Here is a 57,292-nt window from a genome sequence, read left to right on the forward strand (position 1 = left end):
GGTCGACCCCGCGCGGGTTGCCGCTGACGCCCACCACCAGCACGCGGCTGGCGCCCAGGTGCAGGGCCGGGCTGATCGGTGCCGATTGGCGCACCGCGCCATCGCCGAAATACTCTTCGCCGATTTTTACCGGTGCGAACAACAAGGGAATCGCTGAACTGGCCAGCAAGTGATCGACGGTCAATTGCGTGGGCACGCCGATCCGCCGATGGCGCAACCAGGCATCGATGGTGCCGCCGCCCTGATAGAACGTGACGGCCTGCCCGGACTCGTAACCGAACGCCGTGACCGCCACCGCCTGCAACTGCTTCTGGGCGATGGCCTCGGCGATGCCGTTCATGTGCAATTTGTCGTTGAGCAACCCGCGCAGCGGCGAACTGTTGAGCAAGGCCACCGGAACCTGAGCGCCGATGCCGAGCAAACTGTGGCTGACGAAGCGGCTGGCCTGATGGATCACGCCCGGCCAGTCGCTGCGCAGCACCAAGTGACTGCGAAAACCCTGCCAGAACGCAGTCAGGCGCTCGATCGCGCCACGAAAGTCCATCGCCCCGCTGGCCAGGCTCACTGCATTGATCGCCCCGGCCGAGGTACCGACAATCACCGGAAACGGATTCGCCGCGCCCACTGGCAGCAACTCCGCAATCGCCGCCAGCACGCCCACCTGATACGCCGCCCGAGCCCCGCCGCCGGAAAGAATCAACCCTGTAACCGGTTCAGCAGGACTCATCGCAACACTCCATGGTGCAAAAAAGGGATCAGCCGCGTTTCTTGTACAGCTTCGGCTCGCCCGGTGGACGGCTCTTGAAGCGCCGATGGGCCCAGAGGTATTGCTCGGGGCACTCACGCAGAGCGCCTTCGACCCACTGATTGATGCGCAGGCAATCGGCCTCTTCGGTCTCGCCAGGGAAACCTTCGAGCGGTGGGTGGATCATCAACCGATAGCCGCTGCCGTCCGCCAGACGCTCCTGGGTGAACGGAACCACCAGCGCCTTGCCCAGCCGGGCGAATTTGCTGGTGGCCGTGACCGTCGCGGCCTGAATCCCGAACAGCGGCACAAAGATGCTCTGCTTGGCGCCGTAGTCCTGATCCGGTGCGTACCAGATCGCCCGACCGGCCCGCAGCAATTTGAGCATGCCGCGCACGTCGTCGCGCTCCACGGCCAGCGAATCGAGATTGTGCCGCTCGCGGCCCCGGCGCTGGATGTAGTCGAACAAAGGATTCTTGTGTTCGCGGTACATGCCGTCGATGGTGTGCTGCTGCCCCAACAGCGCCGCGCCGATTTCCAGCGTGGTGAAATGCACCGCCATCAGGATCACGCCCTTGCCTTCGCGCTGGGCCTTTTTCAGATGCTCCAGGCCTTCGACATGGGCCAGCTTCGCCAGACGCTGACGCGACCACCACCAGCTCATGGCCATTTCAAAGAAGGCGATGCCGGTGGAGGCGAAGTTTTCCTTGAGCAGGCGCTTGCGCTCGTCGGCGGACTTTTCAGGGAAACACAGTTCCAGATTGCGTTTGGCAATGCGCCGTCGGTCGCCGGCCAGCCGATACATCAAGGCGCCCAACAAGCGACCGATGAACAGCAGCGCCGGATATGGCAACTGAACAATCAGCCACAACAGCCCCAAGCCACACCACAGTGGCCAGAAACGCGGCATAAGAAATGTTTTTCGAAAACGCGGGCGATCCATTAAAGGTTCCGGAAAGACAATGGCCGCGCATTCTACATCGTTCGACCCGGCTTGCGGCTTGCGGGCGTTCTCGTTATAAGTCTCGGCACTTTTAGTGACAAGCCGTTGTATGCCGACCATGAGCCAAACCGAACCGCAAGACCAGGATCCCGTGTTCCAGTTGAAGGGCAGCATGCTCGCCATTACGGTGCTGGAACTGGCCCGCAACGACCTCGAGAACCTTGATCGGCAACTGGCCGCCAAGGTCGCCCAGGCGCCTAATTTCTTCAGCAATGCGCCGCTGGTGCTGGCCCTGGACAAACTCCCGGCCAGCGAAGGCGCGGTCGATCTGCCGGGCCTGATGCGCGTGTGCCGCCAGCATGGTCTGCGCACCCTGGCGATCCGTGCCAGCCGCATCGAAGACATCGCCGCCGCCATCGCGGTGGATTTGCCGGTGCTGCCGCCATCCGGCGCCCGTGAGCGTCCCCTCGACCCGCTCGAAGGCCAGGTGAAGAAAAAGCCGGAAAAACCGCCCGAGCCGACCATCAAACCGACGAAAATCATCACGTCGCCAGTACGTGGTGGCCAGCAGATTTATGCCCAGGGCTGCGACCTGGTGGTGATCTCCTCGGTCAGCCCGGGTGCGGAACTTCTCGCCGATGGGAACATCCATGTATACGGTCCGATGCGCGGTCGCGTGCTGGCCGGGGTCAAAGGCGACACGAAAGCCAGGATTTTCTGTCAGCAGATGAGCGCTGAACTGGTCTCCATCGCCGGCCACTACAAGGTTTCCGAGGATTTGCGCCGTGACCCTTTGTGGGGCGCGGGCGTGCAAGTCAGCCTGTCAGGCGACGTGTTGAACATCATTCGGCTTTAACGGATACTGCCGCATTTTCCAAGCATCTCTAAAACGTAGCGAAAACGGCTCAAACGAAGTAGGAAAAAGGCCAAACGCAGTGTTTATCGCTGTTCTGGACCGGATTCCAGCCAAGGCTGTCCGACTGCAGTAGTTTTTCAAGAGATGTTTTTCAGGGGCTAAAAGTCCTTTTTCCTTAGGGGTGAAACACCTTGGCCAAGATTCTAGTGGTTACATCCGGCAAGGGTGGTGTGGGTAAGACCACCACCAGCGCCGCTATCGGTACCGGCCTCGCACTGCGCGGCCACAAAACAGTGATCGTCGACTTCGACGTCGGTTTGCGTAACCTCGACCTGATCATGGGTTGCGAGCGCCGCGTGGTGTATGACTTCGTCAACGTTGTGAACGGCGAAGCCAACCTGCAACAAGCCCTGATCAAAGACAAACGCCTGGAAAACCTCTACGTCCTGGCCGCCAGTCAGACCCGCGACAAAGACGCGCTGACCGTGGAAGGCGTGGAAAAAGTCCTGATGGCGTTGAAAGAAGACTTCGAATACGTGGTCTGCGACTCTCCGGCCGGCATCGAGAAAGGCGCCCACCTGGCCATGTACTTCGCTGATGAAGCGATTATCGTGACCAACCCGGAAGTGTCCTCGGTACGTGACTCGGATCGCATGCTAGGCCTGTTGGCCAGCAAATCCCGTCGCGCCGAAAACGGCGAAGACCCGATCAAGGAACACTTGCTGCTGACCCGCTACAACCCGCAGCGCGTCAGTGACGGCGAAATGCTGGGTGTCGAAGACGTCAAGGAAATCCTTGCGGTTGCCCTGCTGGGTGTCATCCCGGAATCCCAAGCGGTACTCAAGGCTTCCAACTCGGGCGTGCCCGTGATTCTCGACGACCAGAGCGACGCCGGTCAGGCGTACAGCGATGCAGTCGATCGTCTGCTGGGCAAGGAAAAGCCGCATCGATTTATCGATATCACGAAGAAGGGCTTCTTCGAGCGCCTGTTTGGAGGTAGATAATGAATCTTTTTGACTTCTTTCGTGCCAGCAAAAAGGTCAGCACCGCGTCGGTAGCGAAAGAGCGTCTACAGATCATCGTGGCGCATGAACGCGGCCAACGCAGTACGCCGGACTACTTGCCAGCCTTGCAGAAGGAACTGGTGGAAGTGATCCGCAAGTACGTCAATATCGGGTCCGACGACGTGCATGTCGCGCTGGAAAACCAGGGCAGCTGCTCGATCCTGGAACTCAATATCACCCTGCCGGATCGCTAGTCGGTCCAGCGGGAGCCACGGCGGCTCAGGCCCTTACGCTTTTGTAGGAGCGGAACTTGCTCGCGAAGCAGGCAACTCGGTGTATCTGATAGACCGAGATGATGTGTTCGCGAGCAAGCTTCGCTCCTACGGATGCGGGGACCTGAGTCGCCGTTGGCGTTTGTTACGAGGCTGTTTTAATGCCGTTGTCCAACATCCGCATCATTCATCAGGACGCCGCCGTACTGGTGGTGGATAAACCGACCCTGCTGCTCTCTGTCCCTGGCCGGGCCGATGACAACAAGGACTGCCTGATCACCCGCCTGCAAGAAAACGGCTACCCGGAAGCGCGAATCGTACATCGCCTGGACTGGGAAACGTCCGGCATCATCCTGTTGGCCCGTGACCCGGACACTCATCGCGAGTTGTCTCGGCAATTTCACGACCGCGAAACCGAAAAAGCCTACACCGCCCTGTGCTGGGGACAACCGGAACTGGACAGCGGCAGCATCGACCTGCCCTTGCGCTACGATCCGCCGACCAAGCCTCGCCACGTGGTGGACCACGAGTTCGGCAAACACGCCCTGACCTTCTGGCGAGTGCTGGAACGTTGTGGCGACTGGTGCCGCGTCGAACTGACGCCGATCACCGGCCGTTCCCACCAGCTACGCGTACACATGCTTTCCATCGGCCACCCGCTATTGGGTGACGGGCTTTATGCCCACGAGCAAGCACTGGCCGCGTGGCCGCGTCTGTGCCTGCACGCCAGCATGCTCAGCTTCACCCATCCGCAAACCGGTGAACGCTTGCGCTTCGAATGCCCCGCACCGTTTTAAGCACTGCCTGACACGCAGTCGCCTGCTTTAGCAAAAGGATCCCCATCCCGATGAGCTTTACCGAATTCCCGGCAACACCGGTCAAGAAAACCCGACACCAACTGCTGTACCTGATCTACGGCAACCAGGACGTTTACCGACGCGAAGCCAAATTCAGTATTTTGACTGCGCTGTCCCACGCGAAAAGCGGCAAGCTCCCGAGCATTCGAGTCCTCACGGATCGTCCTCAGGATTACGCCGGCTGGCCGGTCGAAACGGTCATGCTGACCCAGGAAACCCTGACCCTGTGGCAAGGCGAAAACGGCTATCACCATCGTCGCAAGGCCTGCGCGATTGCCGCCGGCCTGCAGCTTGCTGAAAAAACCCTGTTCGTCGACACCGACACGCTGTTCACCAGCGACCCGAACCTGATCTTGAACCAGATTCAGCCGCAGCACTACTTGATGGATCGCTTCGAGTACGACTGGCAGGACGTGTGTGAACGTCCCGACTATGTGAAGCTCGGCGGTTGCCTGCAGGCTCACGGCGTCAGCGCGGACAATGGTTTCAAGCTGTACAACAGCGGATTGTGCGGCGTGACCGACGGAGATGGCGCCTTGTTCGAAGAGTCGATCACGCTCATCGACGAATGGACCCGGGACGGCTTCGACATCCACACCATCGAGCAGATCGCCCTGTCGTTCGCCATGCGCGACAAACCGGTTCATGAAGCGAAAAAATACATCTATCACTACTTCGCGGAAAAACGCTTTTTCCATGCGATGCAAGCGTATTTCTTTTCTCAGCATGGCGAGCGGTTCAGCCAGGAGCTGGTCGAACTGTGCCAGGACGTGCCGCGGGTCAAACCCTTCCCATCGGCCTGGCAGCGCCTGAAAATCAAATGGAAGCTGCGTAACCAGAGTGGCGCCCTACGCAAAGTCGGCCGCGATCTGCTTTACGGCAGCGCGGCACCCGATCATCCGTACTACACGGCCTGCCGCCACGAATGGTGGGAATGTGCCTCGCGGGAGATCCTTCGCTGGGACAAGGCTCAACAGAAAAAGCTGCTGGAGACTCATCAGAACGCCTGGCCCCCGCAATTGCCCAAGCCAGAAAAGCCAGAAGATGAGCGGATTATCATGAAGTACCTGAAAAAGCGGGTAGAGGCTGCCAGCTGACGTGACCGGTTCACGTCATGCCCAAAGGCCTCGGCCAATACGTTAAACTCCCGCCCACTGCTGTCTGGAGCTTCTTATGCGCGAAGAGTTGAACCAAGGCCTGATCGACTTCCTCAAGGCCTCCCCTACCCCGTTCCATGCCACTGCCAGCCTCGTTCAGCGTCTGGAAGCGGCGGGTTTTGTGCGCCTTGACGAGCGCGAGCCCTGGACCACTGAAGCCAAAGGTCGTTACTACGTCACCCGCAATGACTCGTCGATCGTCGCGATCAAGATGGGACGGCATTCACCGCTGCATGGCGGCATTCGCCTGGTCGGCGCCCACACCGACAGCCCGTGCCTGCGGGTCAAACCCCAGCCGGAATTGCAGCGCCAGGGTTTCTGGCAACTGGGCGTCGAAGTCTACGGCGGTGCGCTGCTGGCGCCGTGGTTTGACCGCGACTTGTCCCTGGCCGGCCGCGTGACGTTCCGCCGCGACGGCAAGGTCGAGAGCCAACTGATCGACTTCAAGGCGCCGATCGCCACCATCCCGAACCTGGCGATCCACCTCAATCGTGAAGCCAATATGGGTTGGGCCATCAACGCCCAGACCGAACTGCCCCCGATCCTCGCGCAATTTGCCGGTGACGAGCGTGTGGACTTCCGCGCCGTGCTCACCAATCAGCTAGCGCTGGAACATGGCCTGAATGCCGACGTGGTGCTCGACTACGAGCTGAGCTTCTACGACACTCAGAGCGCCGCCATTATCGGTTTGCATGGCGACTTCATCGCGGGCGCGCGCCTGGACAACTTGCTGTCGTGCTATGCCGGCCTGCAAGCCTTGCTGACCGCGGAAACCGAAGAAACCTGCGTGCTGGTGTGCAACGACCACGAAGAAGTCGGTTCCTGCTCGGCGTGCGGGGCCGATGGTCCGATGCTCGAGCAAACCTTGCGTCGCCTGCTGCCTGAAGGTGACGAATTCGTGCGCACCATTCAGAAATCCTTGCTGGTCTCGGCCGACAATGCCCACGGCGTGCACCCCAACTATGCGGAAAAGCACGACGCCAACCACGGCCCGAAACTCAACGCCGGCCCGGTGATCAAGGTCAACAGCAACCAGCGCTACGCCACCAACAGCGAAACCGCCGGGTTCTTCCGCCATCTGTGCATGGCCGAAGAGGTGCCGGTGCAAAGCTTCGTGGTACGCAGCGACATGGGCTGCGGCTCGACTATCGGCCCGATCACCGCCAGCCACCTGGGCGTGCGCACCGTGGACATCGGCCTGCCGACGTTCGCCATGCACTCGATCCGTGAACTGTGCGGCAGCCACGACCTGGCCCACCTGGTCAAAGTGCTGAGCGCGTTCTACGCCTGCCAGGAATTGCCGTAATTTCGCGCCAATGAATGTCCGGAATGCTATCTGTGGCGAGGGAGCTTGCTCCCGCTCGACTGCGCAGCAGTCGCAACCCCCGGTGAATGCGTGCTGTCTGATAGATCGCGATAGCTGGGGTTGCTTCGCAACCCAGCGGGAGCAAGCTGCCTCGCCACAATGATCGCGCCGCATTCATGATTGATCTCTGACCACCGGTCGCCCAAAAGCCACCTAGACTTAAGCTATCCCCTTCGACAAGGCAGTCACCCATGATCTCGATGTCTTCATTCCATGCCATGCTGATCCCCATTCTCGCCGGGATGATCTTGCTGGCAATCGGCTTCAACTTCCGCGACAAAAACGCCGGCGTGTTCGCCATGTGGATCGGCATGCTGACGATCCTTGCCACCGTGGTGTTCAAGATCCTCGCCAAACTCAACGAATAAATCCTCCCCCTTGGCTCGCATTGATTTTGACGGGCTCGTACACTCGGCCGATCCGTCCCCCCGAGGTTGACCGCCTAGTGTTCGCTCGTCTTTTCGCCCTGCCGTGTTTCTTCCTTGTCTGCCTGATGACGCTGCTGCCGATGGCGCCTGCCCAGGCGGTCGGTTTGCCGGGCTTGCTCAACAGTTCGGCCAAGGCCCAGCCAGAAGCGCAAGAACCGCTGGGCCAATCACTGGACGAAGTCATCAAGTCGCTGGAGAACGATCAGCAGCGGAGCAAACTGCTGGCGGACCTGAAAAAGCTGCGAGATGTCACCAAAAAGGCTCAGCCGGCCGCCGAAGAAGGCGTACTCGGCCTGATCGGCGGCACACTGGCCACCTTCGAAAAACAGTTTTCCGGTGCCGACAGCCCGCTCACGCGCTGGTCCGAAGAATTTGACCTGGCCAAAGACGAACTGACCGCGCTGATGCTGCCGGCCAACGAGTGGCTGCCGATCATCTTTGCCTTCGCCATGATTCTGATGGTCTGGAGCCTGCTGGCCGCTGCGCTGATCTGGGTCAGTCACCGGGTGCGCATGCGCTTCGGCCTCACCGAAGAACTGCCGCAACACCCCAAGGCCCTGGACATGTTGCGCTTCGCCCTGCGCAAACTCGGGCCGTGGCTGATTGCCTTGGTCATCACGGTCTACATGAGCTATGCCCTGCCCTCATCCTTGGGCAAAAGCCTGGCCATGGTGCTGGCCTACGCGCTGGTGGTCGGCACCTGCTTTTCGGCGATCTGCGTGATCGCGTTTTCCTTGCTCGACGGCCCGCATCGTCACCGGGCCTTGTACATCCTGCGCCATCAAGCCTTTCGACCGTTGTGGCTGATCGGCAGTTTCGCCGCATTCGGTGAAGCACTGAGCGATCCGCGCCTGGTCGCCAGCCTGGGCAGTCACCTGGCCCACTCCGCCGCCACCGTCGCCAACGTCCTGGCGGCGCTGTCCACCGGGCTGTTCATCCTGCGTTTCCGCCGCCCCATCGCCCACCTGATCCGCAACCAGCCGTTGTCCCGACGTCTGACGCGCCGCGCGCTCAGCGACACCATCGAGATTCTCGGCACCTTCTGGTACGTGCCCGCGCTGGTGCTGGTGGGCATCTCGCTGTTCGCCACCTTCGTCTCGGCCGGCGACACCAGCACCGCATTGCGCCAGGCGCTGATCTGCACCGTGCTGCTGGTGTTGTGCATGGTCATCAACGGCCTGGTTCGTCGTCATTCGCTTAAACCGCAAAAGGGTGTGAAGCGTCATGCGCTGTATTCAGAGCGCCTGAAAAGTTTCTTCTACACCCTCGCCCATCTCGTGGTCTGGCTGGTGTTCATCGAACTGGGCCTGCGAGTCTGGGGCATGTCGCTGATTGCCTTCACCGAAGGCGAAGGCCATGAAGTCAGCGTCAAACTGTTCAGCCTCGCCGGTACGCTGATTTTTGCCTGGCTGATCTGGATCCTCAGCGACACCGCGGTGCACCACGCCCTCACCCGCTCGCGCAAAGGCCTGGCCAACGCCCGCGCGCAGACAATGATGCCGCTGATCCGCAACGTGCTGTTCGTGGCGATTTTCATCATTGCGCTGATCGTCGCGCTGGCGAACATGGGCATGAACGTCACGCCACTGCTGGCCGGTGCCGGCGTGATCGGCCTGGCCATCGGTTTCGGTGCGCAATCGCTGGTCGCGGATTTGATCACCGGCCTGTTCATCATCATCGAAGATTCCCTGGCTATCGATGACTACGTGGATGTCGGCGGCCACCTCGGCACTGTCGAAGGCCTGACCATCCGCACCGTTCGCCTGCGGGACATCGACGGCATCGTCCATACCATTCCGTTCAGCGAAATCAAAAGCATCAAGAACTACTCCCGGGAATTCGGCTACGCGATCTTCCGGGTGGCGGTGCCCGCCAGCATGGACATCGACGAGGCGATCAAGCTGATGCGCGAAGTCGGCCAGAAAATGCGCGCCGACCCGCTGCAACGGCGCAATATCTGGTCGCCACTGGAGATTCAGGGTGTCGAAAGTTTCGAGTCGGGCAACGCGATTCTTCGGGCGCGGTTCAAGACTGCACCGATCAAGCAGTGGGAGGTTTCACGGGCGTTCAATCTGTCGCTGAAGCGGCATCTGGATGAGGCCGGGATGGACCTGGCGATGCCGCGAATGAGTGTGCAGGTGATTACGGCCGGTGGTGGGCCGCAGAAGGATGTATCTGCTACTTGATTGATAGGGTGGCTGTGAGGACGCCATCGCGAGCAGGCTCACTCCTACATTTGAAATGCATTCCAATGTAGGAGTGAGCCTGCTCGCGATGGGAGCGACGCGGTCTCCCTGGCTAAACCACATCCACCCCGACATGAATCGCATCATGGCGCCAAAACTCCAGGTCGCAATCGATCAACCGCTCGTGCTGATCGTAGTTGACCCGAGCAATCCGCAACCCCGGGCTCCCCACCGACACCCGTAACGCTGCCGCCGCATCGACCGACAACGCCGTCGGCACGATCTCGAAACGCACCCGACCGTAGTGCAAGTCGTAATGCCTGGCGTACAACTCGGTGATCGACTGATTCAGATCGAAATCCAGAATCCCCGGAAAGTACTGCGGATTCAGGTAGTGCTCCACATAGAGCACCAGCCGCTCATCAATGCGCCGCGCCCGGCAGATCTGAATCACGCTGGACAACGCCGGCAACTGCAACCACGCACACACCGCCGCCGACGCCGGTTGCAACCGCGCCGAAATCACCTCGGTGGACGGCACCCGCCCCTGCGCACTGACCATCGCGTGAAAGTGACTGCGCTGCATCAAGTTGTAAGCCAGGCGCGGTGGCGACACGAACCAGCCACGGCGTTCCTCCCGATAAATCTGCCCTTGGGCTTCCAGTTGCAACAAGGCTTCACGCACGGTGATACGCGTGGTGCCGAACAACTCACTGAGCTTGCGCTCGGCCGGCAGTTTGCTCCCGGGCGCCAACAGGCCATGGTCGAGCTGTTCTTGCAGAACCTGCCCGATGGCTGTCACCGCTTTGGTTGTCTCGATGCGCATCAACGTTACCTATCTGGACTAGACCAGCACTGTTTCGGGGCAGAACCGTGATTCAAACTGGCTCCATCAACTCCCTGCAAGCCTAGGCACTGCTTGTGACTGGCAGATGACAAAGCCGCCGAACGGTTGCGCCAGACACCTGCAAATTCACGGCCAAGTCCTTTTGTATCAGCCCTTTAGCCATGGTCTACGCTTACTCGCAAGCCTGAGCATCACCGCTCGAAAAATATAGGCCGACCGATCGTCGACATCAAAATGTCATCAGCGGCGCCTAAATTGGCTCAGGTATTGCTGACCTAGACCAACACAACCGCAATCGCAGCGTTGAAAACGCCCAAAGGAGCTTCGGATGAAAAAGCTTTTCCTGGCATCACTGTTAGGCTCGACCATTGCCATGTGCAGCGCCGCCATGGCCGCTGATGATATGAAAACCCTGGAAGCCGCTGCGAAAGCGGAAGGTGCGGTCAATAGCGTCGGCATGCCCGATGACTGGGCCAACTGGAAAGGCACCTGGGCAGACCTGGCCACGAAATACGGCTTGAAACACATCGACACCGACATGAGTTCGGCGCAGGAAATCGCCAAGTTCGCCGCCGAGAAAGACAACGCCAGTGCCGACATCGGCGACGTCGGCGCAGCCTTCGGCCCGATCGCGGTCAAACAAGGCGTGGTGCAACCCTACAAGCCAAGCACCTGGGACCAGATCCCGGACTGGGCCAAGGACAAGGACGGCAACTGGGCACTGGCGTACACCGGCACCATCGCGTTCATCATCAACAAGAAGCTGCTGCACGGTTCCGAAGCTCCGACCAAGTGGGCGGATCTGAAAACCGGTAAATACAAGGTATCGATCGGTGACGTGAGCACCGCCGCCCAGGCCGCCAACGGTGTACTGGCCGCCGCACTGGCCAACGGTGGCGACGAAAAGAACCTGCAGCCAGCGTTGTTGCTGTTCGCAGATATCGCCAAGCAGGGCCGCCTGTCCATGGCCAACCCGACCATCGCCACGATGGAAAAGGGTGAAATCGAAGTCGGCGTGGTCTGGGATTTCAACGGCCTGAGCTACAAGGCCAAGATGGCGAACCCCGATGACTACGTGGTGCTGATCCCTTCCGACGGTTCGGTGATTTCCGGCTACACCACCATCATCAACAAATACGCGAAGAACCCGAACGCCGCCAAGCTGACCCGCGAATACATCTTCAGCGATGCCGGTCAGATCAACCTGGCGAAAGGTAATGCCCGTCCAATCCGCGCCGAGCACATCAAGCTGCCGGCTGACGTCCAGGCCAAGCTGCTGCCAAACGAGCAGTACAAAAAGGTCACGCCGATCAAAGACGCGGATGCGTGGGAAAAGACTTCCAAGGCTTTGCCGCAGAAGTGGAACGAAGAAGTCCTCGTCGAAATGAAATAACCCTGTAGCCCGACTTCTGTCGGGCTGATGGAGATCCAAATGCAGGAGCGAGCCTGCTCGCGAAAAGCGGACTGACATTCAACACCTGTGTTGACTGACCCGGCGCCTTCGCGAGCAGGCTCGCTCCCACAATGGACCGTGGTGAATTCAAGTTTTATGAATGTCTGTTTCGCGGAGTTTTTGCCCCTATGAAGCACAACGTCATCCTTGTCGTGCTCGACGGCCTCAACTATGAAGTCGCGCGCCACGCCTTGGGGCACCTGCAGGCTTACGTCGGCGCAGGACGCGCGGCACTCTACAAACTGGAGTGCGAACTGCCGGCCCTGTCCCGACCGCTTTACGAATGCATCCTCACCGGCGTCCCGCCCATCGAGAGCGGCATCGTCCAAAACAACGTCGCGCGCCTGTCCAACCAGCGCAGCATTTATCACTACGCCACGGATGCCGGCCTGACTACCGCCGCCGCGGCCTATCACTGGGTCAGCGAGTTGTATAACCGCTCGCCGTTCGAGGCCGCCCGGGATCGTCACACCGACAACCCCGACCTGCCGATCCAGCACGGTCACTTCTACTGGAACGATCACTACCCGGATTCGCACCTGTTCGCCGACGCTGAAAACCTGCGTCTGCGCCACGCGCCCAACTTTTTGTTGATCCACCCCATGAACATCGACGACGCCGGGCACAAGCACGGCCTCGACACCCCGCAATACCGCAACAGTGCCCGCTCGGTGGACATTATCCTGGCCGACTACCTGCAAACCTGGCTCGACGCCGGCTACCAAGTGCTGGTGACCGCCGACCACGGCATGAACAACGACCGCTCGCACAACGGCCTGCTGGCGGAAGAACGGGAAGTGCCGCTGTTTGTCCTGGGCGATGCCTTCAGCTTCAACGCCAGCGCCGCGCCCAAACAGACTGACATTTGCGGCACGGTCTGCGAACTGCTGGGCGTGGCCCACGACAAACCTGTCTGCCGGGAGCTGCTCAAGTGAATGCCATGACCCGTGGTAAATGGCTGGCAGCGTTGTGCCTGGTGCCTTTCGCTCTGTTTTTTATTGTGTTCGAGATCGCGCCGCTGGTCTGGGTAATGATCAACAGCCTGCAATCGGAAGAGTTCGGCTGGGGCTTGGCCAACTTCACCAAGATCTTCAATTCGAAGTTCTATCTGCAAGCGATCCAGTACAGCCTCGAGATCAGTTTCTGGTCCAGCGTATTCGGGATCATCATCGCGGTGCTCGGCGCCTATTCCCTGCGCCGGGTCGACTCGAAACTGCGTAACTTCGTGAATGCTTTCGCCAACATGACCAGCAACTTCGCCGGCGTGCCCCTGGCCTTTGCCTTCATCATTTTGCTGGGGTTCAACGGCAGCTTCACCATCATGCTCAAGCAGGCCGGGATCATTCAGGACTTCAACCTGTATTCGAAAACCGGGCTGATCATTCTCTACACCTACTTCCAGATTCCATTGGGCGTGCTGCTGCTTTATCCGGCGTTCGATGCCTTGCGCGAAGACTGGCGTGAGTCCGCCGAACTGCTCGGCGCCAACGGCTGGCAGTTCTGGCGCCACATCGGTTTGCCGGTGCTGACCCCTGCGCTGCTCGGCACTTTCGTGATTTTGCTGGCCAACGCGCTTGGCGCCTACGCCACGGTTTACGCGCTGACCACCGGCAACTTCAACGTACTGCCGATCCGCATCGCGGCGATGGTGTCCGGCGACATTTCCCTGGATCCGAACCTGGCCAGCGCGCTGGCCGTGGTACTCGTGGCGTTGATGACCCTGGTGACCATCGTGCATCAGCTGCTGTTGAAGAGGAGCTACCATGTCTCGCGCTGAACTGGGCCCCGCCGGTGTCTATCACCGGGTGGTGGTGTACGTGCTGTTTGCCATTCTGTTGTTGCCGCTGGCCGGGACGTTGATCTACTCCATCGCCAGCAGCTGGTCGGCGACCATTCTGCCGAGCGGCTTTACCTTCAAGTGGTACATCCAGCTGTGGAGCGATCCGCGCTTTCTGCATGCCTTCGGTCAGTCGCTACTCGTCTGCGTCGGCGCGTTGATTCTGTCAGTGGTGCTGATTCTGCCGCTGCTGTTCGTGGTGCATTACCACTTCCCCAAACTCGATGCGCTGATGAACATCCTGATCCTGCTGCCCTTCGCGGTACCGCCAGTAGTGTCCTCGGTGGGGCTGTTGCAGCTCTACGGTTCCGGGCCGTTTGCGATGGTTGGTACGCCGTGGATTCTGATCGGCTGCTACTTCACCATCGCGCTGCCGTTCATGTACCGGGCGATCACCAACAACCTGCAAGCGATCAACCTGCGCGACCTGATGGACGCCGCACAACTGCTCGGTGCCAGCACCTGGCAAGCCGCGTTCCTGGTGGTGCTGCCGAACCTGCGCAAGGGGTTGATGGTGGCATTGCTGCTGTCGTTCTCGTTCCTGTTCGGTGAATTCGTGTTCGCCAACATCCTGGTCGGCACCCGCTACGAAACCTTGCAGGTCTACCTCAACAACATGCGTAACAGCAGCGGCCACTTCACCAGTGCGCTGGTGATTTCCTACTTCTTCTTTGTGCTAATTCTGACCTGGGCGGCCAATATCTTGAACAAGGACAAAAGCGAATGAGCTATGTCAGCGTCCAACATCTTCAAAAAAATTACGCGGGCACCACCGTCTTCAGCGACATCAACTGCGAAATCCAGAAAGGTGAGTTCGTCACCCTCCTCGGCCCGTCCGGTTGCGGCAAGTCCACGCTGTTGCGTTGCATCGCCGGCCTGACGCCGGTGGATGGCGGCAAGATTCTGCTGGAGGGCGTCGATCTGGTTCCGATGAGCCCACAGAAACGCGGGATTGGCATGGTGTTCCAGAGTTATGCACTGTTCCCCAACATGACCGTGGAGCAGAACATCGCCTTCGGTCTGCGCATGCAAAAGGTCAACGCCGACGACAGCCAGAAGCGTGTCGCCGAAGTGCTGAAACTGGTGGAGCTCAATGACTTCGCCGCGCGCTACCCGCATCAATTGTCGGGCGGCCAGTGCCAGCGCGTGGCCCTCGCCCGCTCATTGGTTACCCGTCCGCGGCTGTTGTTGCTGGACGAACCGCTGTCGGCCCTCGATGCGCGGATTCGCAAGCACCTGCGCGAACAGATCCGTCAGATCCAGCGTGAACTCGGTCTGACCACGATCTTCGTCACACACGATCAGGAAGAAGCCCTGACCATGTCTGACCGGATTTTCCTGATGAATCAGGGAAAGATCGTACAGAGCGGCGACGCCGAAACCCTCTACACCGCGCCCGTGGATGTGTTTGCCGCCGGTTTCATCGGCAACTACAACCTGCTGGACGCCGACAGCGCCTCGAAACTGCTGCAACGGCCGATCAACCACCGCATCGCGATTCGCCCGGAAGCCATCGAGCTGAGCCTCAATGGCGAGCTTGATGCGCAAGTACGCAGCCACAGTTTGCTGGGCAACGTGATTCGCTATCGGGTCGAAGCCCGGGGCGTGGAATTGGTGGTGGATGTGCTGAACCGCTCGGCGGCCGATCTGCACCCCGATGGTCAGCGCCTGGCACTTTCCATCGATCCGACTGCCCTGTGTGAAGTAGCTTGAAAACAGCTGCAAGCTGCAAGCTGCGAGCGACAAGTTGTAAACTGCTCACCACCTCAATCACTTCTTGCGGCTTGAAACTTGCCGCTTGAAGCTGTTCTCGGAGAGAACCGCACTAATGGCCTTGGCAATTTTTGATCTGGACGAAACCCTGATCCACGGCGACTGCGCCACCCTCTGGAGCGCGCAAATGGGCCGCCTGGGCTGGGTCGATCCCGAGTCGTTCATGCGTCAGAACAACGAACTGATGGACGCTTACAGCCACGGCAAACTGCGCATGGAGGAGTATATGACCTTCAGCCTGGAGCCGATGATCGGGCGCACACCGGAAGAGGTCGAGCATTTGGTCGGGCCTTGGGTGGAAGACTTCATCGAGCCGATCATCTTCAGTGACGCCACCAAAGCCATCGCCGCCCATCGCAAGGCCGGTGACCGGATTCTGGTGATCTCGGCCTCGGGCACGCACTTGGTCAAGCCGATTGCCGACCGTCTGGGCATCGACGAGATTCTCGCCATCGAACTGGAAGTGACGCATGGCGTTTACAGCGGTCAGACCGTCGGCACCCTGACCTACCGCGAAGGCAAGATCGTCCGGTTGCTGGAGTGGCTGGATGCGGAAGAGGAGAATCTGGAAGGTGCGAGTTTCTATTCCGACTCGCGTAACGATTTACCGCTGCTGTTGAAGGTGGATTTCCCACACGTGGTGAACCCGGATCCGGTGTTGCTTGAGCACGCCGAAAAAGCCGGCTGGCCAATCCATATCTGGAAGTAACCGATACCCCTGTAGGAGCGCCGCCCGCTCGCTCCTACAGGTTCAGTGTGTCCTTCAGGTCAGGCTTGGGTCGATTATCAGGACCAGCTTCCCCGCCACCTTATTACTCGCCAACTCCGCAAACGCCGCTTCGGCGTCCTTGATCGGGTAGGTCTTCGCCAACTGGGGACTCAACCGCCCTTCAGCAAACAACGGCCACACATGCTGGCTCAAATCACTGAACAAATCCGCCTTGAACTGCTCATCGCGACTGCGCAACGTCGAGCCCAGCAGTTGCACGCGCTTGGCCAGAACCTGCGCCAGATCCAGGTTCGCATCACGACCGCCCATCAAGCCGATCAGCACCCAGCGACCATCCAGAGCCAGCATTTTCAGGTTCAGCGCGGCGTAGTTGCCGCCGACCGGATCGAGAATCACATCGAACGGTCCCAGGTCGCGCAAGCTGTCCAGGTCGCCCGTGCGCACCACCCCCCCTGCGCACCCAGCGCTTCGCAATAAGCCAGACGCTCGGCGGAACCGACGCTGACCCAGCACGGGTTGCCAAAGGCCTTGCATAGCTGAATGGCCGCTGAACCGATTCCACTTGCTCCGGCGTGCAGAAGAACTTTCTCACCCGGTTTGAGCGCAGCGAGTTGAAACAAATTCAGCCAGACGGTCGCGTACACCTCCGGCAACGCCGCCGCCTCGGCCAGGGACAAACCTTCGGGGACCGGCAGCACATGCCGTCCGTCGACAACTACCTCTTCGGCCATCCCGCCCCGGCCAGCAAGGCGCAGACCCGATCGCCGACTTGCCAGGACGAGCCCGGGCCGACTTCGCTGATCACCCCCGAACACTCAAGACCCAGTACCTGACTGGCTCCCGGCGGTGGCGGATAAAGCCCTGCTTTCTGTAACAAATCGGCGCGATTGAGGCCTGCTGCCGCCACTCGAATCCGAACTTGTCCTACATCGCATGTAGGACTGGGCTCTTCAACCCACTCCACTTGACCTTCCACGCCTTGCAATGCTTTCACAGTGCCTCCATAGTGAGTCTGGACTGAGCCCGTAGCTGTAGCGCCGGGCTTTCTTGCATTATGTGACCGGCCCTTTGTGGAACCGGCGACTTCAAAGACGGCCTAATATGCGTGATCAATTGTCTCCGCGTCGAATCAGCATGAAGCATTTTTTCCCCAGCACCGCCCTAGCCCTATTCATTGGTATCGGCCTGTTGCCGATGTCGAGCAATACATTCGCAGCCAATAGCTGGGACAAGCTTCAGCCTGATCGTGACGAAGTGATAGCCAGCCTGAACGTCGTCGAACTGCTCAAGCGCCATCACTACAGCAAGCCGCCGCTCGATGACGCGCGCTCCGTGATCATCTATGACAGCTACCTCAAGCTGCTGGATCCGTCGCGCAGCTACTTCATGGCCAGCGACATTGCCGAATTCGACAAGTGGAAGACCCAGTTCGACGACTTCCTGAAAAGCGGCGATCTCAACGCCGGGTTCACCATCTACAAGCGCTACCTGGACCGCGTCAAAGCGCGTCTGGACTTTGCCCTTGCCGAGCTGAACAAGGGCGTCGACAAAATCGACTTCAATACCAAGGAAACCTTGCTGATCGATCGCAAGGACGCCCCTTGGCTCAAGTCCACCGCAGAACTCGACGACCTGTGGCGCAAACGCGTCAAGGACGAAGTCTTGCGGCAGAAGATCGCGGGCAAGGATTCCAAGCAGATTCAGGAAACCTTGACCAAGCGCTACAAAAACCAGTTGGCGCGCCTGGACCAGACCCGTGCGGAAGATATCTTCCAGGCGTACATCAACACCTTCGCCATGTCCTACGACCCGCACACCAACTATCTGTCGCCGGATAACGCGGAAAACTTCGACATCAACATGAGCCTGTCCCTCGAGGGCATCGGCGCCGTGTTGCAGAGCGATAACGACCAGGTGAAAGTCGTGCGCCTGGTACCTGCCGGCCCGGCCGACAAGACCAAACAGGTTGCACCGGCCGACAAGATCATCGGCGTTGCCCAAGGCAACAAAGAGATGGTCGACGTGGTCGGCTGGCGCCTGGACGAAGTGGTCAAGCTGATCCGTGGTCCGAAAGGCACCGTGGTGCGCCTGGAAGTGATTCCGGCCAGCAATGCGCCAAACGACCAGACCAGCAAGATCGTGCCGATCACCCGCGAAGCGGTGAAGCTTGAAGACCAGGCAGTGAAGAAGTCGGTGCTCAACCTGAAACAGGATGGCAAGGACTACAAGCTCGGCGTCATCGAGATCCCGGCCTTCTACCTCGACTTCAAGGCGTTCCGTGCCGGCGATCCGGATTACAAGAGCACCACTCGCGACGTCAAGAAACTGCTGACCGAGCTGCAGAAAGAGAAAGTCGACGGCGTGGTCATCGACTTGCGCAACAACGGCGGCGGCTCTCTGCAGGAAGCCACCGAGCTGACCAGTCTGTTCATCGACAAAGGTCCGACCGTGCTGGTGCGTAATGCCGACGGCCGTGTCGATGTGCTGGAAGATGAAAACCCGGGCGCATTCTACAAAGGCCCGATGGCGTTACTGGTCAACCGCTTGTCCGCCTCGGCTTCGGAGATTTTTGCCGGCGCCATGCAGGACTACCACCGTGCACTGATTATCGGTGGCCAGACCTTCGGTAAAGGCACCGTGCAGACCATTCAGCCGTTGAACCATGGCGAGCTGAAACTGACCCTGGCCAAGTTCTACCGGGTTTCCGGCCAGAGCACCCAGCATCAGGGCGTACTGCCGGACATCGATTACCCGTCGATCATCGACACCAAGGAAATCGGCGAAAGCGCCCTGCCGGAAGCCATGCCGTGGGACACCATCCGCGCGGCCATCAAGCCGGCGGCCGACCCTTTCAAACCGTACATCACGCAGCTCAAATCCGAGCATGACGTGCGCACGGCCAAAGACGCCGAATTCGTGTTCATTCGTGACAAGCTGGCCCTGGCCCAGAAGCTGATGACAGAGAAAACCGTCAGCCTCAATGAAGCCGATCGCCGTGCGCAACACGCCGATATCGAAGCCAAGCAACTGGTGATGGAAAACATCCGTCGCAAGGCCAAGGGCGAAGAGCCGCTCAAAGAGCTGAAGAAAGAAGACGAAGACGCCATCGCGGCCGAGCCGGACAAGACCAAGCCAGAAGACGATGCCTACTTGAGCGAGACCGGGCGGATTCTGTTGGACTACCTGAAACTCAACACCGCGGTCGCCAAGCACTAAAATGATGGCAATTTAATGCTGACGCTCCCCGGAGCGTCATCAAACAGTCATCATTCTGTCGTGAAATAAAGGACTGGGAGCTCATGGCTCCCAGTCCTTTTTTTATCGCCAGAGATCGCCATGACCACCACTGAACAGCTGAGTGCATTGAGTTCCATTCTGGCTCAAAGCGGTTTGCACAGCCTGTTCCAGCCGATCATTTCCGTCTCTGAGCGACGCATTGTCGGCTTCGAAGCCCTCACTCGCGGCCCCTCGAACAGTCCGCTGCACTCCCCCATCGCATTGTTCGCGGTTGCCCGCCAGGCCGGTCGCTTGAGCGAGCTGGAAATCGCCTGCCGTGAAAGTGCCTGCCGACGCTTCAATGAACAACAGCTGCCGGGCAAACTGTTTCTCAACGTCTCTCCGGAATCCCTGTTGGAAGCCGCTCACCAACCGGGTCGCACCCTGCAATTGCTGCAGGACTTCGGCATCCCGCCGAGCCAGGTGGTGATCGAACTCACCGAACAAACCCCGACCGACGACTTCCAGTTGCTGCAAAATGCCCTGCATCACTACCGGGCGATGGGTTTTTCCATTGCGCTCGATGATCTGGGGGCCGGTTATTCGAGTTTGCGGCTCTGGTCCGAGCTGCGGCCGGATTACGTGAAAATCGACCGGCACTTTATCGACGGCATTCACCAGGATGCCCTCAAACGTGAATTCGTCGGCTCGATCCTGCAAATCGCCAAAGCCTCACGGGCACAAGTGATCGCCGAAGGCATCGAATTGCCGGAAGAGCTCGCGGTGTTGACCGAGATGGGCGTCGATCTGGTGCAAGGCTACTTGCTGTGTCGGCCTCAAGAGCATCCACCTCGCGACGCCCGAGTCTTGATGCCAAAACGGGAAAGCACAGCAGTGGCTTTGAATGATGACGCCAGTGACCTCAGCGCCTTGCTCAACGACCAACCGGCCGTGGCCCGGGACACACCGACGGCCACGGTGCTGGAAGCTTTCCGCCGCCAGGCCAACCTGAACTCACTGGCGGTGCTTGACGAGCAAGGCCATCCCTGCGGCATCGTCCATCGGCATTCGCTCTCGGACGCACTGCTCAAGCCCTTTGCTACCGACCTGTTCGCACGCAAGCCCATCAGCCGCTTGATGAACGACGACTTCCTCGCCGTCGAGATGAGCCAGTCACTGCAACAAGTCAGTCGCTTGATCACCAGCCGCGCGCGCCAGCGCATCGAGGAGGACTTCATCATCACCCTCAACGGCGGCTATCTGGGCCTGGGCCGGGTGATCGATGTGCTCAAGCTGATTACCGAACTGAAAATCCAGCAGGCCCGCTACGCCAACCCGCTGACCTTGTTGCCAGGCAACGTGCCCATCCAGCAATGCCTGACGCGGCTGCTGCAACAGGAGCGGGAATCGGTGATCTGTTACGTCGACATCGACAGTTTCAAACCCTTCAACGACATCTATGGCTACGGCCGTGGGGACGAAGTCCTGCTGTGTCTGGCGCAATGCCTGAACGATCGGGTGGACCCGGCCCGCGACTTCGTTGGCCATATCGGCGGGGATGACTTCCTGCTGGTGCTCGGCCCGGAAGACTGGCGCAAACGTCTGAACCAGTTGCTGGACGACTTCCACAGCCAGTGCCGACGCTTCTACCGCAGCGAACACCTGGAAGCCGGCTGCTTTATCGCACCGAATCGCCAGGGCATGCGCCAGGAGTTTCCACTGCTGTCATTGTCGATCGGCGTCGTGCATTTACACCCACAGGCCTGTGGACAACTCGATGCGAGCCAGTTGGCAGAGATGGCTTCGCAGGCCAAGCATCACGCGAAGAATGTGGCGGGGTATAGCGTGTATGTGATTGATAGTTTGGTGGTGCCGGTGCAAAACGAGGATTTGATCATCGGGCAGCGGTGATTGAACGGACGCCTTCGCTTTTGTGGCGAGGGAGCTTGCTCCCGCTGGGCTGCGCAGCAGACCCAAAACCTAACTGCAATCCCAGATCCTGTGGCGAGGGACTTGTCGGACCGCCCCGCAAACCATTCACCCAGGCGCACCTGAAAAATCCGGATTACAGGTTTTTGGGGCCGCTGCGCAGCCCAGCGGGAGCAAGCTCCCTCGCCACAAATCAGCGCTGGACGCTACTCCGACGACATCGCGCCCAGCCGCCGCCCAACCACATCCAGCACATCACAGCCATCGCGCAACGGAATGGCGCAGAGCAACGCGAAGTCGCTGAGGATCATGGAATCGCATTCAACTGAACCGCGCATGGAGAGGTTCTCCAGCACTTGGGTGACGGCTCGGATTCGGTAGCGGGCGGCGTCGGTCAGAATATCGAGTGGCGCATGGGTGTCGACGAACAAGGTGGGCATGTCGCTGCAGTTGCTTGTCAGCGCCATGAAGCGGTTTTTCGGATGGGAAACTGGCTTTTCGTAGGGTGGATCAGGATGAAGTGTTGGCATTTGAGACCTTCCGATGACAATGGGAGCTGCCAAAAACCTTCCTACAGGCTTGGGTGGCAGCTATACGCGGGGTAGGAATACCGAGCATCGGAGACTCGACCACGCCGAAGCGTGCCCACGCACAGCCGCCGCAATAGATGTTACGGACGCACATTAACGGCCGCAAATCAGGTTTCGACGCTTACGCAATACCGATGCCGAAAGGGTTCCTACACCCCACCACTGAGTGTTCAGTGACCATCAAAGGCTATCGGGTGAACTTCCTTCGCACCAGTTCATGAAAGCCGCCACAACTCGAAGGAAATCTCCGATGGTTTTCCACAGCATTAAACGCGCAGCACTTTGCGGGGGAATAATCAGGAAAGAAGTCAGGAGAAGCTGAGAACTGCGTAGGGTAAATCCCTGATCAGCCATGACTGGCTACAAAAACCACCCACGCCTACTTCGCGTCCTCCCGAGACGCCAGCTCTTTAAGCTTCATCTCAGCCAACGGATGCCCCGCCTTCGCCGCCATCTCCCAGAATCTCGCCGCTTCCACCGGATCCGGCGCCTTGCTCGGCGTCCCCGCCAAACTGATCACTCCCACCTGATACGCCGCTTTGCCATCCCCCGCCAAAGCCGCCAGGCGCAGCAATCGCACACCCTCCTCGCGAGCCCCAAGGCCAACGCCACGAAAGGTCAGGATGTGGCCATAGAAGCTTTGCGCGCCGACATCACCCAGATTGGCCATCCGTGCGAACTGGCCTTCGAGCCAGCTCCAGCCGCGGGGCTGTCGCACGAACCACGACCAGTGAAACAATCGGCGGGCCAGCCAGTAACTGGCCCGTGCCTTGAGGCGTAAAAACACTCAGGCCTCCGCCGATTCCGGGTATTCGTATTCGAACACGCGCACCACTTCCGAAGCGTGCCATGAGGCGGCGGCGACACCGTCGGACGGTCCCGAGAAACGCCCCAGACGCTCGACGCATTCGAAGAAACCGGTGCGTGGAAGGCGGCTGGCGCCCTGGCTGATCACCAGCGAGCTGCGCAGCGGCTGCTCGGCCTTGGCGTCCAGCGCAGCCAGATGCTCCAGCGCAGCGGTGAGGGTTTGCATGGCCGGCGTGGGCAACTGCAAACGTTCCAGCAAGGCTCGATAAGTCAGCAGATGCCGTTGGCGGCGGGCCTGATCCAGCTCACCCAACAACCCGTCCCAATGTTGACGACTGATGCGGACGCTCACGATTCATCCCTCCACCCTGGCACCGTCAGTTCCCAGGCCAGACTGCGGCGAATCGCAGCGTCGGGTAGACGCTCGCCACTTTCGATCAGGGCCAGATAAGACGGGCTGACGCCTACCGTGCGGGCCAGCGCCTCAATGGCGATGCCCTTCCCTTCGCGCAAACTGCGTAGTTGATCCAGACCTGGAAGAATCGGGTCTGATGATGTGGCTTGACGCGCCGGCGTGTCGGGCGCCGGTTGTTGGTTGATGCCTGCTGCTTTCAGTAGAGCCTGGTACTGAGCCCACGGTAAAACCGCGTATTCGGGCTCGCCTTCGCGTGTGATTATCTGAATATCCATGACTTCCCCGTAGGACAACGACACTTAGCGAGTCGGCACTTTTCCCTAGAAGTGTAATCCTAACAGCGGCCACGGTCGCGGGGGGTATGAATATAAGGACGATCCTCAATCGAATCAGGTTTTTTTCGGGCCTTGAAGCTGAAGTTGCTCAGGTGTATCGGGGAGCCGCTCCACCACCGCAAGCTTCTCCGGCAACTGACGTTTGCGCCAGGCACGGAACGCATTGAGTTCATCGTCGAGGACTTTCATCAACCAGGCCAGCACGGCAATGTCATCCAGCATGCCGAATACCGGGATGAAGTCGGGGATCGCATCCACCGGACTGAGGAAGTACATCAGGCCGGCCACCACCGAGATCAGCGCCTTCGGGCTGATGGCGCGGTACTCCCCACGCCAGTAGGCCAGGCACAGTGCCTGCATCAGGCGCAGATCGTCTTTGAGTTTGCCCAATCGGTTGCCCTGACTGGCCCCTTTGCTGGCGACGGCGAACAGCAGGGTCGGCAAACGTCCACGGGCAAGCAGGCGTCCGGCGAGTGGCAGGAAACGAGCAAAATTCCAAGGTGCTTTCATCATTCCTCCCGCTGAAATGTTATCCACACAAATTGTGGATAACCTTGTGAACAGAGCTATATTTCACGGCTGAAAGCCCCGTTTTATAAGGGCTCAACTCAGATCGGGCGTTTTTTACTCACATAAAAAAACCCAAGATTTCATTGACTTGGCGCGCCGGCGCGGCTAGCACGGCGTCCTCAATGGCTATGACTGCACCGTACAGCATCCGTTCGCTTTGTTTACCCTCGCTGAACGCCAGATGCAACAACGCCCCGCATAAAGCGAGGCGTTGTTTTTAAAGCAGACGCTGATTACTTGGCGGCGTCTTCTTTTGCTGGATCCTTGATCGCCAGCAGTTCCAGGTCGAATACCAGCACCGAGTTGGCTGGAATCGCCGGGCTTGGGCTTTGGGCGCCGTAGGCCAGCTCGCTAGGAATGTACAGCTTGTACTTCTCGCCAACGTGCATCAGTTGCAGGCCTTCGACCCAACCCGGAATCACGCCGCTGACCGGCAGATCGATCGGGCTGCCACGGTCGACGGAGCTGTCAAAGGTAGTGCCGTCGGTCAGCTTGCCGGTGTAGTGAACAGTCACTACGTCGGTCGGCTTTGGCTGTGCGCCATCAGCTTTCTTGACCACTTCGTATTGCAGGCCCGAAGCAGTGGTGGTGACACCCGCTTTCTTGGCGTTTTCTTCGAGGAATTTCTTGCCGGCGGCTGCCGACTCTTCGCTCATTTTGGCCATACGCTCTTCAGCACGCTTCTGCAGTGCTGCGAAGGCTTCGACCAGTTCTTCATCCTTCAGCTTCTGTTCTTTCTTGCCGACGGCGTCTTCGATGCCTTGGGCTACGGCTTTGGAGTCCAGGTCATCCATGCCTTCCTGAGCCAGGCTCTTGCCCATGTTCAGGCCAATCCCGTAGGAAGCTTTTTGCGCCGGGGTTTTCAGCTCTACGCTGGTCTGCGAGTCACAACCCGCAAGTACCAGGCTAACCAGGGCCACCGCCGCCGCCAACCGATGCTGTTTCATGCTATTTCCTTGTTCATGCGCCTAAAGGGCAATCGAGTAAAGCCGCGAGCTTATCAGGCGGCCACGACCAATGGCTACCGGCATGAGAGCAGGAAACTTCTGATAAGTTCAGGTGTTTTAACGCATTTCGGGATTGCAGCGATGAAGCTTCTGTCATCTTGGGCCCCACAGAGACGAATACCGGATCCCACAGCATCTGGCGTAATGGCCACTTGCCGCACCTCAAGCACTGAGGCATAAGAGAGCTACAAAATCGACAAGGATGTTTATCTTGCGCCTCTTATTCCGCCTGCTGGCGTTGTTCGCTGTGCTGCTGGGGCTGGGCCTCGCCGTGGTGCTGTACTACGTCGCCAACCCGAAATTGCCGACCTGGTCCCCCGCACAACAGGTGCATTACCTGGAACAGTGGAGCGCCGCCGACCGCCAGACTTACTACTTCACCCCACAGGGCACTCAGGTCAAAGGCTTGCGCTATGACTGGTTCAAGGAACTCGAACTGCCCTTCTCGGAACATCGCTTCGCCGCCCCGGAATACCTCGCACGCTTTGGTTTCCTGATCGACCCCGAGCAGAAAGCCACACCGAACAACCCTGCCAACTTGCCCGTGGGGTTTGCCCGCCATCAAAATCCCGGCAGCCAGAACGAGTTCCTCGACATCACCTGCGCCGCCTGCCACACCGGTGAACTGCGTTTCAATGGCCAGGCCGTGCGGATCGACGGCGGTTCGGCGCAGCATGTCCTGCCTTCCAGTGTTCCTACACTACGCGGTGGCAGTTTCGGACAAGCACTTGTCGCCAGTCTGGTCTCGACTTATTACAACCCGTGGAAATTCGAACGTTTCGCCCGCAACGTGCTGGGCGAGGACTACGACACCCGCCGCCAACAGTTGCGCCAAGACTTCAAAGCCTCCCTCAATATGTTCGTGAAAGTGGCCTGGAACGATACCCATCGCGGGCTCTATCCGACCGAGGAAGGCCCCGGCCGCACCGACGCTTTCGGGCGCATTGCCAATGCCAGCTTCGGCGATGCGATTTCACCTGATAATTACCGCGTGGCGAATGCGCCGGTGGACTACCCGCAACTGTGGGACATGTGGACCTTCGACTGGGTGCAATGGAACGGTTCGGCGCAGCAACCGATGGCCCGCAACATCGGCGAAGCGCTGGGCGTCGGTGCCACCCTGGATTTCTTCGATGCCAATGGCCAGCCGCTCAAAGGTGACGAGCGCTATCCGTCGAGTGTCCGCTTGCGCGACTTGCACCAGATCGAACAAACCCTGCAACGGCTCAAACCACCGGCCTGGCCCGAAGCGCTGCTCGGCGCTGTCGATAAGCCTCTGGCCGTCAAAGGTCGCGAATTGTTCAGCGAAAACTGCGCCGGTTGCCACGTGCCTCGATCGGTCCAGACCAACGGGCGTTGGGTGCAACACCTGAAAATGCTGCCGGTGGATTACATCGGCACAGACCCGGGCGCGGCCAATAACATCGCCGACCATCGTTTCGACCTCAGCGCCTTGCAATGGGACCCGGCGGAGCTGGCGAAACTGGATGTGCAGTTGCAGCCGCCGCCCGCCGAACCGCTGGACATGAGAAAACTCTCGTCAGCCAAAGGCCTGGCCTACGTCACCGCTTTCGTAGGAAACCGTGCTTATCGCGAGGCGAAAATCCCCGAGGCCGAGCGTCCGGAGATGGATGGCTTCGGCCTGCCGATTGGCGTGCGTGAATTGCGCGCCTACAAGGCCCGTCCGTTGGCCGGCGCCTGGGCAACGGCGCCGTTTCTGCACAACGGTTCGGTGCCAAGCCTCTATCAACTGCTCTCGCCCCAGGATGAACGCGCAACGACCTTCTTCAAAGGCACGTTCGAGTACGACCCCAGGCACCTGGGCTATCGCACCGAGGCCTTTACCAATGGCTTCAAGTTCGACACGCGCATCACCGGCAATCACAACAGTGGCCACGAATTCCGTGCTGGCAAGTTGGGTAACGGCGTCATCGGTCGCCTGCTGCAACCGCAGGAGCGCTGGGCGCTGCTGGAGTATCTGAAAGTGTTGGGCGGCCCGTTGGAGGCACAATTGCCATGAGCAGACTGTGGATGTGGTTGGGCGCCTTTCTCGGCAAAACCCTGTTGTGGGTACTGGGCCTGGGAGTGCTCGGCTGGGCGCTGGCCACGGCGTGGTTTGCCTGGCAGCACAGTGGACCGGTATCCGCTGAAGAACTGATCCCGAATGGCGAAGCGGCGATGACTCAGGACATCATCCAGACGGCCGTGCGCATCGTCGATCAGCACCGGGAAAGCACCCGCTACCTGCGTGATGCGCACGCCAAGGCACATGGCTGCGTGAAGGCCGAAGTCCAGGTCCTGCCGGATCTGACGCAAGCGCTGCGTCAGGGCGTATTCAGCGAACCCGGCAAAACCTGGCAAGCGACGATGCGGCTGTCCAACGGCAATGCCTATCCGCAGTTCGACAGTATCCGCGATGCCCGGGGCATGGCGATCAAGTTGCACGACGTGCCCGGCAAACAACTGCTCACCGATCAACAAAGCCGTGGCGAACAGGACTTTGTGATGTTCAGCCACCCGAATTTCTTCGTCAGCGATGTCGCCGAATACCGTCAGAATGTGGCCGCCCAGGCCGATGGCAAGAAGCTGATGGCGTTTTTCCCCGGATGGGATCCGCGCACGTGGCAGGTCCGTCATCTGTTTATCGCTTTGGCGACACTCTCCCCTGCGCCGGAAAGTCCGACGCAGACGACGTACTTTTCGGTCTCGCCCTACAAGTTCGGTAACGCCAATGCGAAGTTTCGGGTGACGCCCGACCCTGACAGTTGCCCGGCCTACACGTTGCCGGCGCAGAACCAGAAGCTGCCGAATTTTTTACGCAATGCGCTGAATCAGCAGTTGTCGACGGATCGGGTGCCCGCGTGCTTTGTCTTGCAGATCCAGCGCCAGGATCCGGGCAAGTACATGCCGATCGAGGACACGAGTATCCAATGGAAGGAAAAGGATGCGCCGTTCCAAACCGTGGCACGGATCAGGCTGCCCGCCCAGGACTTCGACACGCCAGCGCTAAACGTGCAATGCGATAACCAATCGTTCAACCCGTGGTTCGGGCTTGAGGCTCATCGCCCGATTGGCGGGATCAACCGTCTGCGCAAGGCGGTGTACGAAGCGGTCAGCGATTACCGCCACAGCCGCAACGCCGAGCAATAAAGCCAAATCCCGGACAGCAAAAAGCCCGCATAAAGCGGGCTTTCTGTGTGGTGACCTGGCGTTCAGCGTTCCAGATTACCGAATATGGCGCAGCGGACGGGACTCGAACCCGCGACCCCCGGCGTGACAGGCCGGTATTCTAACCGACTGAACTACCGCTGCGCGTAGCGTTGAAAGTAAGTGGTGGGTGATGACGGGATCGAACCGCCGACATTCTGCTTGTAAGGCAGACGCTCTCCCAGCTGAGCTAATCACCCTTTACCTTCGTTGCGGGGCGCATTGTGCCACAGATTTTCCTAAAGTGTTGATTTAATTGAATAAATCTTCAAAAAAATCTGAAAACCGGTGAAACAACACATTCCGCAGGAACAACAGACAGAAAAAAACCCGCATTGAGCGGGCTTTTCCGTGGTGACCTGGCGTTCAGCGTTCCAGGTTACCGAATATGGCGCAGCGGACGGGACTCGAACCCGCGACCCCCGGCGTGACAGGCCGGTATTCTAACCGACTGAACTACCGCTGCGCGTAACACTAAAGCGAATGGTGGGTGATGACGGGATCGAACCGCCGACATTCTGCTTGTAAGGCAGACGCTCTCCCAGCTGAGCTAATCACCCTTCACTTTCGGTGTGGCGCGCATTCTACGGAGCGACCCAACCTCTGGCAAGCACTTTTTACAATAATTTTTGCAGGCCTTCCAAAGGCTTAGAGAAGGGTTGGCCTATGGCTTCGCTAAGAGAATAATGCCCCCCTTTGTATAAAGGAGAGACTCGCCCCATGTGGTTCAAAAACCTGCTTATCTATCGCCTGACCCAAGATCTGCCTTTTGATGCCGAGGCGTTGGAAACTGCACTGGCCACCAAACTGGCGCGTTCATGTGCAAGCCAGGAGTTGACCACCTATGGTTTCGTCGCGCCCTTCGGCAAAGGCGAAGATGCCCCCCTGGTGCACGTCAGCGGCGACTTCCTGCTGATCTCCGCCCGTAAGGAAGAGCGCATCTTGCCGGGCAGCGTCGTGCGTGACGCTGTGAAGGAAAAGGTCGAAGAGATCGAAGCCGAACAAATGCGCAAGGTCTATAAAAAGGAACGCGACCAGATCAAGGATGAAATCATCCAGGCGTTCCTGCCGCGTGCCTTTATCCGTCGCTCGTCGACCTTCGCCGCCATCGCGCCGAAACAGGGCCTGATCCTGGTGAACTCGGCCAGCCCGAAACGCGCCGAAGACCTGCTGTCCACTCTGCGCGAAGTGATCGGCACACTGCCGGTACGTCCGCTGACCGTTAAAATGTCGCCAACTGCGACCATGACCGAATGGGTCACCACCCAGAAAGCCGCGGACGACTTCTTTGTGCTGGACGAGTGCGAATTGCGCGACACCCACGAAGACGGCGGCATCGTGCGTTGCAAGCGTCAGGACCTGACTAGCGAAGAAATCCAGTTGCACTTGAGCACCGGCAAAGTGGTGACTCAGCTGTCACTGGCCTGGCAAGACAAGCTGTCTTTCGTCCTCGACGACAAGATGGTGGTCAAGCGCCTGAAGTTCGAAGACCTGCTGCAAGATCAGGCAGAGCAGGACGGCGGCGAAGAAGCCCTCGGCCAGCTGGACGCCAGCTTCACCTTGATGATGCTGACGTTCGGCGACTTCCTGCCGGCGCTGGTTGAAGCGTTGGGCGGTGAAGAGCTTCCGCAAGGGATCTAAAAGCGTGTGATATCACTGTGGGAGCGAGCCTGCTCGCGAAGGCGTTGTGACAGTCGGCATTTATGTCGACTGATACACCGCATTCGCGAGCAGGCTCGCTCCCACATTGGTTTTTGTGGTGTTACTTAATAATAAGGATCAGGCCATGCGCGCCCTCGCTGCATTGAGTCGTTTTGTCGGCAACACCTTCGCTTACTGGGTACTGATTTTCGCGGTCGTGGCGTTCTTGCAGCCGACGTGGTTTATCGGCCTGAAAGGCGCGATCGTGCCGCTGCTGGGCCTGGTGATGTTCGGCATGGGCCTGACACTCAAACTCGAAGACTTCGCCGAAGTCGCTCGCCATCCGTGGCGCGTGGCGCTGGGCGTGGTTGCACATTTCGTGATCATGCCCGGCGTGGCGTGGTTGCTCTGCCAGGCGTTTCACCTGCCACCGGAAATCGCCGTCGGCGTGATCCTGGTCGGCTGCTGCCCAAGCGGCACCTCGTCGAACGTGATGACCTGGCTGGCACGCGGTGACCTGGCACTGTCGGTGGCCATCGCCGCCGTCACCACCCTCCTCGCTCCGCTGCTGACGCCGGCGCTGATCTGGCTGCTGGCCTCGGCGTGGCTGCCGGTGTCCTTCATGGAGCTGTTCTGGTCGATCCTGCAAGTGGTGCTGTTGCCGATCGTGCTGGGTGTGGTTGCCCAGCGTTTGCTAGGCAGCCGGGTGCGTCATGCGGTGGAAGTATTGCCGCTGATTTCGGTGGTGAGCATCGTGATCATCGTCACCGCCGTGGTGGCCGCCAGCCAGGCGAAGATTGCCGAGTCCGGCCTGCTGATCATGGCCGTGGTGATGTTGCACAACAGCTTCGGTTATCTGCTGGGTTACTTCACCGGGCGCCTGTTCAAGTTGCCGCTGGCCCAACGCAAATCCCTGGCACTGGAAGTCGGCATGCAGAACTCCGGCCTCGGTGCTGCGTTGGCCAGTGCGCACTTCTCGCCACTGGCGGCGGTGCCTAGTGCGTTGTTCAGCGTCTGGCACAACATTTCGGGGGCGTTGCTCTCGACGTATTTCCGTCGCATGAGCGAAAAACAAGACCGGGAAACCGCGGTTCAGCAAGCGGCCGAGTAATCCGAAAACTTGATCCCTGGGTTAATGATGGGCACTCTATGGCGCAACGCGAGGACGACCTCGCGGCTCGATCGAGTCATTAATCTGGGGACGACCCCGTCAATCGATGGAGGTCTTTCATGTCCTGGATCATTCTGTTTTTCGCCGGCCTGTTCGAAGTCGGCTGGGCCGTCGGCCTGAAATACACCGACGGTTTCAGCCGCCCTCTCCCCACCGCATTGACCGTTGCCGCCATGGCGATCAGCCTTGGCTTGCTGGGCCTTGCCATGAAGGAATTGCCGCTGGGCACGGCCTATGCGATCTGGACCGGTGTGGGTGCGGTGGGCACGGTGATCGCCGGGATCATTTTGTTTGGTGAATCCATGGCGCTGTTCAGGCTGGCCAGTGTGGCGTTGATTATTGCCGGGTTGATTGGGCTGAAGGTCAGCGCCTGACCTTTAGATCGCCTTCGCGGGCGAGCCTCTTTCCTGCAGGGTTTCTGGCGCATCCCGAATGATGGATATGCCGCAAACCCCGCAGGAGCGAGGCTTGCCCGCGAAGAGGCCCTCACAGTCACCGACTATCTAACGGCCCCACGCAAATCCCCGACCATCGCCTGCAACGTCGCCGGCTCCGCCGCCTCAACCGCCACCGCCGGCCCCGCCACCAACGTCACCCGCGACCACAACCGACGAAACAAGCCCTTGCCCGGGTCGCGGCTGAAGAAACTCCCCCACAACCCTTGCAACGCCAGTGGAATCACCGGCACCGGCGTCTCTTCGAGAATGCGCACCAGCCCGCCCTTGAACTCACTCATCTCCCCGTCAGCGGTCAACTTGCCTTCCGGGAAGATGCACACCAGTTCACCGTCCTTCAGGTATTGAGCGATACGCGTGAAGGCTTTTTCGTAGATTTGAATGTCTTCCTGGCGCCCCGCAATCGGAATCGTCCCCGCCGTGCGAAAGATAAAGTTCAGCACCGGCAGGTTGTAGATCTTGTAGTACATGACAAAGCGAATCGGCCGACGCACCGCACCGCCAATCAGCAACGCATCCACAAACGAAACATGGTTGCAGACCAGTAATGCCGCGCCTTCATCCGGGATCAAATCGAGATTTCGATGCTCCACGCGGTACATCGAATGGCTGAGCAGCCAGATCAGGAAACGCATGGTGAACTCAGGCACGATGCTGAAGATGTAGGCGTTGACGCCGATGTTCAGCAGCGACACCACCAGAAACAGCTGCGGAATCGACAGCTCGACCATGCTCAGGAGCACGATCGAGACAATCGCCGACACCACCATGAACAGTGCGTTGAGAATGTTGTTGGCGGCAATCACCCGCGCCCGCTCGTTTTCGGGGGTGCGCGACTGAATCAGCGCATACAGCGGCACAATGTAGAAACCGCCGAAAATCCCCAGGCCCAGAATGTCGATCAGCACCAGCCAGGCGTGACCAAAACCAAGGATTTCGATCCAGCCGTGGCCGGCAACGCTGTCTGGGATACCGCCGGAATGCCACCACAGCAGCAAGCCAAAGACCGTCAGGCCAAACGAGCCGAACGGCACCAGGCCAATCTCGACTTTGCGTCCGGAGAGCTTCTCGCAGAGCATCGAACCGAGGGCGATGCCCACCGAGAACACCGTCAGAATCAGCGTCACCACGGTCTCGTCGCCGTGCATCCATTCCTTGGCATAGGCCGGGATCTGCGTCAGATAAATCGCCCCGACAAACCAGAACCACGAGTTGCCGACGATGGAACGCGATACCGCAGGCGTCTGCCCCAGGCCCAGTTTCAAGGTGGCCCAGGATTGGCTGAAGATGTTCCAGTTCAGGCGCATTTGCGGCGACGAGGCCGCTGCCCGGGGAATGCTGCGACTGGCCAGGTAGCCGAGCACCGCGACAGCGATGATCGCGGTGGACACGATGGGCGCGTAATGACTGGACGACATCATGATCCCGGCGCCGATAGTCCCGGCGAGGATCGCCAGGAACGTGCCCATTTCCACCAGCCCGTTGCCGCCCACCAACTCTTCTTCACGCAGGGCCTGGGGCAGGATCGAATATTTCACCGGCCCGAACAGCGCCGAGTGCGTGCCCATGGCAAACAGCGCCACCAGCATCAGCGACAGGTGATCGAACAGGAAACCCACGGCGCCGACCGCCATGATGGCGATTTCCCCGAGCTTGATCAGTCGAATCAGCGCGTCCTTGGCGAACTTTTCCCCGAACTGGCCGGCCAGCGCCGAGAACAGAAAGAACGGCAGGATAAACAGCAACGCGCACAGGTTGACCCAGATCGAACGGTCACCGTCGATGGTCAGCTTGTACAGAATGGCGAGGATCAACGACTGCTTGAAGATGTTGTCGTTGAACGCCCCGAGGGACTGCGTGACAAAGAACGGCAGGAAGCGCCGGGTGCGAAGCAAGGTGAACTGTGAGGGGTGGCTCATCTTCCATGGGTCCCTGAGATTGGGTAAAGAGTGGCTTGGCGATTTGCTATTGGAATGTCGAACGTCGATCCAGGCCACACATTACCTAATCTTTGCGGCTTATTTCTTTAATCCTGCAATGCACGGCGAGACAAACAACTCACCCCGCCACGCGCCCTGCACTGTGCGTTTGGAGACAATCAGCCACATCACCGCCAGCATCGCCACCAGCACGCAGCCAAAGACATTGAAAAACGCCAGGTTCAAGGTGCTGCCCAGTTTCAACGTCGTCAGAGAATAGACGCCCAGCGGGAAGGTGAAGCCCCACCAGCCCAGGTTGAACGGGATACCGTCGCGCAGGTAACGCACGGTGATCAGCACCGCCATCAGCATCCACCAGAAGCCGAAGCCCCACAGCGTGATCCCGGCCACCAGGCCCAACCCGGCTGCAATTTCACCGATGCCCGGCAGGCCGTTGGCCGCAAAGATGGCCGGCGCATCGGCGCCCAGCAGCAACATGCCCAACGCCCCGGTGCCGATCGGCCCCAGCGCCAGCCAGCTGGAGGCGGCCATGTTTTCGTGCGGCAGTTTATGCAGCGCCATGCGCAGCAACAGAATCGTCAGAATGCTGAACGCCACCGGCAGGGAAAAGGCCCACAGCACGTAGCTGGTTGTCAGCACCACCAGTTGCGAATGGACATCGGTCAAGTGCGGTGCCAACAGGCCCCCACTGGCGGCCGCCACTTCCGCCGCGACCACAGGCAACAGCCAGACCGCTGTCATCTGGTCGATGCTGTGCTCCTGACGGGTGAACATCATGTAGGGAATCAGCACACCGCAGGCCAGCGACATGACCACATCAAGCCACCACAGCACCTCGGCGACATGAATCACTCCATCGCCCCAGCGCGGCAAGCCGAACACCAGGAAGCCATTGATGATGGTCGCCAACCCCATGGGGATGGTGCCGAAGAACATCGAGACCGTGGAGTGACCGAAGATCCGCCGAGCCTCATCGAAGAACAGCACCCAGCGTGCCGTGTACGCGGCGGTGAATAATACGAACAAGCAGATATTGAGCAGCCAGAGACCTTCGGCCACCGCGTTCAGTCCAGGAATGGCGACGGGCAATTGCGCCAGTGCCAATGCCAGCACGCCCGTGCCCATGGTCGCGGCGAACCAGTTGGGCGTGAATTGGCGAATCGCCTCAAGCGGATGCTGCAAATGGCTGAACGGTCTTGAACCGAGGGTGCTGCTGTTGGGGCATGTCATGGTGAATTCCTCTCCTCTTGTGAGGTGGAATCCATGGTAGATCCGAATCGAATATCTATATAACGGGTAATATCTCTAACAGTTATCTGTTTTGTAGATATGCGTCAGACGCTACCTTCCGTCTCGATCACCAGGATCCGCGCCGCACCTTGTGGATGGGCAACGTGTTCGGTGCCCACCGAGGCGTAGAAAATGTCGCCGATGTCGAGCAGCGTGTCCTTTTCAACGCCGTCTTCGCGATAGCGCATCTGCACTTGGCCATCGAGCACGACGAACACTTCCTGCCCATCGTTGACGTGCCATTTATACGGCTGATCGGTCCAGTGCAAACGGGTGGTGATGCCGTTCATGTTGGCGATATCCAAGGCGCCCCAGGCGCGGTCAGCAGTGAAGGATTTGCTGCGGATGATCTTCATCGGGTGGTCCGTTGAAATGGGTGGCGACGCCAAGGCTAGCGGTCATCGAGCATCGGCGCCACAGACTTTGGCAGGCTGTTGACGCATCAACGCGGGCAGAGCACTGACCGCCAGGATAATCAGCACCGCGCCATAACCATCAGTCGTGGTCACCAGCCCAAAAGCCCGCGTCAGATTCCCCGCCAGCAACGACGGCAGGCAGAACGCCAGATAACTGAGCACATAAAACGCCGACATCAACCCGGCCCGTTCATGAGGCAAGGCTAGCGGCACGACACTGCGCAACGCGCCGAGGAAACTCGCGCCAAAACCGCAACCGGCGACCAGCGTCCCGATGAAAAACAACGGCAGGCTGGCGCTGTGAACCGCCAGTAAAATCAGCGCCACACCGACGGGCAGAATGCTCGCGCCGACCCGCAAGACTTTGTCGGCCGGGCGACTGCGCAAGGTGTAGATCATCAGCGCGCCGGTGACGGTCAGCACGGCGACTGTCGCACCGCCAATCAGATTGGAAGTCGATCCGGTGGCCGTCCGCACAAGGGATGGAGCGAGGGACGCGTAAAAACCGCCGAGCGCCCAGGCGGCGGTGTTGATCGGCAACACCAGCCACAACGCACGCCTTGCCTGGATGGGCACATGCAGGGTCGGGCGCAGCGACGCCAACGCGCCACGTTGCGCACTGACGCTTTCCGGCAGACGCCAGACGTACAGCGCCTGCAACCCGAACATCGCGAGCAGCACCCAGAAAGTCAATTGCAGTGGCAGCGGCGCAAACTCGGCCAACAAACCACAACCCATGGCACCTAACGCCATACCGAGCAGCGGCGCGACGCTATTGATCAGCGGACCTTGCTGGCGATCCGTGTCGAGCAGCGCGGCGCCCAACGCAGCCGTGGCCATCCCGGTAGCAAAACCCTGAAGCACCCGGGCACTGATCAACCAGGCGACGCTGTCGGCATTGATAAAAAGCAGCATGGCCAGCATGTTCAGCGCCACAGCGGTGAAAATCACCGGTTTGCGTCCCAGGTAATCCGAGAGCGAACCGACGGTGAGCAGCGCAGCGAGCAAGCTGATGGCGTAGACGCCGAAGATCAGGGTCAGGGTCGCCGCCGAAAATTGCAGGTGTTCCTGATACAAGTGGTACAGGGGCGTTGGTGCAGTGGAAGCGGCGAGAAAACTCAGTAAAGTGATCGCCAGGAACCACAGGCTGGAACGGTTTGATATCGAGCTGGACATGCGCACACTCCGCAAAAGCTAATTTGTTGCTTTTGCGGAGTGTGCTACTGGCCCGCGCTTAAAGCAAATTCTTTGTGTTAAGGTCCGCCGTATGGCTATTAAAGAAGGTTTACGCCCGGGCGGTCGAAGCGCCCGGGTGCAAGAGTCGATTCATTCGGCTGTCCGCGCTCTGCTTGAAGAGCAGGACCGCTCGACCGTGACCGTCCCGCAAATTGCTGCGCGCGCGGGAGTGACGCCGTCGACCATTTATCGGCGCTGGGGCGATTTGTCGGTGTTGCTGGCAGACGTCGCGCTGGCGCGCACGCAACCCGACAGCGAACCCGCCAATACCGGCAGTCTGCGCGGTGACGTGCGAGCCTGGGCCGAGCAATACCTGGACGAGATGAGTTCCGAGCCTGGCCGCAACATGCTTCGCGACGTGCAATGCAGCCTCACACCGGTCTATTGCACGACGATCATTGGCGGGCAGTTGCAGACGATTCTGGATCGTTACCCGAATCAGCCGAAGCCGAGTGTTGATCGATTGATCAACCTGGTGGCGGCACCGACGGTGTTTCGTATCCTGTTTTCAGCGGCGGCGCTGGAGGTTGAGGAGTTGCATCAGTTGATCGAGATTGCTTTGAATCAGTGAGGCCGCTTTCGCGGGCAAATCGGTTCGCCGCATCTCACGCTCCTACAGGCTTTTTTGTCGTTCGCAGATTATGTAAACGACACATAACCTGTAGGAGCGAGGCTGCCCGCGAAGAGGCCAGCACAAACACTAAAAATCCAACTGACAAACACCCTGCGACACCCCACCACGCCACGACCTTGGTCGACACTGACTATCCCCGGCCATCGTGCGAGACTGTCTGACCGGGCGGGAGTCCCGGGTGTCTTTTGTCGGGAGTTCCCATGTCGCTGTCCAGCGGGCTGATCGCCGCCGTCGCCCTGGCCTATATGGCCATCATGTTCGCCATCGCCTTTTACGGCGACCGTCGCAGCACACCGTTGCCGCCGCGAGTGCGCGCCTGGGTATACAGCCTGTCGCTGGCGGTCTATTGCACCAGCTGGACCTTCTTTGGCGCCGTCGGCCAGGCCGCCGAGCAACTCTGGTCATTCCTGCCAATCTACCTCGGGCCGATCCTGCTGCTGGTCTGCGCGCCGTGGGTCCTGCAAAAAATGGTGATGATCAGCAAGCAGGAGAACATCACCTCCATCGCCGACTTCATTGCCGCCCGCTATGGCAAATCCCAATCGCTGGCGGTGGTGGTGGCGCTGATCTGCCTGGTGGGCGTGTTGCCCTACATTGCACTGCAACTCAAGGGCATCGTCCTCGGGGTGAACCTGCTGATCGGCGCCGGTGCCGACGCCATGGGCACCCGCGCCCAGGACACGGCGCTGATCGTGTCGCTGGTGCTGGCGCTGTTCACCATTGTCTTCGGTACCCGCAACCTCGACGCCACGGAACACCACCGTGGCATGGTGCTGGCGATTGCCTTTGAATCGCTGGTCAAGCTGTTCGCGTTTCTCGCGGTCGGCGCGTTCGTGACTTATGGCCTGTACGACGGATTCGACGACCTGTTCAACCAGGCCATGCTCGCCCCGCGCCTGGAGGCGTACTGGAAGGAAACCATCAACTGGCCGTCGATGGTGGTGCAGACCGGCGTGGCCATGATGGCGATCATCTGCCTGCCCCGGCAGTTCCACGTGACGGTGGTGGAAAACATCGACCCTCAGGATTTGCGCCTGGCGAAATGGGTGTTCCCTGCCTACCTGGCGCTGGCAGCGCTGTTTGTCGTGCCTATCGCCCTCGCCGGCCAGATGCTGCTGCCCAGCTCGGTCCTCCCGGACTCTTTCGTCATCAGCCTGCCACTGGCCCAAGCCCATCCGGCTCTGGCGATGCTGGCCTTTATCGGTGGCGCCTCGGCGGCGACCGGCATGGTGATTGTCGCCAGCGTGGCGCTGTCGACCATGGTTTCCAACGACATGTTGCTGCCGTGGCTGCTGCGCCGAAACAACGCCGAGCGACCGTTCGAAGTGTTCCGCCAGTGGATGCTGTCGGTGCGCCGGGTCAGCATCGTGGTGATTCTTTTGCTGGCTTACGTCAGTTATCGCCTGCTCGGCTCCACAGCGAGCCTGGCGACCATCGGCCAGATCGCCTTCGCTGCCGTGACCCAACTGGCCCCGGCCATGCTCGGCGCGCTGTACTGGAAACAGGCTAACCGCCGGGGCGTGTTCGCCGGTCTCGCCGCCGGGACATTCCTCTGGTTCTACACCCTGATTCTGCCGATCGCGGCCCATAGCCTCGGTTTGTCCTTGAACAGTTTCCCGGGGCTGGCCTGGTTGCACAGCAACCCGCTGAACCTGCCGCTCACCCCGCTGACCCAAGGCGTCGTACTGTCGCTGGCGGCCAACTTCACGCTGTTCGCCTGGGTGTCGGTGCTGTCACGCACGAGGGTGTCGGAGCACTGGCAGGCCGGTCGTTTCATCGGTCAGGAAATCAGCGCGCGCCCCAGCGCCCGCTCGATGCTCGCAGTGCAGATCGACGACTTGCTGCAACTGGCCGCACGCTTCGTCGGTGAAGAACGGGCGCGGCAGAGCTTCATCCGTTTTGCCTACCGCCAAGGCAAAGGCTTCAACCCGAACCAGAACGCCGACGGTGAATGGATCGCCCACACCGAACGCTTGCTGGCGGGTGTACTCGGCGCTTCTTCGACGCGTGCGGTAGTCAAGGCCGCCATCGAAGGTCGTGAAATGCAACTGGAGGATGTCGTGCGGATCGCCGACGAAGCCTCGGAAGTGTTGCAGTTCAACCGCGCCCTGTTGCAAGGCGCCATCGAAAACATCACCCAAGGCATCAGCGTGGTCGACCAGTCGCTGAAACTGGTGGCCTGGAACCGGCGTTATCTGGAACTGTTCAATTACCCCGACGGGCTGATCAGGCTTGGCCGCCCGATTGCCGACATCATTCGCTACAACGCCGAGCGCGGACTGTGCGGCCCCGGTGAAGCCGAAGTGCACGTCGCCCGCCGCCTGCACTGGATGCGTCAGGGCCGCGCCCACACCTCTGAAAGACTGTTTCCCAACGGACGTGTGATCGAGCTGATCGGCAACCCGATGCCCGGCGGCGGTTTCGTCATGAGTTTCACGGACATCACCGCGTTCCGTGAGGCCGAGCAGGCGCTGACCGAAGCCAACGAAGGCCTGGAGCAGCGGGTCACCGCGCGGACCCACGAACTGTCCCAACTGAACGTGGCCTTGACCGAAGCCAAGGGCACCGCCGAATCGGCCAACCAGTCGAAAACCCGCTTTCTGGCGGCGGTCAGCCATGACTTGATGCAACCGCTGAATGCCGCACGCCTGTTCTCCGCCGCCCTTTCCCATCAAGAGGACGGTCTGTCCAGCGAGGCGCAGAAACTGGTGCATCACCTCGACAGCTCGTTGCGCTCGGCCGAGGACCTGATCAGCGATCTTCTGGACATTTCCCGCTTGGAGAACGGCAAGATCAACCCGGACCCCAAACCCTTCGTGCTCAACGAGTTGTTCGATGCGCTCGGTGCCGAGTTCAAGGCACTGGCTCAGGAACAAGGGCTGAAATTCCGTGTTCGGGGCAGCACATTACGGATCGACAGCGACATCAAACTGCTGCGTCGGATCCTGCAGAATTTCCTGACCAACGCGTTCCGCTACGCCAAGGGGCCCGTGCTGCTCGGCGTCCGGCGGCGCAAGGGCGAGTTGTGCCTGGAGGTGTGGGACCGTGGACCGGGAATCCCTGAAGACAAGCAGCTAGTGATTTTCGAAGAATTCAAACGCCTCGACAGCCACCAGACGCGCGCCGAGAAAGGCCTGGGACTGGGGCTGGCGATTGCCGACGGGCTGTGTCGCGTTTTGGGTCACACTTTGCGCGTAAGGTCCTGGCCGGGGCGCGGCAGCGTGTTCAGCGTCAGCGTACCGCTGGCGCGGGCTCAAGTCGTCGCGCCAACCCAGGTCAGCGAGCTCAATGGCCATGTGCTGAGCGGCGCGCAGGTGCTGTGTATCGATAACGAAGACAGCATCCTGATCGGCATGAACAGCCTGCTGACACGCTGGGGTTGCCAGGTCTGGACCGCACGCAACCGCGACGAATGTGCAGCGCTGCTGAAGGACGGTGTACGCCCGCAATTGGCGCTGGTGGATTACCACCTGGACCATGGCGAGACCGGGACCGAGTTGATGGCGTGGTTGCGCACCCAACTGGGTGAGCCGGTGCCGGGAGTGGTGATCAGTGCCGATGGCCGGCCGGAGACGGTGGCCCAGGTGCATGCGGCGGGCCTGGAGTACTTGGCCAAACCGGTGAAACCGGCGGCGTTGCGGGCGTTGTTGAGCCGGCATTTGCCGTTGTAAGGGCGGGTTTTAATCCCGTAGTGATTGAACCGACGCCTTCGCGAGCAGGCTCGCTCCCACGGTGGATCGGTGTTGTTGCCTACATCGAGTGAACATACAAAACCCTGTGGGGGCGAGCCTGCTTGCGATGCTTTCAGCTATTCAGGCAACTCGGCCAAGCCATCGACGTCGGTCATCGCTCGCTCCAGCAGATCAGCCGGCAAGCTCTTGCTGGCGCGCGCTCCCAGCAGCTTCAACTGCTCACTGCGACTGACCAGGTTGCCGCGCCCTTCTGTCAGCTTGTTGCGCGCAGAGCTGTAGGCCTTGTCCAGTTGCTGCAAGCGATTGCCGACTTCATCCAGGTCCTGGATGAACAACACGAACTTGTCGTACAGCCACCCGGCGCGCTCGGCAATTTCCCGGGCGTTCTGGCTCTGGCGCTCTTGCTTCCACAGGCTGTCGATGACCCGCAGGGTCGCCAGCAACGTGGTCGGACTGACGATGACGATGTTGCGGTCGAAGGCTTCCTGGAACAGCGTCGGCTCAGCCTGCAACGCAGCGGAGAACGCCGCTTCGATCGGCACGAAAAGCAAGACGAAATCCAGGCTGTGCAAGCCGTCGAGTCGCTTGTAATCCTTACCTGACAGGCCTTTGACGTGATTGCGCAGCGACAGCACGTGCTGCTTGATGGCGATCTGGCCGATGGCATCGTCGTCGGCCGACACGTATTGCTGATAGGCCGTGAGGCTGACCTTGGAATCGACCACCACCTGCTTGTCGCCCGGAAGATAAATGATCACGTCCGGCTGGAAACGCTCACCGTCCGGCCCCTTGAGAGTGACCTGAGTCTGGTACTCACGACCCTTTTCCAGCCCGGCGTGTTCAAGCACGCGCTCAAGAATCAACTCGCCCCAGTTGCCTTGGGTTTTCTGCCCTTTCAACGCACGAGTGAGGTTGGTGGCTTCGTCGCTCAGGCGCAGGTTCAGTTGCTGCAGGCGTTCCAGCTCTTTGGCCAGGGAAAACCGTTCACGGGCCTCGGCCTGATAGCTTTCCTCAACGCGCTTTTCGAAAGACTGAATGCGTTCTTTCAAAGGATCGAGCAACTGGCCCAGGCGCTGCTGGCTGGTTTCGGCGAAACGCTGCTCGCGCTCGTCGAAGATCTTGCCCGCCAGTTCGGCGAATTGCGCTCGCAGCTCGTCACGCGAGCCTTGCAGGTCGTTGAGGCGTTGTTGATGGCTGTCCTGCTGCTCACGCAGCTCGGCCTGGAGCGAGGCCGCTTGAGAGTCCAGACGCCGCAGTTCGGCTTCTTTGCCGGCGCGCTCGATGTTCCAGGCGTGAGCCGCATCGCGGGCATCGTCGCGCTCTATCTGTAGCAGTTCGATTTCGCGGCGCATGGCGGCCAGCTCTGCCTGCTTGGCGGCGTTGGCCTGGCCAAGATCACCGATTTCATCGCGGCAGGCTTCGAGCTGAGCGTTCAAGCCGTCCTGCGCCAGTAGCGACATGGCCAGACGCTCTTCCAGCAAAGCCACCTCGGCTTGCCCCACGCTCGCCCGACGCTGGATTTGCCAGGCCAGTACCAGCAAGGGCAGTGCGGCACCCGCCAGACCCAGCAAAATGCTGGTCAAGTCCATAGCCATAGCGACTCCTGCCGATGAGATAAAGCTTGAAGGGTAACCAAGGCGTCAGGACTTGGACAGCTCAGTCTTCGACCAGGCCCAGTTCCTGTTGAGCACGCCGGTCCCCTGCCCGCGCCGCCTGGCGCAACAGATCCTGGCCAATGCGGCGATCGCGGGCATTGCCGCATTCGCGGCACATCAGCTGGCCGAGACGACTTTGCGCGGCCACCACGCCTTCACGGGCAGGCTGTTTGAGCAAGCGTCCGGCGAAATGTTTGACGTTGGTATTTTCACCCAGGCGCGGGCTATCGAGCAGCCACTCCGCCACGCGCATCGAAAAGCGTTTGGGAGGGGTAACACTGGGAGGTGTTGAGGTAGCAGAAACTGATACGGAGCGAAACTTCATAAAGCACTGTGGGGCAGATCGGAAGGCGCGCCACTCTACTCTTTTTTTCTTACAGGTAAAGCCTAAAAAAACCCGGCACGCCCGTCCTAGAGCAAGCGCTCGGGACAATCCACAGAAGCTGTGGATAACTCAGTGGACAACCGCCCTTGAACTCGCGCAAAGCCCTGTGGAATGGGGCTCGCAGTCAAACTGACGATTTTTTCACCAGTAAAAAAAAGCGATGTTTTTCATTGACTTAAATTTTCAATACAGGCACCCACTGGGGTCGTGGCGTGGATGACAGTCCGGTTACAGTCTGCGCAACTTATGTGCACAAGTACCTTCGCGGCAGTTATATCGATGCGTTTTTTCGGAGCGTTTTGTAGGCATTTTCTGGGGATAACCTTGGCAAACCCTTGTCCCAGGCGTTTGCCCGAGCGACGACCAATGGTCGGAAATGGGCCCATTACCCAGCGTGTCAGCAGGGCGTGGCAATTATTTTGCTTTAACGCTTCCCTTCGCCCATTCAATTCGTTACTATCCGCGGCGTTAGTACCAAGCTGAAAGTCAATTCTGGTCGAACAAATCCTCCCGGTCAGCCTTCCCAACGGAAGCCTCTACCGAACAAGCGGGATCGACCACCTCGATGGTTTCCAGGTAAACCTTGCGCCAACACTGCCTTTGAATCGAATGCAAAGGGTGTTGCGAAGCTCACTTACTCTGACCGAACCAGCCTGCAAATTGATCAGGATCTTCACCCCGGGCCCAGAACCTTTGCCCTTGATGTGTTGCCTGCCCTCCTAAGTACCTACCTGCCAGCCCAAGCGCGCCAATTATCAGCGCTTCAAACTGGCTGCTTTGTTCCAGTCGGGTTCTTCGTTCGACCAATGGTGGTCGTCGTCACTGGAACGTTTTAATTTTGCACGGCTCTTATCCGTGTCGCTTGTAGGAACACCCAATCATGACTACTCAAATCCACACTCAGGATGCAATCCGCACCCTAACCAACGCTTTTGCTCCAATGAACTGCCTGATCATGGCCGCTCGCAAAGGCTGCTTCAGCTTCACCCTGGTCAACGAACACGGCATCGCTCGTCACAGCGAACGCCTGTACCCCGATCAATACTCCAGCGCAGAACCGCTGCAGGCCGTGATCGAGCGTACCCGTCAGGCACTGGTTGCCTGATACGCCAGAAAGACTGAAAACCTCAAAAGCCCTGCTCAAAAAGCGGGGCTTTTTATTGCCCGATATTTCTCATTGCGCAGCCTTCGACTAAGTTCCAAACGATATAACGGTTATAACTCGAAGCCGGAAATATTTTAAAAACAGGCCTTTACAGCGCGAATATGACACTACACTTCAACTCAAGCGGCTTGATCCGCTTCCGGCGAGCCTGAGTCGATCCACCTGCTGCCAACGCTCCCTTCAGGTATCGCCGCCCATTTGATGTTTCGAGGGCTTTATGGGTATCGCTGCCAGCGAACTGTGCCGTTATGTGATCCGTCCGACATTGATTTACCTCGGGCGCCATAGCGCAACTGCCGAATCCCTTCTGCTGGGCATTGCCGCCAGCCAGTCAGCCCTTGGTTCCGCCCTGCATGACCGCCGTGGACACGGCCTGTACCGAATTGCCGAACCCCGCCACCAGGCCCTCTGGGATCACTACCTGGCATTGGACCCTGAGCGCGCGAGCCTCGTGCGCGGCCTCGCCAGTCAGCATGCCTTTCTCAGCGGGCCTCACCTGGAGTTGATCGTCAACCTGCGTTACGCCACTGCCATCGCCTGGCTGCTGGTAGAAGAACAGAACACTCCCCTCCCCGCCGCAGATGACTTGCTGGGAATGGCCCGAATCTGGCGCCAGACTTTTCAGCCTCAAGGACGCCTGCGCGATTTCACCTACGCCTGGCAAACCTGTGTTTCACCCCTGAATCAGGTTGCCTGCTGATCCACCGATTTCCAAAGATCCCGCAACGGGACGCGAATCTGGTCGGATTGTCCTACAAAACCGCTCTAACTCAAGCCATACAGCCTATAGCGCTGGGACGAAAATGTTGGTAATTTTCGCCCCGGTGATCACCAGGAGTTCTAATAATGAAAAAAGTAATGCTCAAAACCACACTTAGCCTCGCTGTTACCTTGGCATCCACCCAGATTTTCGCAAGTGGCTTTGCCATCAACGAACAGAGCATCAGCGGGATGGGTACAGGTTTTGCCGGGCGATCTTCCTCTGCCGATGACGCAAGCACAATTTTTGGCAACCCTGCCGGCATGTCCCGCCTCAAGCGCGAACAAGTCACCGGCGGTGCTGCATTTCTCGACGCACACACTGACATCAGCCACGCCAGTTCCAGCCCGAACAGCGGCAGCAACGACGGCGACATGGTTCCGTTCATCGCCGTGCCTATGGGCTACTACGTCAAGCCAATCGACGACCACTGGGCTTTCGGTATCGGCATGTACGCGCCATTCGGCCTGGTGACCGACTACGAGAACGGCTTCGCCGGCCGTTACTTCGGCAGCAAAAGCGAAGTCAAGATCGTCACCCTGCAACCGACTGTCAGCTACGCCTTCAACGACAAGGTCTCCATCGGTTTCGGCCCGACCATCAACCGCATCGACGGCACCCTGGAATCGAACCTGTCGATCACCCAGGCCGCACCGGACGGCAAGGTCAAGATCAAAGGTGACGACACCGCACTGGGCTACAACATCGGTGTTCTGGTGCAAGCCACCGACAGCACTCGCGTCGGCCTGACCTACCACTCGAAAGTGAAGTACAAGCTCGAGGGTGACACCAAGGTCAACTACAACGTCCTGGGCCTGGTCGGCCAGAACCCAAGCCAGAAGTACGACGCCTCGCTGGACCTGACTACGCCTGAATCGGTGGACTTCTCGGTGACTCATAAGCTGGACGACCAGTGGACACTGTACGCAGGCAGCACCTGGACGCGCTGGAGCCGCCTGAAAGAAATCACCGTCGATAACAAAGGTGTTCCGGCCATCCTGAACGGTCAGTTCGGGACCATCACCGAAGATCAGAACTGGCACGACACCTGGGCTCACGCCATCGGCGCGTCCTACCAGTTGAACAAGCAATGGGTATTGCGTACCGGTCTGTCCTTCGACCAGGCGCCGACCAACAACGTCGACCGTTCCCCACGCATCCCGACGGGCGATCGCAAGATTTTCAGCGTGGGCGCCGGCTGGAGCCCGACCGACGACCTGACCATCGACGTAGCGTATTCGTACCTGCGTGAAGAGTCGGTCAAGGTCACCAACAGCAACGACCGTGGCCAGAACTACAACGCCAAGTATGAAAACTATGCGAATGGTTTCGGCGTAGGCGCGACCTACCGCTTCTGATGAAGCCCGGCGAGCCTGAAACGCTCGCCGCCTGAATCAAAAAAGCCCCGCTCTCTTGTACAGAGGCGGGGCTTTTTCATGGGCGTTCAATCAGGGTTGCGAGGCGAGGGCTTTTTCCACCGCGGCAATGAACTCGGGATCGTCGGGTTTGGTCAGGCTGGAGAAATTGGCGATCACCTTGCCTTTGCGATCGACCACGTATTTGTAGAAATTCCACTTCGGCGCGCTGGTCTGTTTGGCGAGGACCTTGAACAGGTGAGTCGCGTCATCGCCGCGGACTTTCTGCGGCTCGGTCATGGTGAACGTCACCCCATAGTTCACGTAGCAGACCTTGGCGGTCTCAGCGCCGTCCTTGGACTCCTGCTTGAAGTCATTGGACGGAACGCCGATCACCTCCAGCCCCTGATCCTTGTAACGCTGATTCAGAGCCTCAAGGCTTTTGAACTGTGGGGCAAAGCCACAGAAGCTTGCGGTATTGACCACCACCAGCGGCTTACCCTCAAACCGCTGGCACAGGTCGATGGATTCCTTGGCGCGCAGCTTGGGCAACGAGCCCTGCAACAGCTCCGGGCACTCGGCCGCTTGTGCCAATCCGGTAAACGCCACCAGCAACGCGGGGACTGCAATCCAGCGCATCAGCATGTCGGTGCATCCTTGATTAATGGTCACAAACGAAGTTACTCGCCCTCGCCTGTTCCTAGCAAGCGCCCATGCCCAACTGCATCAGCGCCAATCCGCCCTGATGCCAGCCCCACCAGGCCAAGGCCAGCAGCAAGGCACCGACAGCGACCACCGCCACTCGCGGCCAGAGACGGTTCATATCGCACTCAACCGGGTTTGCAGACGCGCCACCGGCTGCTCACGCACCGGCCAGTTCAGGGCGGCGGCCAACAGACTCAAGAGAATCGCTACTTGCCAGATCAAGTCATAGCTCCCGGTTCGGTCATACACCACGCCACCCAACCAGCCGCCGAGGAACGAACCGAGCTGGTGGAAGAGGAAAACAATCCCGCCGAGCATGGACAGGTTTCGCACGCCAAACAAGGTCGCCACGGTGCCGTTGGTCAATGGCACGGTCGACAACCACAGGAAGCCCATCGCCATGCCGAACAGGTACGCGGTGGTCGTGGTCACCGGCGCCCACAGAAACAGCGCAATCACCACCGCCCGCAGCAGGTACAGACCGGTGAGCAAGCGCGGCTTGGACATGCGACCGCCGAGCCATCCTGCGGTGTAGGTGCCGAAGATATTGAACAGCCCGATCAGCGCCAGCACCGTGGTGCCCACTGTGGCCGGAAGGTGCTGATCCACCAGATAGGCCGGCAAATGCACGCCGATGAACACCACCTGGAAACCGCAGACAAAAAAGCCGAACGCCAACAGCCAGAACCCCGAATGGGAGCAGGCTTCCCGCAGCGCTTCAGAGAGGGTTTGTTCATGGCCGAGCACTGGCAGCGGTTTGTCCTTGAGCATGCTCACCAGCGGGATAATCAGCGCCACCAGCAAGCCCAGGACCAGCAATGCCGCGGACCAGCCCAGCCAGCCGATCAGCCCCAGCGTACCGGGCAACATGGCGAACTGACCGAAAGAGCCGGCAGCGCTGGCGAGGCCCATGCCCATGCTGCGTTTCTCCGGGGGCACGGCGCGACCGACCACGCCAAGGATCACCGAGAACGAAGTGCCCGACAGGCCGATGCCGATCAACAGGCCCGCACTCAGGGACAACGTCACCGCCGAGTCGGACAAGCCCATGAACACCAGGCCCAACGCGTACAGCACACCGCCGACCAACACCACTTTCGCCGCGCCAAAGCGGTCGGCCAGCGCGCCGGTGAACGGCTGCGCCAGACCCCAGATCAGGTTTTGCAGGGCGATGGCAAAAGCGAACGTCTCACGCCCCCAGCCGAATTCGGCACTCATCGGTGCCAGGAACAGCCCGAAGCCGTGTCGCACGCCCAACGACAATGCCAGGATCAGCGCACTCCCCACCAACACCCAACCGCATGTACGCCACATCAAGGTCATTCTTATTCTCCGGTAGCGGGTATATACCCGCTTAAGATCGGAAAAACCGGCATCACGCCAGTTCGTCCAGCAGTCGCAACAAGGTTTCGCGTTTTTCGGCGCCCAGACGATCGACCAGCCGCTGCTGCGCCGCCTCCCATGCAGGCAAGGCCGCGGCCAGGCGAGCTGCGCCCGCCTCGGTCAGCCGGACAATACGATTACGCATGTCCTCACCCTCGACCAGCGCCACCAGGCCCTCACCTTCCAGCACCCGAAGATTGCGCCCCAGGGTGCTGCGGTCCAGCCCCATGGCTTCGGCCAGGGTGGAAATACTCGGTTCATTCAGACGCTGCAGATTGCACAGCAAAGAATACTGGGCAACGTTGATCCCGAAGCCATCGAGAGCGCCGTCGTAATGCCTGCTGACGCCACGGGCGGCGCGACGCAGGTTGATGCATAAACATTGGGAATCGAGCATGGTGCGTGTATATACCCGCGAGTGTGTTAAATCAAGTTACAGATGAGTTCATTGATAAATATTCGAGGTGCTTGGTCGACCGCCTTCGCGAGCAGGCTCGCTCCCACAGTGGATCTTCAGTGGACGTTAAATTTATGCAAGACGCCATCAACGTGGGAGCGAGTCTGCTCGCGATGAGACCGGCACATCCTGCCCACAAACCATCAGACCAACGCCCATCCCACCAGCACCACCATCTCCAGCAATTCCAGCATCGCCCCGGCCGTATCCCCCGTCGTGCCGCCCAATCGCCGCAGCATCACCTGCCGCAACCAAACGAACATCCCCCCCGCCAGCACAATCGCCCAGACACCACTGAACCCTGCGATCAGTACACACGCCAACGCACTGGCCGCCAACACCCGCCTACCCGCCAAACGCGGCAAATGATCCGCCAGCGCCTGCCCCAACCCGCCGGCACGCACATACGGCGTGGTCAGGAACAATCCCAGCATCGCGCTGCGGCCAATCAGCGGAACGATCATCAGAAAAAGACTGTGCTGCCGCTCGATCAATGCCAGCAACGCGGCGAATTTGAGCAGCAACACCAACACCAGCGTCACCACCGCAATCGGTCCGCTGCGCGGGTCTTTCATGATGGTCAGCGTGCGCTCGCGGTCGCCGAAGCCCCCGAGCCACGCATCGGCGCTATCGGCCAGACCGTCCAGGTGCAACGCGCCGCTGAGCAATACCCAAGCGCTCAGCAGAAGCGCTGCGTGAAGCAACAAAGGCGTGCCCAGTAGCAGCCAGTTCAGTGCCCATAACAGCGCGCCGAACAGCAGCCCCACCAGCGGATAAAACAGCAGCGACCGACCCAGTTCCTGAGGCGCCGGCATGCCCGGCAGACGAATCGGCAAACTGCTGAGAAATTGCAGGGCGATCCAGAAGGGCAGCATGGTCAGATCGCTTCCTTGAGGAGGACGCCTGACTCGACGCTCAACGAAAACAGCGAGCCATGCCCGACCTCGACATTCAGCAACTGCTCACGGGGCAAACCACGTGCCTGAGCCAGCAACAAACGCATGACACCGCCATGACTGATCAGCAAGATCCGTTCACCCGCATACGCCGCGTGCAGACGCGCTACCGCCGCCAGCACCCGCGCTGAGAAATCCTCGACCGGCTCACCTTCCGGCGGCGTAAAGGCATACGGATCGGCCCAGAACAGCCCCAACCCCTCGGCGTCAGTCTCCATCAGCGCCGCCGCGCTCTGCCCTTCCCAGGCACCGAAATGCAGCTCCTGCAGATCCTTGTCCAGGTGCACAGGCAGTTCCAACTGCGCACCGAGCTCATGCGCAAACCGCGCACATCGTTGCAGCGGCGAACTGATCAACCGATCCCATGGCCCTTGCTCGACCACCGCCGCGCGCATCTGCGCCCAGCCCTTGTCGGTCAGCGCATCGTCGAGGCTGCCGCGCAAACCGCCGCCAAGTTCGGTTTCCCCGTGGCGCAGAAGATCCAGTCGCAACGTCATGCGGGACGATCCGCCACCGCCGCTTCGGCGAAGGTTGCCATCTGCCCGTGAAGATCGCAGGCCAGACGCAGCAACGGCACGGCCAACGCGGCGCCACTGCCCTCGCCCAGACGCAGCCCCAGATCCAACAGCGGCTCGGCATTGAGGGTTTCCAGCACATGACGATGACCCGGCTCGGCACCGCGATGGCCGAACAACAGCCATTCGCGGCAGCCAGGGTTCAAGCGCACCGCCACCAACGCGGCGACGCTGCAGATAAAGCCGTCCACCAGCACCGCAACGCCCTCCTGGGCGCACGCCAGATACGCGCCGACCAGCGCCGCAATCTCAAAACCGCCGATATTGAACAGGGTTTGCAACGCATCACCGCGCTGAGCACCGTGTAATGCCAGGGCACGCTCGATGACTTGGGCTTTGTGGCTGACCCCCGCCGCGTTCAAACCGGTGCCCGGCCCGGCCAGATGCACCACCGGGCAATCGAGCAAGGCACAGGCCAGCGCGCTGGCCGCCGTGGTGTTGCCGATGCCCATCTCGCCGCCGATGAACAGCTGCGCGCCATTGGCGACCGCACGTTGCACGCTGTCGCGACCAGCCTGCAAGGCGAGTTCGCCCTGAGTAGCCGTCATGGCCGGGCTTTCGACGAAATTGGCGGTGCCCGCGCCGATATTGAGGTGACGCACGCCTGGCAGATTCAACGACGGCGTTACCGTGCCGAGGTCGACCACTTCGAGGGAAGCCCCGAGCTGGCGCGCCAACACGCTGATCGCTGCACCGCCGCTGACGAAGTTGTGCAGCATTTGCCCGGTGACTTCCTGAGGGAACGCCGACACGCCTTCTGCAACCACACCATGATCGCCGGCAAAAATGGCAATCCACAGCTGATCGAGACTCGGTTTGACCTGCCCTTGCAGCCCCGCCATTTGCACGGCCACCGATTCCAGTCGGCCAAGGGAGCCAGCGGGTTTGGTCAGTTGCTGTTGACGTGCCTGCGCCTGCTCGACGGCTTGCGCGTCGATCGGCTTGCACGGGTTCAGCCACCAGGATTGAGTCATAACGCGGTTCCTTTCAAAGTCAGGGGCAGGCCGGCGACGGTCAGGACGACTCGTTGGCAGCGCTCGGCCAGGGCTTGATGCAGCCAACCGGCTTCATCGACATAGCGGCGAGTCAATTCGCCCAGCGGCACGACACCCATTCCGGTCTCGTTGCTGACAAAAATGATTTCACCCGGCAAGGAGGCCAGGCAGTCCAGCAAGGCTTCACGTTCGACGTTGAGACGTTCGGCATCGTCGAGCATCAGCAGATTGGTCATCCACAGGGTCAGGCAATCCACCAGCAGGCAACGCTCGGCGCGGGCGCTTTCGCGCAATACGCGGGCGAGTTCGATTGGCTCTTCGATCAACGCCCATTCGGCTGGACGACGGGCCCGATGATGGGCGACCCGTTCGTTCATTTCACCGTCCAGCGGTTGGCTGGTGGCGATGTAAGTCACTTGGAGGTGACTGTCTAACGCAAGCTTTTCAGCCAGTCGGCTTTTGCCGGAGCGGGCGCCGCCGAGGATCAGTTGCAGCATGGTTCATTCCTTAAATATGCGGTGTAGCTGCCGGCCTATTCGCGGGCAAGCCTCGCTCCTTCGGGGCTGAGCCGCTCTTGACCTTGTAGGAGCGAGGCTTGCCCGCGAAAGCGTCCTCTCAAAAACCGCAGAGCTCACGCAACAACGCGGTATCCAAATGCTTCTCCACCAGATCCGCCAACCGCTCGATATCCCGCTCGCGCAACCCGTGGTAATCCACGTCCTGCACCTCCTGCAAACCCGCCCAGCGCAGCAGCGCGCTGCACGCCGCCGGGGATTCAAACAGGCCGTGCAGGTAGGTGCCGAAAATCTGCCCGTCAACACTTTGCGCGCCATCGCAGCGACCATCGTCCAGCTGCACCGCAGCGTTTTCCAGCGCTGGCCCGGTGGTCACCCCGGCATGGATTTCATAGCCACTGACCTGCGCATCCTCCAGCGCCAGACGACCGCGCACATTGCGCAATTGCTTCTCTTCTTCGAGCTGTGTTTCGAACGCCAGCAAGCCCAGGCCAGCACTGGAACCTGGCGCGCCTTCGAGGCCCAGCGGATCGTGCACCTGCTCACCGAGCATCTGCAGACCGCCGCAAATCCCCAGCACTTTTCCGCCATAGCGCAGATGGCGATTGATGGCCGCGTCCCAACCATTGGCCCGCAGGCACGCAAGATCACTGCGCACACTTTTCGAGCCGGGAAGAATGATCAGATCAGCCGGCGGGATTGCCTGGCCGGGGCCGATGAATTGCAGGTCGACTTGCGGATGCAGGCGCAACGGATCGAAATCGGTGTGATTGCTGATGCGCGGCAGCACCGGCACCAGCACTTTGAGCACGCGTTCAGCCTTGTCGGTCTGGCGCTGATCGATGCCGTCCTCGGCTTCCAGGTGCAAATCCATCACATACGGCAGCACGCCGATCACCGGCTTGCCGGTGCGCGCTTCCAGCCAATCGAGGCCGGGTTGCAGCAAGGCGAGGTCACCGCGAAAACGGTTGATGATGAAGCCTTTGACCCGGGCCTGCTCGGTCGGCGACAGCAGTTCCAGCGTGCCCACCAGATGCGCGAACACCCCGCCGCGATTGATGTCGGCGATCAACACCACCGGACAATCCACCGCTTCGGCAAAGCCCATGTTGGCAATGTCGCCGGCACGCAGATTGATCTCGGCCGGCGAGCCCGCGCCTTCGACCATGACCACCGGATACGCCGCGCTCAATCGTTCATGGGAAGCCAGCACGGCTTGCATGGCGATGGCTTTGTAGTCGTGATAGGCGACGGCGTTCATGGTCGTGACCGCGCGACCATGGATGATGACTTGGGCGCCGGTGTCGCTGTTGGGCTTGAGCAGCACCGGATTCATGTCAGTGTGCGGTTCCAGGTTGGCCGCCTGGGCCTGCACCGCCTGGGCGCGGCCGATCTCGCCGCCGTCGGCGGTCACGGCACTGTTGAGGGCCATGTTCTGCGGTTTGAACGGCACGACGCGCACGCCCTGACGCGTGACCCAGCGACACAACGCCGTCACCAGCGTGCTTTTACCGGCGTCGGAGGTGGTGCCCTGCACCATCAATGTTGTCATTGGGCTTCCTTTACGAAGGCTTGAAGGGCTTGCTCAAGACGCAGCCAATCGGCTTCATCCGCCGGCAAGCCGAAACGCACGCTGCTGTTGTGGGCGAACAGCCGCAGCAAGATGCCGCGCCTGGCCATGAACTCGTGAAGCGCTTCGGCATGCTCGGTCATCAGCCATTGAAACAAGGCGCAGCCACCCTGCGGCTGCAAACCATACTGCCCAAGTAAAAGTGCCAGGCGTTTGCCGGCCTCTTCGCTGCGCGCGCGCTGCCTTGCATGGCCTTCGGTGTCCAGCAAACAGGCTTGGCCCAACACCCGTGTCGGCCCGCTGACCGCCCACGGGCCCACCTGCTCGGCGAGCAACTTGAGCAACTTGCGCTCAGCCAGCACAAAGCCCAACCGCACACCGGCCAAGCCAAAAAACTTGCCGAAGGAACGTAGCACGATCAGGCCGACCTGATGGGCAAACGGCGCGAGGCTCAACGCCGGCGTGTTGTCCATGAACGCTTCGTCCACCACCAGCCAGCCGCCGCGCGAGGCCAGTCGGGCATGCCAGTCGAGCAAGCGACTCGGGCTCAGGCTCAAGCCTGTCGGGTTGTTCGGGTTGACCACCACCAGCACGTCGAGGCTGTCGATATAGAAGTCGACTTCCTGCTCCAGCACCTCGCGCACGATGTAACCATTGCTGCGCCATGCGTGCGCGTGTTCGGCGTAACACGGCGACAGCACGCCGACCTTACCGGCCCGACGCAAACGCGGCAGTAACTGGATGGCCATTTGCGAACCGGCCACCGGCAGCACCTGTCCGGTGCCGTAATAATCGCAAGCAGCCTGCTCCAGACCATCATCGGTTTCCGGCAAGCGCGCCCAGGCGCGCAACGGAATGTCCGGGATCGGGAATGGCCACGGCGCGAGACCGCTGGACAGGTCCAGCCAGTCAGCTTCGGCAATGCCATATTCGAGCGCGGCCTTGCGCAAGCGACCACCGTGCTCAAGCATAGAATTCAGCTCCCACGCAGAGAATCAGCAGCCATAACCATACCCCGCGCTGAACCAATTGCCAGCCACGGTCGATGGAATCGGCATCCGCCGGCACGCCTTCGCCCAGTTGCGGGCGCTGATGCAATTCACCGTGATAGATCGCCGCCCCGCCCAACTCGACGCCGAGCGCACCGGCACCGGCCGCCATGACGGGCCCGGCGTTGGGGCTGTCCCAGGTCGGGCCCTGGGTGCGCCAGCATTTCAAGGCCAGTCGGGTTTTGCCCAGCAGCGCGTAGGTCAACGCCACCAGGCGTGCAGGCATGTAGTTGAGGACATCGTCGATCTTCGCCGCCGCCCAACCGAAACGTTCGAAGCGTTCGTTGCGGTAACCCCACATGGCATCGAGGGTGTTACTCAAGCGATAGAGCACCACACCGGGCGCACCGGCCACGGCAAACCAGAACAGCGCAGCAAATACCGCATCGCTGCCGTTCTCCAGGACAGATTCAGTGGCGGCACGGGCCACTTCGGTTTGATCCAGTTCACTGGTCTGACGGCTGACCAAATAACCCACGCGCTTGCGGGCTTCGTCCAGATCATCGCTGCGCAAAGCCTTGGCCACCGGCTCGACGTGCTCACCAAGGCTACGCATGCCGAGGGCGCAATAGAGCGCGAGAATCTCGACAATCCAGCCCACATATGGTGCCCAGGAAAAAGCCGTGGCGAGCAAGGTCAGCGGCACGACCGCGATTACCCACGCGGTGACGCCATGGCTGCGCCAGCCACGTCCCTCACCGTTGAAACGTTGCTCGATGCGGTCGGCAAAACGGCCGAACGCCACCAGCGGATGCCAGCGTTTGGGTTCACCCAGCAGCGCGTCCAGCGCAACCGCGGCGACGCTCAATAACGCCACACTCATTGACTCACTCCCCAATAATTTTCATACAGCAACTCACTGAGCGGACGCGCCTGCGCCCACCCTTCGAGTACCAGCATCGGCGCCGCATAGAATTCCTTGACCGGGCCGAGGCAAAGAACCGCCAACGGCTTGGCCCCGGGTGGCAAACCCAGCAGGTCCGCCAGCGCTTGCGGTTCGAACAGTGACACCCAGCCCATGCCCAGACCTTCGGCGCGGGAGGCCAGCCAGAAGTTCTGGATCGCGCAGGACAGCGAGGCCATGTCCATTTCCGGCAAGGTGCGACGACCGAAGATGTGGCGCTCGCGATCATCCATGAGCGCGGCGACCAACACCTCGGCGCAGTCGTTGATGCCTTCGACCTTGAGCTTCATGAATTCGTCAGTGCGCTCGCCGAGGGCTTCGGCGGTGCGGATGCGTTCTTCCTCCACCAGTCGCTGGATGTTGCCTCGCAGGGCCCGGTCGCTGATGCGGATGAAGCGCCAGGGCTGCATCAGGCCGACGCTCGGGGCCTGGTGGGCGGCTTCGAGCAGACGCCGCAACAACTCGGGCTCGACGGTGCCGCCGCTGAAGTGGCGCATGTCGCGACGTTCGGCGATGGCTCGGTAGACCGCTTCGCGTTCGGCTTCGGAGAATGCGTTGTCGGTCATGGCCTCTTCGCGAGCAGGCTCGCTCCTACAGGGGTTAGGTGATCCATTGTAGGAGCGACGGTGCGACGATTCGGCCTGCTCGCGAAGGCGGCATCAAGGTCAGGCGCAAAAAGCGCGGCGACTGCGGTGGGATTGGACGGAAAATAAAAATGCACATAAGAGGCGGTCATCCGCCCCTCACGGTAAACCGCCTCCGCCCCACGCCCGCCGTTCGGACTGAGTCCACGGGCAATCGGCTCAAGTTCGGTGCTGGTCAACGAATGGTGATAGGTGTGCCCACGCAGTGAACCTTCCGGCAACTCAACCGCTTGCAACGCCAGCGCGGCCAGACGCTTTTGCATCACCGCATCACCTTTGAGCAAGCCCACCAGTTCGGCGCGAGTTCCCTCGACATCAGTCAACGAATCGAGCAGGTACAACATCCCGCCGCACTCGGCCAGCAACGGTTTGCCGGCAGCATGATGGGCGCGGATCGCGTCGAGCATCGAGGTGTTCTGTGACAGCGCCACATGGTGCAGTTCCGGATAACCGCCCGGCAGATAAAGGCTGTCAGCTTCCGGTAGATCAGCATCGCGGATCGGCGAGAAGAACAGCAACTCGGCGCCCATGGCCCGCAGCAAGTCCAGGCTCGCGCCGTAGGTGAAGGCAAACGCTTCATCACGGGCCACGGCAATTCGGATGCCTTTAAGCAAAGGCTCGGCGGCGATCACGTCGGGCCCGGCGAACTCCACGGCAGGCGGCAGCGTCACATCGCAACTGCTGGCCAGCGATTCGGCCGCCGCATCGAGGCGCAGGTCGAGATCGTTCAACTCGCTGGCCTGGACCAGACCGAGGTGCCGACTCGGCAATTCGATCCCGGTTTCCCGCGACAAGGCGCCGTACCAGCGCAAGCCTTCCGTCAGGCTGCCTTCGAGCAATTGCGCATGACGCAGCGTGCCCACGCGGTTGGCCAGTACACCGGCAAACGGCAAGTCCGGCTGATACTTCGCCAGCCCCAACGCCAACGCACCAAAGGTCTGCGCCATGGCCGTGCCGTCGATCACGCCGAGCACCGGCACACCGAAGTGCCGCGCCAGGTCGGCGCTGGACGGCGTGCCGTCGAACAGGCCCATGACGCCTTCTATCAGGATCAGGTCGGCTTCCCCGGCCGCTTCCCATAACAGACGACGACTTTCCTGCTCGCCGACCATCCACATGTCCAGTTGATACACCGGCGCACCGCTGGCGCGTTCGAGAATCATCGGGTCGAGAAAGTCCGGGCCACATTTGAACACGCGGACCTTGCGCCCCTG

Annotated in this window: 54 protein-coding genes, 4 tRNA genes and 1 pseudogene (2 of these 59 cut by a window edge); 26 read left to right on the top strand and 33 right to left on the bottom strand. The window is 60.2% G+C overall.

Annotated features, from left to right (window positions below; genetic code table 11):
* Both HP062_RS11215 and HP062_RS11220 read right to left on the bottom strand, forming a co-directional pair.
* Positions 1–727, bottom strand: partial view of a patatin-like phospholipase family protein gene (locus HP062_RS11215; protein ID WP_010456692.1) — the 5' portion only. It extends 446 nt beyond the left edge of the window; 727 of the gene's 1,173 nt are visible here — the first part of the coding sequence; the start codon lies at positions 725–727; its stop codon lies beyond the left edge, outside the window.
* 28 nt (positions 728–755) lie between these two features.
* Positions 756–1,688 (bottom strand): lipid A biosynthesis lauroyl acyltransferase, encoded by a 933-nt coding sequence (locus HP062_RS11220; protein WP_010456694.1) that lies wholly within the window; start codon positions 1,686–1,688, stop codon positions 756–758.
* Positions 1,689–1,806: 118 nt separating this feature from the next.
* Between HP062_RS11220 and minC the strand changes: the two genes are divergently transcribed.
* From minC to HP062_RS11260, 8 genes are all read left to right on the top strand, one after another.
* On the top strand, positions 1,807–2,544 hold the full coding sequence (gene minC, locus HP062_RS11225; RefSeq protein ID WP_010456696.1) for a septum site-determining protein MinC: 738 nt from the start codon (positions 1,807–1,809) through the stop codon (positions 2,542–2,544).
* A gap of 191 nt (positions 2,545–2,735) precedes the next feature.
* Positions 2,736–3,548 carry a septum site-determining protein MinD gene (gene minD / locus HP062_RS11230; RefSeq protein ID WP_010456697.1) on the top strand — a complete coding sequence of 271 codons (813 nt, stop codon included), beginning with the start codon at positions 2,736–2,738 and terminating at the stop codon, positions 3,546–3,548.
* Positions 3,548–3,802 carry a cell division topological specificity factor MinE gene (gene minE / locus HP062_RS11235; protein WP_007898843.1) on the top strand — a complete coding sequence of 85 codons (255 nt, stop codon included), beginning with the start codon at positions 3,548–3,550 and terminating at the stop codon, positions 3,800–3,802. Before minD ends, minE begins: the two co-directional genes overlap by 1 nt.
* Positions 3,803–3,981: 179 nt before the next feature.
* The gene (locus HP062_RS11240; protein ID WP_030131660.1) at positions 3,982–4,617 is read left to right on the top strand and encodes an RluA family pseudouridine synthase; all 636 of its coding nucleotides are present in this window, start codon (positions 3,982–3,984) and stop codon (positions 4,615–4,617) included.
* 50 nt (positions 4,618–4,667) lie between these two features.
* Positions 4,668–5,774 carry a hypothetical protein gene (locus tag HP062_RS11245; RefSeq protein WP_172791413.1) on the top strand — a complete coding sequence of 369 codons (1,107 nt, stop codon included), beginning with the start codon at positions 4,668–4,670 and terminating at the stop codon, positions 5,772–5,774.
* Between the two features lie 76 nt (positions 5,775–5,850).
* Positions 5,851–7,140 carry a M18 family aminopeptidase gene (locus tag HP062_RS11250; RefSeq protein WP_172791414.1) on the top strand — a complete coding sequence of 430 codons (1,290 nt, stop codon included), beginning with the start codon at positions 5,851–5,853 and terminating at the stop codon, positions 7,138–7,140.
* A gap of 251 nt (positions 7,141–7,391) precedes the next feature.
* Positions 7,392–7,568: a hypothetical protein gene (locus tag HP062_RS11255; RefSeq protein ID WP_008031437.1), complete on the top strand. Its 177-nt coding sequence runs from the start codon at positions 7,392–7,394 to the stop codon at positions 7,566–7,568.
* Positions 7,569–7,645: 77 nt separating this feature from the next.
* Positions 7,646–9,814, top strand: coding sequence for a mechanosensitive ion channel family protein (locus HP062_RS11260; RefSeq protein WP_077748163.1), 2,169 nt, complete (start codon positions 7,646–7,648; stop codon positions 9,812–9,814).
* Between the two features lie 112 nt (positions 9,815–9,926).
* On the opposite strand, the gene HP062_RS11265 is transcribed toward HP062_RS11260, so the two are convergent.
* The gene (locus tag HP062_RS11265) at positions 9,927–10,640 is read right to left on the bottom strand and encodes a UTRA domain-containing protein (RefSeq protein ID WP_010456716.1); all 714 of its coding nucleotides are present in this window, start codon (positions 10,638–10,640) and stop codon (positions 9,927–9,929) included.
* A gap of 349 nt (positions 10,641–10,989) precedes the next feature.
* On the opposite strand from HP062_RS11265, the gene HP062_RS11270 reads away from it, so the two are divergent.
* The 6 genes from HP062_RS11270 to HP062_RS11295 all read left to right on the top strand — a co-directional run bounded on the left by HP062_RS11270 (position 10,990) and on the right by HP062_RS11295 (position 16,433).
* Positions 10,990–12,054, top strand: coding sequence for an ABC transporter substrate-binding protein (locus HP062_RS11270; RefSeq protein ID WP_077748162.1), 1,065 nt, complete (start codon positions 10,990–10,992; stop codon positions 12,052–12,054).
* 188 nt (positions 12,055–12,242) lie between these two features.
* Positions 12,243–13,049: an alkaline phosphatase family protein gene (locus HP062_RS11275; RefSeq protein ID WP_172791415.1), complete on the top strand. Its 807-nt coding sequence runs from the start codon at positions 12,243–12,245 to the stop codon at positions 13,047–13,049.
* 5 nt (positions 13,050–13,054) lie between these two features.
* Positions 13,055–13,891: an ABC transporter permease subunit gene (locus HP062_RS11280; protein WP_154501365.1), complete on the top strand. Its 837-nt coding sequence runs from the start codon at positions 13,055–13,057 to the stop codon at positions 13,889–13,891.
* Entirely contained in the window at positions 13,878–14,678 is an 801-nt protein-coding gene (locus HP062_RS11285) for an ABC transporter permease (RefSeq protein WP_172791416.1), read from the top strand. The genes HP062_RS11280 and HP062_RS11285 overlap by 14 nt, the downstream gene beginning before the upstream one ends.
* Positions 14,675–15,664, top strand: coding sequence for an ABC transporter ATP-binding protein (locus HP062_RS11290; protein WP_172791417.1), 990 nt, complete (start codon positions 14,675–14,677; stop codon positions 15,662–15,664). The genes HP062_RS11285 and HP062_RS11290 overlap by 4 nt, the downstream gene beginning before the upstream one ends.
* 115 nt (positions 15,665–15,779) lie before the next feature.
* A complete protein-coding gene (locus HP062_RS11295) occupies positions 15,780–16,433 on the top strand; it encodes an HAD family phosphatase (protein WP_083376031.1) in 654 nt (217 codons plus the stop codon).
* A 54-nt stretch (positions 16,434–16,487) separates the two neighbouring features.
* Here the strand turns inward: HP062_RS11295 and HP062_RS11300 are convergent.
* A pseudogene (locus tag HP062_RS11300) lies at positions 16,488–17,448 on the bottom strand (zinc-binding dehydrogenase).
* Between the two features lie 140 nt (positions 17,449–17,588).
* On the opposite strand from HP062_RS11300, the gene HP062_RS11305 reads away from it, so the two are divergent.
* On the top strand, positions 17,589–19,670 hold the full coding sequence (locus HP062_RS11305) for a carboxy terminal-processing peptidase (RefSeq protein ID WP_010456732.1): 2,082 nt from the start codon (positions 17,589–17,591) through the stop codon (positions 19,668–19,670).
* Positions 19,671–19,790: 120 nt separating this feature from the next.
* The gene (locus tag HP062_RS11310; protein ID WP_102595825.1) at positions 19,791–21,581 is read left to right on the top strand and encodes a bifunctional diguanylate cyclase/phosphodiesterase; all 1,791 of its coding nucleotides are present in this window, start codon (positions 19,791–19,793) and stop codon (positions 21,579–21,581) included.
* A gap of 224 nt (positions 21,582–21,805) precedes the next feature.
* On the opposite strand, the gene HP062_RS11315 is transcribed toward HP062_RS11310, so the two are convergent.
* The 6 genes from HP062_RS11315 to HP062_RS11340 all read right to left on the bottom strand — a co-directional run bounded on the left by HP062_RS11315 (position 21,806) and on the right by HP062_RS11340 (position 25,263).
* On the bottom strand, positions 21,806–22,129 hold the full coding sequence (locus tag HP062_RS11315) for a hypothetical protein (protein WP_172791418.1): 324 nt from the start codon (positions 22,127–22,129) through the stop codon (positions 21,806–21,808).
* A 439-nt stretch (positions 22,130–22,568) separates the two neighbouring features.
* Positions 22,569–22,976: a sel1 repeat family protein gene (locus HP062_RS11320; RefSeq protein WP_077748156.1), complete on the bottom strand. Its 408-nt coding sequence runs from the start codon at positions 22,974–22,976 to the stop codon at positions 22,569–22,571.
* Positions 22,977–23,348: a hypothetical protein gene (locus HP062_RS11325; protein ID WP_003223109.1), complete on the bottom strand. Its 372-nt coding sequence runs from the start codon at positions 23,346–23,348 to the stop codon at positions 22,977–22,979.
* On the bottom strand, positions 23,345–23,686 hold the full coding sequence (locus HP062_RS11330) for a helix-turn-helix transcriptional regulator (RefSeq protein WP_172791419.1): 342 nt from the start codon (positions 23,684–23,686) through the stop codon (positions 23,345–23,347). The genes HP062_RS11325 and HP062_RS11330 overlap by 4 nt, the downstream gene beginning before the upstream one ends.
* Positions 23,687–23,800: 114 nt before the next feature.
* Positions 23,801–24,256, bottom strand: a complete 456-nt coding sequence (locus tag HP062_RS11335; RefSeq protein WP_010456751.1) for a YkvA family protein — start codon at positions 24,254–24,256, stop codon at positions 23,801–23,803.
* Between the two features lie 293 nt (positions 24,257–24,549).
* Positions 24,550–25,263 (bottom strand): FKBP-type peptidyl-prolyl cis-trans isomerase, encoded by a 714-nt coding sequence (locus HP062_RS11340; RefSeq protein ID WP_010456752.1) that lies wholly within the window; start codon positions 25,261–25,263, stop codon positions 24,550–24,552.
* Between the two features lie 271 nt (positions 25,264–25,534).
* Here HP062_RS11340 and HP062_RS11345 point away from each other — a divergent pair, with 271 nt between their 5' ends.
* Both HP062_RS11345 and HP062_RS11350 read left to right on the top strand, forming a co-directional pair.
* A complete protein-coding gene (locus HP062_RS11345) occupies positions 25,535–27,343 on the top strand; it encodes a di-heme-cytochrome C peroxidase (RefSeq protein ID WP_172791420.1) in 1,809 nt (602 codons plus the stop codon).
* A complete protein-coding gene (locus HP062_RS11350; RefSeq protein WP_172791421.1) occupies positions 27,340–28,473 on the top strand; it encodes a catalase family protein in 1,134 nt (377 codons plus the stop codon). The genes HP062_RS11345 and HP062_RS11350 overlap by 4 nt, the downstream gene beginning before the upstream one ends.
* Positions 28,474–28,558: 85 nt before the next feature.
* Here the strand turns inward: HP062_RS11350 and HP062_RS11355 are convergent.
* The 4 genes from HP062_RS11355 to HP062_RS11370 form a co-directional block, all read right to left on the bottom strand.
* Positions 28,559–28,635: transfer RNA gene (locus HP062_RS11355), tRNA-Asp, on the bottom strand.
* Between the two features lie 19 nt (positions 28,636–28,654).
* A tRNA-Val gene (locus HP062_RS11360) sits at positions 28,655–28,730 on the bottom strand.
* 189 nt (positions 28,731–28,919) lie between these two features.
* Positions 28,920–28,996, bottom strand: a tRNA-Asp gene (locus tag HP062_RS11365).
* Positions 28,997–29,014: 18 nt separating this feature from the next.
* Positions 29,015–29,090 (bottom strand) — tRNA-Val (locus tag HP062_RS11370).
* A 160-nt stretch (positions 29,091–29,250) separates the two neighbouring features.
* On the opposite strand from HP062_RS11370, the gene rdgC reads away from it, so the two are divergent.
* The 3 genes from rdgC to sugE all read left to right on the top strand — a co-directional run bounded on the left by rdgC (position 29,251) and on the right by sugE (position 31,716).
* Positions 29,251–30,171, top strand: coding sequence for a recombination-associated protein RdgC (gene rdgC / locus HP062_RS11375; protein ID WP_077749804.1), 921 nt, complete (start codon positions 29,251–29,253; stop codon positions 30,169–30,171).
* A 145-nt stretch (positions 30,172–30,316) separates the two neighbouring features.
* Positions 30,317–31,282 (top strand): bile acid:sodium symporter family protein, encoded by a 966-nt coding sequence (locus HP062_RS11380; RefSeq protein ID WP_077749803.1) that lies wholly within the window; start codon positions 30,317–30,319, stop codon positions 31,280–31,282.
* Between the two features lie 119 nt (positions 31,283–31,401).
* Complete coding sequence (gene sugE / locus HP062_RS11385) at positions 31,402–31,716, top strand: quaternary ammonium compound efflux SMR transporter SugE (protein WP_010456757.1); 315 nt, start codon at positions 31,402–31,404, stop codon at positions 31,714–31,716.
* A gap of 125 nt (positions 31,717–31,841) precedes the next feature.
* Here sugE and HP062_RS11390 read toward each other — a convergent pair whose 3' ends face one another.
* From HP062_RS11390 to HP062_RS11405, 4 genes are all read right to left on the bottom strand, one after another.
* Positions 31,842–33,716 carry an MFS transporter gene (locus HP062_RS11390; RefSeq protein WP_010456758.1) on the bottom strand — a complete coding sequence of 625 codons (1,875 nt, stop codon included), beginning with the start codon at positions 33,714–33,716 and terminating at the stop codon, positions 31,842–31,844.
* A 99-nt stretch (positions 33,717–33,815) separates the two neighbouring features.
* Positions 33,816–34,967, bottom strand: a complete 1,152-nt coding sequence (locus HP062_RS11395) for a TDT family transporter (RefSeq protein ID WP_172791422.1) — start codon at positions 34,965–34,967, stop codon at positions 33,816–33,818.
* 104 nt (positions 34,968–35,071) lie between these two features.
* A complete protein-coding gene (locus HP062_RS11400) occupies positions 35,072–35,383 on the bottom strand; it encodes a cupin (RefSeq protein ID WP_010456760.1) in 312 nt (103 codons plus the stop codon).
* 42 nt (positions 35,384–35,425) lie between these two features.
* A complete protein-coding gene (locus tag HP062_RS11405) occupies positions 35,426–36,619 on the bottom strand; it encodes an MFS transporter (protein ID WP_010456761.1) in 1,194 nt (397 codons plus the stop codon).
* Between the two features lie 91 nt (positions 36,620–36,710).
* Here HP062_RS11405 and HP062_RS11410 point away from each other — a divergent pair, with 91 nt between their 5' ends.
* Positions 36,711–37,250, top strand: a complete 540-nt coding sequence (locus HP062_RS11410; protein ID WP_172791423.1) for a TetR/AcrR family transcriptional regulator — start codon at positions 36,711–36,713, stop codon at positions 37,248–37,250.
* A 263-nt stretch (positions 37,251–37,513) separates the two neighbouring features.
* Complete coding sequence (locus tag HP062_RS11415) at positions 37,514–40,984, top strand: hybrid sensor histidine kinase/response regulator (protein ID WP_077749800.1); 3,471 nt, start codon at positions 37,514–37,516, stop codon at positions 40,982–40,984.
* A gap of 137 nt (positions 40,985–41,121) precedes the next feature.
* On the opposite strand, the gene rmuC is transcribed toward HP062_RS11415, so the two are convergent.
* On the bottom strand, positions 41,122–42,486 hold the full coding sequence (gene rmuC / locus HP062_RS11420; RefSeq protein WP_169857066.1) for a DNA recombination protein RmuC: 1,365 nt from the start codon (positions 42,484–42,486) through the stop codon (positions 41,122–41,124).
* Between the two features lie 175 nt (positions 42,487–42,661).
* Complete coding sequence (locus tag HP062_RS11425; protein ID WP_077749798.1) at positions 42,662–42,985, bottom strand: sel1 repeat family protein; 324 nt, start codon at positions 42,983–42,985, stop codon at positions 42,662–42,664.
* A 940-nt stretch (positions 42,986–43,925) separates the two neighbouring features.
* Between HP062_RS11425 and HP062_RS11430 the strand changes: the two genes are divergently transcribed.
* The 3 genes from HP062_RS11430 (at position 43,926) to HP062_RS11440 (ending at position 46,328) form a co-directional block, all read left to right on the top strand.
* Positions 43,926–44,150 (top strand): hypothetical protein, encoded by a 225-nt coding sequence (locus HP062_RS11430; protein WP_008031832.1) that lies wholly within the window; start codon positions 43,926–43,928, stop codon positions 44,148–44,150.
* A gap of 277 nt (positions 44,151–44,427) precedes the next feature.
* Entirely contained in the window at positions 44,428–44,910 is a 483-nt protein-coding gene (locus HP062_RS11435; protein ID WP_010456766.1) for a hypothetical protein, read from the top strand.
* A 146-nt stretch (positions 44,911–45,056) separates the two neighbouring features.
* Positions 45,057–46,328, top strand: coding sequence for an OmpP1/FadL family transporter (locus HP062_RS11440; RefSeq protein ID WP_077749796.1), 1,272 nt, complete (start codon positions 45,057–45,059; stop codon positions 46,326–46,328).
* A gap of 90 nt (positions 46,329–46,418) precedes the next feature.
* On the opposite strand, the gene HP062_RS11445 is transcribed toward HP062_RS11440, so the two are convergent.
* From HP062_RS11445 to HP062_RS11500, 13 genes are all read right to left on the bottom strand, one after another.
* Entirely contained in the window at positions 46,419–46,970 is a 552-nt protein-coding gene (locus tag HP062_RS11445) for a glutathione peroxidase (protein ID WP_010456770.1), read from the bottom strand.
* Between the two features lie 55 nt (positions 46,971–47,025).
* On the bottom strand, positions 47,026–47,148 hold the full coding sequence (locus HP062_RS31060) for a hypothetical protein (RefSeq protein WP_010456772.1): 123 nt from the start codon (positions 47,146–47,148) through the stop codon (positions 47,026–47,028).
* Positions 47,145–48,353, bottom strand: coding sequence for an MFS transporter (locus HP062_RS11450; RefSeq protein ID WP_172791424.1), 1,209 nt, complete (start codon positions 48,351–48,353; stop codon positions 47,145–47,147). The genes HP062_RS31060 and HP062_RS11450 overlap by 4 nt, the downstream gene beginning before the upstream one ends.
* Before the next feature lie 52 nt (positions 48,354–48,405).
* The gene (locus tag HP062_RS11455) at positions 48,406–48,810 is read right to left on the bottom strand and encodes a MarR family winged helix-turn-helix transcriptional regulator (RefSeq protein ID WP_010456776.1); all 405 of its coding nucleotides are present in this window, start codon (positions 48,808–48,810) and stop codon (positions 48,406–48,408) included.
* 203 nt (positions 48,811–49,013) lie between these two features.
* Positions 49,014–49,745, bottom strand: coding sequence for an adenosylcobinamide-GDP ribazoletransferase (locus HP062_RS11460; protein ID WP_172791425.1), 732 nt, complete (start codon positions 49,743–49,745; stop codon positions 49,014–49,016).
* Between the two features lie 2 nt (positions 49,746–49,747).
* Positions 49,748–50,323 carry an alpha-ribazole phosphatase family protein gene (cobC, locus tag HP062_RS11465; RefSeq protein ID WP_077749793.1) on the bottom strand — a complete coding sequence of 192 codons (576 nt, stop codon included), beginning with the start codon at positions 50,321–50,323 and terminating at the stop codon, positions 49,748–49,750.
* The gene (cobT, locus tag HP062_RS11470) at positions 50,320–51,375 is read right to left on the bottom strand and encodes a nicotinate-nucleotide--dimethylbenzimidazole phosphoribosyltransferase (RefSeq protein ID WP_102595113.1); all 1,056 of its coding nucleotides are present in this window, start codon (positions 51,373–51,375) and stop codon (positions 50,320–50,322) included. The genes cobC and cobT overlap by 4 nt, the downstream gene beginning before the upstream one ends.
* Positions 51,372–51,893, bottom strand: a complete 522-nt coding sequence (gene cobU, locus HP062_RS11475; RefSeq protein ID WP_077749791.1) for a bifunctional adenosylcobinamide kinase/adenosylcobinamide-phosphate guanylyltransferase — start codon at positions 51,891–51,893, stop codon at positions 51,372–51,374. Before cobU ends, cobT begins: the two co-directional genes overlap by 4 nt.
* A 118-nt stretch (positions 51,894–52,011) precedes the next feature.
* Complete coding sequence (locus tag HP062_RS11480; protein WP_172791426.1) at positions 52,012–53,463, bottom strand: cobyric acid synthase; 1,452 nt, start codon at positions 53,461–53,463, stop codon at positions 52,012–52,014.
* Complete coding sequence (gene cobD / locus HP062_RS11485) at positions 53,460–54,452, bottom strand: threonine-phosphate decarboxylase CobD (protein WP_010456784.1); 993 nt, start codon at positions 54,450–54,452, stop codon at positions 53,460–53,462. Before cobD ends, HP062_RS11480 begins: the two co-directional genes overlap by 4 nt.
* Complete coding sequence (gene cbiB / locus HP062_RS11490) at positions 54,445–55,353, bottom strand: adenosylcobinamide-phosphate synthase CbiB (RefSeq protein WP_145305820.1); 909 nt, start codon at positions 55,351–55,353, stop codon at positions 54,445–54,447. Before cbiB ends, cobD begins: the two co-directional genes overlap by 8 nt.
* Positions 55,350–56,000, bottom strand: a complete 651-nt coding sequence (gene bluB, locus HP062_RS11495; RefSeq protein WP_172791427.1) for a 5,6-dimethylbenzimidazole synthase — start codon at positions 55,998–56,000, stop codon at positions 55,350–55,352. Before bluB ends, cbiB begins: the two co-directional genes overlap by 4 nt.
* Positions 55,997–57,292, bottom strand: the 3' portion of a protein-coding gene (locus HP062_RS11500) for a cobyrinate a,c-diamide synthase (protein ID WP_172791428.1). Its footprint extends 102 nt past the window's final position; 1,296 of the gene's 1,398 nt are visible here — the last part of the coding sequence; its start codon lies off the right edge, out of view; the stop codon is at positions 55,997–55,999. Before HP062_RS11500 ends, bluB begins: the two co-directional genes overlap by 4 nt.

The organism is Pseudomonas sp. B14-6, from assembly GCF_013260315.1.
Classification (GTDB): Bacteria; Pseudomonadota; Gammaproteobacteria; order Pseudomonadales; family Pseudomonadaceae; genus Aquipseudomonas; species Aquipseudomonas mandelii.

Coding starts and splice junctions, on each gene's coding strand:
- HP062_RS11220 (WP_010456694.1), bottom strand. CDS start 1,688: ATGGATCGCCCGCGTTTTCGAAAAACATTTCTTATGCCGCGTTTCTGG.
- minC (WP_010456696.1), top strand. CDS start 1,807: ATGAGCCAAACCGAACCGCAAGACCAGGATCCCGTGTTCCAGTTGAAG.
- minE (WP_007898843.1), top strand. CDS start 3,548: ATGAATCTTTTTGACTTCTTTCGTGCCAGCAAAAAGGTCAGCACCGCG.
- HP062_RS11240 (WP_030131660.1), top strand. CDS start 3,982: ATGCCGTTGTCCAACATCCGCATCATTCATCAGGACGCCGCCGTACTG.
- HP062_RS11245 (WP_172791413.1), top strand. CDS start 4,668: ATGAGCTTTACCGAATTCCCGGCAACACCGGTCAAGAAAACCCGACAC.
- HP062_RS11250 (WP_172791414.1), top strand. CDS start 5,851: ATGCGCGAAGAGTTGAACCAAGGCCTGATCGACTTCCTCAAGGCCTCC.
- HP062_RS11255 (WP_008031437.1), top strand. CDS start 7,392: ATGATCTCGATGTCTTCATTCCATGCCATGCTGATCCCCATTCTCGCC.
- HP062_RS11265 (WP_010456716.1), bottom strand. CDS start 10,640: ATGCGCATCGAGACAACCAAAGCGGTGACAGCCATCGGGCAGGTTCTG.
- HP062_RS11270 (WP_077748162.1), top strand. CDS start 10,990: ATGAAAAAGCTTTTCCTGGCATCACTGTTAGGCTCGACCATTGCCATG.
- HP062_RS11275 (WP_172791415.1), top strand. CDS start 12,243: ATGAAGCACAACGTCATCCTTGTCGTGCTCGACGGCCTCAACTATGAA.
- HP062_RS11280 (WP_154501365.1), top strand. CDS start 13,055: ATGACCCGTGGTAAATGGCTGGCAGCGTTGTGCCTGGTGCCTTTCGCT.
- HP062_RS11285 (WP_172791416.1), top strand. CDS start 13,878: ATGTCTCGCGCTGAACTGGGCCCCGCCGGTGTCTATCACCGGGTGGTG.
- HP062_RS11290 (WP_172791417.1), top strand. CDS start 14,675: ATGAGCTATGTCAGCGTCCAACATCTTCAAAAAAATTACGCGGGCACC.
- HP062_RS11295 (WP_083376031.1), top strand. CDS start 15,780: ATGGCCTTGGCAATTTTTGATCTGGACGAAACCCTGATCCACGGCGAC.
- HP062_RS11305 (WP_010456732.1), top strand. CDS start 17,589: ATGAAGCATTTTTTCCCCAGCACCGCCCTAGCCCTATTCATTGGTATC.
- HP062_RS11310 (WP_102595825.1), top strand. CDS start 19,791: ATGACCACCACTGAACAGCTGAGTGCATTGAGTTCCATTCTGGCTCAA.
- HP062_RS11315 (WP_172791418.1), bottom strand. CDS start 22,129: ATGCCAACACTTCATCCTGATCCACCCTACGAAAAGCCAGTTTCCCAT.
- HP062_RS11330 (WP_172791419.1), bottom strand. CDS start 23,686: ATGGATATTCAGATAATCACACGCGAAGGCGAGCCCGAATACGCGGTT.
- HP062_RS11335 (WP_010456751.1), bottom strand. CDS start 24,256: ATGAAAGCACCTTGGAATTTTGCTCGTTTCCTGCCACTCGCCGGACGC.
- HP062_RS11340 (WP_010456752.1), bottom strand. CDS start 25,263: ATGAAACAGCATCGGTTGGCGGCGGCGGTGGCCCTGGTTAGCCTGGTA.
- HP062_RS11350 (WP_172791421.1), top strand. CDS start 27,340: ATGAGCAGACTGTGGATGTGGTTGGGCGCCTTTCTCGGCAAAACCCTG.
- rdgC (WP_077749804.1), top strand. CDS start 29,251: ATGTGGTTCAAAAACCTGCTTATCTATCGCCTGACCCAAGATCTGCCT.
- HP062_RS11380 (WP_077749803.1), top strand. CDS start 30,317: ATGCGCGCCCTCGCTGCATTGAGTCGTTTTGTCGGCAACACCTTCGCT.
- sugE (WP_010456757.1), top strand. CDS start 31,402: ATGTCCTGGATCATTCTGTTTTTCGCCGGCCTGTTCGAAGTCGGCTGG.
- HP062_RS11390 (WP_010456758.1), bottom strand. CDS start 33,716: ATGAGCCACCCCTCACAGTTCACCTTGCTTCGCACCCGGCGCTTCCTG.
- HP062_RS11395 (WP_172791422.1), bottom strand. CDS start 34,967: ATGACATGCCCCAACAGCAGCACCCTCGGTTCAAGACCGTTCAGCCAT.
- HP062_RS11400 (WP_010456760.1), bottom strand. CDS start 35,383: ATGAAGATCATCCGCAGCAAATCCTTCACTGCTGACCGCGCCTGGGGC.
- HP062_RS11405 (WP_010456761.1), bottom strand. CDS start 36,619: ATGTCCAGCTCGATATCAAACCGTTCCAGCCTGTGGTTCCTGGCGATC.
- HP062_RS11410 (WP_172791423.1), top strand. CDS start 36,711: ATGGCTATTAAAGAAGGTTTACGCCCGGGCGGTCGAAGCGCCCGGGTG.
- HP062_RS11415 (WP_077749800.1), top strand. CDS start 37,514: ATGTCGCTGTCCAGCGGGCTGATCGCCGCCGTCGCCCTGGCCTATATG.
- HP062_RS11425 (WP_077749798.1), bottom strand. CDS start 42,985: ATGAAGTTTCGCTCCGTATCAGTTTCTGCTACCTCAACACCTCCCAGT.
- HP062_RS11430 (WP_008031832.1), top strand. CDS start 43,926: ATGACTACTCAAATCCACACTCAGGATGCAATCCGCACCCTAACCAAC.
- HP062_RS11435 (WP_010456766.1), top strand. CDS start 44,428: ATGGGTATCGCTGCCAGCGAACTGTGCCGTTATGTGATCCGTCCGACA.
- HP062_RS11440 (WP_077749796.1), top strand. CDS start 45,057: ATGAAAAAAGTAATGCTCAAAACCACACTTAGCCTCGCTGTTACCTTG.
- HP062_RS11445 (WP_010456770.1), bottom strand. CDS start 46,970: ATGCTGATGCGCTGGATTGCAGTCCCCGCGTTGCTGGTGGCGTTTACC.
- HP062_RS31060 (WP_010456772.1), bottom strand. CDS start 47,148: ATGAACCGTCTCTGGCCGCGAGTGGCGGTGGTCGCTGTCGGTGCCTTG.
- HP062_RS11450 (WP_172791424.1), bottom strand. CDS start 48,353: ATGACCTTGATGTGGCGTACATGCGGTTGGGTGTTGGTGGGGAGTGCG.
- HP062_RS11455 (WP_010456776.1), bottom strand. CDS start 48,810: ATGCTCGATTCCCAATGTTTATGCATCAACCTGCGTCGCGCCGCCCGT.
- HP062_RS11460 (WP_172791425.1), bottom strand. CDS start 49,745: ATGCTGCCCTTCTGGATCGCCCTGCAATTTCTCAGCAGTTTGCCGATT.
- cobC (WP_077749793.1), bottom strand. CDS start 50,323: ATGACGTTGCGACTGGATCTTCTGCGCCACGGGGAAACCGAACTTGGC.
- cobT (WP_102595113.1), bottom strand. CDS start 51,375: ATGACTCAATCCTGGTGGCTGAACCCGTGCAAGCCGATCGACGCGCAA.
- cobU (WP_077749791.1), bottom strand. CDS start 51,893: ATGCTGCAACTGATCCTCGGCGGCGCCCGCTCCGGCAAAAGCCGACTG.
- HP062_RS11480 (WP_172791426.1), bottom strand. CDS start 53,463: ATGACAACATTGATGGTGCAGGGCACCACCTCCGACGCCGGTAAAAGC.
- cobD (WP_010456784.1), bottom strand. CDS start 54,452: ATGCTTGAGCACGGTGGTCGCTTGCGCAAGGCCGCGCTCGAATATGGC.
- cbiB (WP_145305820.1), bottom strand. CDS start 55,353: ATGAGTGTGGCGTTATTGAGCGTCGCCGCGGTTGCGCTGGACGCGCTG.
- bluB (WP_172791427.1), bottom strand. CDS start 56,000: ATGACCGACAACGCATTCTCCGAAGCCGAACGCGAAGCGGTCTACCGA.